The sequence below is a fragment of the Yinghuangia aomiensis genome (assembly GCF_039542225.1).
Taxonomy (GTDB): domain Bacteria; phylum Actinomycetota; class Actinomycetes; order Streptomycetales; family Streptomycetaceae; genus Yinghuangia; species Yinghuangia aomiensis.
In genome coordinates this window covers 1-56,864 of the sequence record NZ_BAABHS010000032.1, presented here as the reverse complement: position 1 = coordinate 56,864, position 56,864 = coordinate 1, and the positions used below count along the sequence as shown (strand labels likewise).

The window sequence follows — 56,864 nt, the reverse complement described above, 5'->3', positions numbered from 1 at the left end:
GGGCGGCATCGTGCTGCTGGCGGCGCCGTTCGACTCGATCAAGGTGCTGGCGATCGTGGTCGGTATTTGGCTGATGGTGGTCGGCATCACCGAGTTCGTCACCGGCATCGCCCTGCGCAGGCACACCCGGCACCTGTCCGAACGCGAGTGGCAGTCGACGGAGTCGGGGACCCGCATCGAGGGCTGATCCCGCGCCGCATGAGCACACCGAGGGTGTCGTTCCCGGACCACCGGGGCGGCACCCTCGTCAGGTTCGCCGGCACGATGCCCGGATCACGTCGCTCTCCGCGGCGGCGGCGCGGAGCGTCACCCGTGCCGCGCTGCTCCGTGGGGGCGCAGGACGCCGACCGCGGCGTGGCCGAGTTCGGTCAGCAAGCCGTCGAACGGGAGCGGCAGCTCGGTGCCGTCGGCGAGGCGGCGTTCGCTGTCCGCGAGGGTCCCGGTGACCAGCAGCTGCATGAGCCGCAGGCGGGCGCTGTGCACGGCTGGGGGCGTGTGGGGCTCGGCCGCGGCGAGGGCGTCCGCGATGAGGGCGGTGACCGCGCGCATGCCGCCGGCGAAGTCCGCTTCCAGGGGCGGCGTCAGCACCTCGCCTTCGAGGGTGAAGCGGTGGATGAAGCGGGCGTAGTGCCCGTCGTGGGAGCCGTCGCGCATCGCCTCGGCGAGCGGGCGCAGGTACACGTCGACGAGGCCGGCCAGATCGGTGCGGCGGTCCTCGGGCAGCGCCGCGAGGAGGGCGAGGCGGCGCCGGTTGAGCGGGGCGAGGCGGTCTTCGTAGAGCGCCCGGACCAGCGCGTCGCGGGTGCCGAAGTGGTACTGCACGGCCGAGTTGTTGCGCTGCCCGGCGGCCGCGCCGATTTCGCGCAGCGATACCGCGGCGACGCCGCGCTCGGCGAAGAGGCGTTCCGCGGCGTCGAGGATCCGGGCGCGGGTGCGGGTCTTGACATCCACGCGACGAGTGTAAGACATTCCGTCTCAGAAACTGTTAAGACGATCTGTCTCAAACTGTGCGCGACGTTGGAGTACCCGTGTTCGACATCCGCCCCCTCACCCCCGCGATCGGTGCCGAAGTGGCCGGTATCGACCTGAACGACGACCTCGGACCGGACGCCTACGCGGCGCTGACCGAGGCGCTGCACACCCACCAGGTCCTGTTCTTCCGCGGCCAGGACATCGACGCGTACCGCCAGCGCGACTTCGCGGCCGGCTTCGGGACGCTCCAGCAGTTCCCGTTCGGCCACCCGCCCGCGCCGGACCTGCCCGAGGTCATGGTGCTGGCCACCGGCGACGGCCCCAAGCAGTCGAATGCGGACATCTGGCACAGCGACGCGACGTTCATGGCGCGTCCGCCGCTCGGCACGATGCTGCGCGCGGTGTCGCTGCCCCCGCTCGGCGGCGACACGCTGTGGGCGGACATGGAGAGCGCGTACGCCGCGCTGTCCGCCCCGATGCGCGTCCTGCTCGACGGCCTCACGGCGGAACACGACTTCACCAAGTCCCGCACCCACCGCGGCGGCGACCCCGACGCGCTGCCCGTGGTCGCCCACCCGGTCGTGCGCACGCACCCGGTCACCGGCCGCCGCTGCCTGTACGTGAACCGGATCTTCACCACGCGCATCGTCGAACTCGACGAACGCGAGAACGAACTGCTGCTGCCGTTCCTCTTCGACCACGTGACCCGCCCGGACTTCCAGGTGCGGTTCGGTTGGCGGCCTGGCGACATCGCCTTCTGGGACAACCGCAGCACGCAGCACTACGCGGTCTACGACTACGAAGCCCCGCGCGTCATGCACCGGATCGTCATCGAGGGCGACGAACCCCGCTGACCTCGGACCCGCCGCGGCCGCGATCGCGGCCGCCGCCCCCGCCTGCCTTCCCGCCCCACCTTCGAGGAGCCCCCCGATGACCCCTGCGTCCCGAAGACTGCCCGCCGCGCCCGGTCTCACCCGGCGCGCCTTCTCCGCCGGCGTGCTCACCTCCGCCCTCGCCGCCTCGGCCGCCGCGTGCGGCGGGTCGGGCGGCTCCGGCGGTAAGTCCGCAGCGCAGAGCGGGCAGGCACCGACCGCCGCCGCGGTGCGCGGCGGCACCGCGACGCTGGTGATGTCGCTGGAAGCCAACGGCTTCGACCCGGCGCTGGTGAACCCGACCGGGATCACCTACGGCACCCGCATGGCCGCGGTGTTCGACGTCCTCGTGTACGCCGACCAGCGCACCGGCGAAGTCCGGCCGCAGCTCGCCGAGTCGCTGACCAGCCCGGACGGCGGGACGACGTGGGTACTCAAGCTCCGCCCGGGCGTGCTCTTCTCGGACGGCACGACGCTGGACGCCGACGCGGTGCGCTTCAACTGGGCCCGCCTCGCCGACCCCGGCGTCCGGTCCCCGCAGTTCCGGGTGGCCAAGGATCTGAAACTGGCGGTCACCGACCCGGTCACGCTGACCGTCACGCTGCCCGCACCCAACCCGCACTTCGCCTCGGTCGTGGCGCGCAGCATGGCGTTCGTCGGCTCGCCGAAGGCGATCAGCGCGGACCCGAAGGCGTTCGCGGCCGCGCCGGTCGGTGCCGGGCCGTTCGTGGTGGCGTCGTGGCTGCGGGGCAGCCAGACGACGTTCGACCGCAACCCGCACTACTGGCAGTCCGGGCGCCCGTTCCTCGACAAGCTGGTGGTCAAGACGGTCGCCGACGAGCAGCAGCAGTTGTCGACGGTGTCGACCGGCGGCGCGGACCTGCTGCTCGGCTCGGCGCTGCCCGGTGCCGAGGTCGCCCGGGACGCCGCGGGCGTGTCCGTCGCGTCGACCGTGCTCGCCGGCGGCTACCTCATCGTCTTCAACACCACCCGCGCGCCGTTCGACGACGTGCGGGCGCGGCAGGCGTTCGCCGCCGCGCTGGACAGCGGCGAACTGGTCAAGACGGTCTACGGCCACGGCGCGGCGGGCGCGACCGGGCTGTTCCCGGCGGACAGCCCCTACGCCGACCCGGCCGCCGCCCAGCCCGGTCCGGACCGCGCGCGGGCGCAGACCCTGCTGGACGAACTGGCGGCCGCCGGGAAGCCGTTGGCGTTCTCGTTCACCGCGGTGAACAGCCCCGTGTCGCGGAAGATCGCCGAGTTCGTGCAGAGCCGCCTGAGCACGCTGAAGAACGTGCGGATGGACGTGAAGGGTGTGGACGGCCCCGCGTACCAGAGCAGTGTCATCGTCAACCGCGACTTCGACGCGTCGCTGTACTCGATCTCCTTCACCGACCCCGAGCCGGCGCTGTCCGATCTGCTGCGCACCGGCGGCTCGGCGAACCTGGGCGGCTGGACGGACACGGAGGCCGACGCCGCGATCGACGAGGCACGCGCGGCGAACGACCCGGCGGTGCGCAAGGCCGCGTACGGGCGGGCGCAGAAGCGCGTCGCCGAGCAAGTGCCGGTGTGGACGTACCTGAACGCGTGCTCCTACACGGCCTACCGCAAGAACATCACCGGCATCGAGATGTTCGGCGACGCCTGTCTGCTGCCGGACCGGCTGGGCCGGGCGGGCTGAGCCTGCCGGGCCGGCCGCGCGGGATCGGGGGCGTCCGGCGCTTGGCCTTCCGACGCGAGCGGTGCGGCGTCGGGCCCGCTAGCGTGCGAAACGGGCCCGGCGCCGCGGGCCCGACCGTCGTCCCGAACCTCGGAGGCCACGTTGTTCGATGCGTCCACCGTCGCCCGCCTGCGTGCCGAGACACCGGGGTGCGCGTATGTCACGCACCTCAACAACGCCGGAGCGGCGCTGCCGCCGACCGCGGTGACCGAGGCGGTCATCGGGCATCTGCGGTTGGAAGAGCGGATCGGCGGCTACGAGGCGGCGGCCGCGGCGGCGGAGCGGATCGACCACACGTACGATGCCCTCGCCCGGCTCGTCAACGCCGACCGCAACGAGATCGCCTGTGTGGAGAACGCCACCCGGGCCTGGGACATGGCCTTCTACGCACTGCGCTGGCAGCCCGGCGACCGCATCCTGACCTGCCGTTCCGAGTACGCGAGCAACGCGATCGCGTACCTCCAGACCGCCCGCCGCCACGGGGTGTCCGTCGAGGCCGTGCCCGACGATGCCTCCGGGCAGATCGACGTCGACGCGCTGCGCGCGATGATCGACGAGCGGGTGAAACTGATCGCCATCACCCACGTCCCGACCCAGGGCGGCCTGGTGAACCCGGCCGCGGCGGTCGGCAAGGCGGCGCGCGAGGCCGGGGTCCTCTACCTGCTGGACGCCTGCCAGTCCGTCGGCCAGCTCCCGGTCGACGTCGCCGAGATCGGCTGCGACCTGCTGAGCGCGACCGGCCGCAAGTTCCTGCGCGGACCGCGCGGGACCGGCTTCCTGTACTGCTCGTCGCGGGTCCTGGAAGACCTCGAACCGCCCTTCCTCGACCTGCACGCGGCCACCTGGACGGGCCCGGACACGTACGAAATCCGCGGCGACGCCCGCCGCTTCGAGACGTGGGAGACCAACTACGCGGGCAAGATCGGCCTCGGCACCGCCGTCGACTACGCGCTCGGCCTCGGCCTGGACGCCATCGGCGCCCGGGCGGCCGCCCTGGGCGAGACGCTGCGCGCGGCCCTGGCCGAACGGCCCGGCGTCACGGTGCGCGACCTGGGGGCGCGGCGCTGCGGCATCGTGTCGTTCACTGTCGAAGGCGTGGACGGCGCGGAGGTCGCCCGGCACCTCGCCGCGCACAAGGTCAACGTGTCGGTGTCGGTCGGCGACTACGCGCAATGGGATCTGCGGGCGCGCGGCCTGGCCTCGGTGGTGCGCGCGTCCGCGCACTACTACAACACCGAGGACGAGATCGCCCTGCTCGCCGCCTCGCTGCCCGCGCCGCGCGCCGGACGGACGGACCGGGCGGGTTGGGGCGGTTAGGCCGATCGGGCAGTTCGCCGGCGCGGGACCGATGAGTCCGCGGCGGTCGGGCAGTCGGTATTGGTGACAGCTCGTTCCCACCTCGGAGGAGAATCCGATGAGCGGCGAAATCGTCACGTGCCTGTGGTTCGACGGCAAGGCGCAGGAAGCGGCCGAGTTCTACCTGTCGGTGTTCAAGGACGGCAGCATCGGCCGGGTCGCGCACTACAACGATGCGGGCCCCGGCGAGCCGGGCTCGGTGATGGTGGTCGAGTTCACCGTCAACGGGCAGAAGTTCGTGGGCCTCAACGGCGGACCCGAGTTCACCTTCAACGAGGCCGTCTCGTTCCAGATCCCGTGCGCCGACCAGGCGGAGGCCGACTACTTCTGGGAGAAGCTCACCGACGGCGGCGAGGAAGGGCCGTGCGGGTGGCTGAAGGACCGCTTCGGGCTGTCCTGGCAGGTCTTCCCGTCCGAGGTGCTCGACCTGGTCGCCGACCCGGACCCGGCCAAGGCCAAGCGGGCCACCGAAGCGATGTACCGGATGAAGAAGATCGACGTCGAGACCATCCGCAAGGCGCACGCGGGGCAGTGACCACGGGTGCCCGCCGGGTGGTCGCCGGTCAGGTGAGGCGGCCGATCAGCAGCGCGACGTCGTCCTCCGGATCGGCCGGGAGCACCCGCAAGGCGGCCTCCCGCAGCCGGTTCGGGGACGCGTCCGCGCCTTCGGCGTCGAGGACGCCGGTCAGGTCGTCGATGCCGGTGTCGATGTCGCGGCCGCGGCGTTCCACCAGGCCGTCGGAGTAGAGCACGACGGTCGAGCCGGGGGCGACGCTGTACGACGTCTGCTCGAAGGTGATGCCGCCGAGGCCGAGCAACGCGTTCGCGGGGCCGCCGAGCACGCGCGGGCGTTCGCCGGGGGACAGCAGCAGCGGCGGGGGGTGCCCGGCGCGGGCCCAGGTGAGCGTGCGGTCGTTCGGGTCGTAGACGGTGTAGACGCAGCTGGCGAGTTCGCCGTCCACCGCGAAGTCGTCCATCAGCGAGTCGACGTGCGCGAGCAGCGCGGCAGGCGGGAGTTCGAGGCGGGCGACCGCGCGCACGGCGACCCGCAACTGGCCCATCAGCGCGGCGGCTTGCAGGCCGTGGCCGGTGACGTCGCCGACCACCATCGCCACGCAGCCTTCGGACAGCGGGATGACGTCGTACCAGTCGCCGCCCGCCAGGCGCCCGGCACGGGCGGGCTGGTAGGCGTACGCGAACGACAGCCCCGGGGCCTCCGGCAGGTCGCGCGGCAGCAGATGCCGCTGCAGGGTGCGGACGGCGTGCCGCTGCCGTACGTGCGCCTGCGCGTTGTCGATCGACGACGCCGCCCGCAGCCCGAGTTCCTCGGCGGTCTGCAAGTCGTCGGCTTCGAACGGCGGGCTGCCGGCCAGCCGGGCGAACATCGTCATGCCGATCGCGCGGCCGCGCGCGATGAGCGGCGCGACGATGCGCGAGTGCATGCCGGCCTTGAGCAGGTGGGTGCGCAGCGGCGGCGCGTCGGGGGTGGCCTGGCCGATGACGGTCGGGGTCTCGCGCGGGTCGACGCCGCTGAGTTCGGCGCGCTGGCGGCGCAGCGCGGCGCGGACTTCGGGCGGGACCGGGAACGGGCGGCCGTAGTCGCGCGGGGACAGCACGGGCAGATCGGGGATCTTCGGGTCGACGACGGCGGCGACGGTGCGCAGCAGCGTGCCGGGCGGTGGGTCGAATCCGTGTTCGGGGAGCATGCTGATCGGCACCGGGGCGTCGAACAGGCCGACGGCGGCCGCGTCGGCGAACGACGGCACGACGACCAGCGGCACCTGCTCCGCGCAGCCGACGACGTCGCGGCTGAAGCCCATCCGCAGCTCGGCTTCGTTGACCAGGGCGAGCCGGGCGCGCACCTGCTCCATGCGGGTGAGCGCGGAGGTGTCGCCGGTGATGTCGGTGAAGGTGATGCCGACGCCGCGCACGCCGCCGTCGCCGCGCAGCGGCCATATGGCGAAGCTGCACACGTACGAATGGGCCACGCCGGTCACCCGGCCGCGGATCACCCGGTCGACATGGGGTTCGCCGGTCTTGCCGGCGCGCAGCAGCGACGCCAGGACTTCGGGGTGCGAGAGCGGGCCGGAGACCTCGTGCGCACGGGTGCCGGGCAGGGTGTCGGCGGGGACGCCGTGCAGGTCGGCGAGGGCGCGGTTGACGGCCAGGACGGTGCCGTCCGGGGCGAGGATGCCCAGCCCGAACGGGCAGTCCGCGAACATCGCGTCCGACGCGCTTTCCTGCCACCACTCACCCACGGCCCATGCCTTCGCGTCCTCGAGATCGCCCTGTGTGTGACCATCGTCGCCGACTCGGGGCGGGTCGGCTACGGGGTGTCGCCTCAGTGTCGCATCTAATGGGGAAGCCGATGTGGGCACGTTAATCCGCCGGGCCGGGCGCCGGTAACGCGCCAACCGGGCGAAATTGCCGCGCGGTCGCCGGGGCGGTCGGGGGCCGCCGCCGGGAAACGAGCGTTTTCGTCCGGGGATGTTGTGGTTCGTTCGCGCCCGGGAACCCTGGCCGGGACGCCCGGAGATTCCGCGCCGGGCGGCTATCACCCCCAGGAGGAGAGCCATGCAGCGTTTCACCGACCGCAAGGTCCTGGTCACCGGCGGCGGATCGGGCATCGGGCAGGCGACCGTGCTGCGGCTGCTGGCGGAAGGCGCCACGGTCGCCGCGGCGGACATCGCGCAGCCGGGCCTCGACGACACCGCGGCGAAGGCGGACCGGGCCGGTGCCGAAGGACGGCTGGTCACCATCGTGGTGGACATCAGCGACGAGGAGTCGGTCCGTGCGTCGGTGCCCGCCGCCATCCGCGACCTCGGCGGGCTCGATGTGCTGGTCAACGCGGCCGGGATCCTGCGGTCGGTGCACACCGCGCAGATGACGCTGGACGCCTGGAACCAGGTCATCGGCGTCAACCTCACCGGCACCTTCCTGGTCACCCGCGAGGCGCTGCCCGCACTGCTCGCCACCGGCGGCGGCGTGGTGGTCAACTTCAGCTCCACGTCGGCGTCGTTCGCGCACCCCTATATGGCGGCGTACGCGGCGAGCAAGGGCGGCGTGCAGTCGTTCACCCACGCCATCGCCGCGGAGTACGCCAAGCAGGGCCTCCGTGCCGTGTGCGTCGCGCCGGGATCGATCAGCAGCGGCATGACCGACGCGTCCGGCAAGAGCGGCCAGAGCCTCGGCCCGGGTCTGCCCGCGGACGCCGACATGGCGCTGTTCGCGAAGCTCACCCCGGCGATCAACCCCGACAACACCCAGTTCGGCTTCGCCGGGCCGGAGCGCATCGCCGGTGTCATCGCGATGCTCGCCTCGGACGACGGCGCGTTCGTCACCGGCACCGAGATCCGCGTCGACGGCGGCACCCACATGTGACCCGACGACCGTGCGCCGCCGCGGTTACTCCGCCGGGAGTACTGCCCCGCGGAGTAGCCGCCCGGCCGCGCCACCCGCCGCAGTACCCGCCCAATCGGCCGCCCGCCCGACGAACCGCGGCCTTTCCGCCGGAAGCCTGGAGATCAGGAAAACCACCGGCCGACGCGGAAGGCGGGCGCTCATGGAAGCGCGGGAACGACCGGCACCACCACCGAGCGCGGCACCACCGTCCCGGACCGCCGCGCAGCGGAAATGGCTGTGGGGGACCCTCGCCGTGTGGGTCCTCCTCGTGGTGGCACTCGGCCCGCTCGCGGGCAAGCTCAACGGCGAACAGAAGAACGACGCGGTGTCCTACCTGCCCGCTGGCGCGCAGTCGACGAAAGTCGCCGACGTCCTCGCCGACCTGCCCGGCGGCAGCACCACCGACATCGCCGTCGTCTACCACCGCGACGGCGGCCTGACCCCGGCCGACCGCGACGCCGCCGACGCGCAGGCCCGCCAGATCGCCGCCGAATTCCAGGCCGTCGGCGGCCAAGCACCGCCGCCCGCCACGGCACACGACGGCCGGACCGCCGTCTACAGCTTCCAGCTCGCGGAAAGCGCCGGACTGCGCGCCGACGTCGTCGACGACGTCCGCGCGCTGACCGACCACCACCCCGCAGGTCTGGACGTCCTGGTCGGCGGCCCCGGCGCGACCGGCGCGGACATGGACGAAGTGTTCGGCTCCCTCGACGGCACGCTCATGCTGGTCACCGTCCTCGTCGTGACCGTGCTGCTGATCGCCACCTACCGCAGCCCGTTCCTGTGGCTGGTGCCGCTGCTGTGCGTCGGCGTCGCCGCCGCGGCGTCCCGCGGACTCACCTACCTGCTGGTCAAAGCCACCGGCCTGACCGTCACCGGGCAGAGCGGCGGCATCATGACCGTCCTCGTGTTCGGCGCGGGCACCGACTACGCGCTGCTCCTCATCGCCCGCTACCGCGACGAACTGCGGCGCACCGAACGCCCCTACGACGCCATGCGCATCGCCCTGCGCGGCTGCGGCCCGGCGCTGCTCGCCTCCGCGGGCACCGTCGTCGCCGGCCTGACCTGCCTGCTCGCCGCCGACATGAACAACATGCGCGGCCTCGGCCCGGTCGGCGCCGTCGGCGTGGTCAGCGCCCTCGTGGTGATGACGACCCTGCTCCCGGCCGCTCTCGTGCTGCTCGGACGCCGGGTGTTCTGGCCGCTGATCCCCGCCTACGGCACCCAGGACAAGCCGCGGCGCAGCGCCTACGCCCGCATCGGCGTCTTCGTCGCGCGCCGCCCCGCCGGCATCCTCGTCGGCGGCGGCATCCTCCTGGGCGCGCTCGCCTTCGGCACCCTGGCGATGCCCGGCAACCTCAACCTCGCCGACGGCTTCACCAAGACCCCCGAGTCGGTCAGCGCGGCGAAGGTCATGGCCCAGGCGTTCCCGGAGCGCGGCAGCCAGCCGATCGACGTCATCGCCCCGGCCGGCCGGGCCGCCGACGCCGTCGCCCGCGCCGCCGCCACCGAGGGCGTGGCGGACGCCCGGCTCGGCCGCTCCGCGGACGGCTGGACCGAGATCACCGTGCACGCCAAGGACCGCCCGGAATCCGCGGGCGAACGCGCCACCGTCGAACGGCTCCGCGACCGGCTCGACGCCGTCCCGGGCGCCGCCGTCGGCGGCCAAACCGCGCAGCGCATCGACCAGGAGCATGCCAACGCCCGCGACCGCATGGTGGTCGTGCCGCTGGTACTCGCCGCGGTGCTGCTCATCCTGGTCGCGCTGCTGCGCAGCCTGGTGGCGCCGCTGATCCTGGTGTCCGCGGTGGCGCTGGTGTGGGGAGCCGCGCTGGGGCTCGGCGCGCTGGTCTTCGAGCCGGTGTTCGGGTTCGCCGGCGTCGACCCGGCGCTGCCGCTGCTGACCTTCGTGTTCCTCGTCGCGCTCGGCGTCGACTACGGCATCTTCCTGATGCACCGCATGCGCGAGGAAGTGCACGCCGGACTGCCGGCCGAGCGGGCCGTGCTGCCCGCGCTCACCTCGACCGGCGGGGTCATCGCGTCGGCCGGGTTCGTGCTCGCCGCGACGTTCTCGGTGCTGACCGTGCTGCCGCTGGTGCTGCTCGTCGAGGTCGGCTTCGTCATCGCCGTCGGCGTGCTGCTCGACACCTTCGTGGTGCGGACCTTCCTGGTCACCGCGGCAAGCCTGCTGCTCGGCCGCCGTGTGTGGTGGCCGGGTCCGTTGGCCAAGCCCCGCCCGGGGGTGCCGGCGGCGACCCGTCCGGACGACCGGTCGCCCATGATGGCCGGGTGAAAAGCCTCCGCGAACAGGCGAGCAGGGCGTCCGCCGACGCCCTGCTCGCGCTCGCTTTCGCCTTCGGTTCGGCGGGTGCGGCGCTCCGCTGGCCCGGCGACCGGCCTACCGACGGCCTCGGCATCGCCTTGCTGATGGCGGCGAACCTGCTGGTGGCGTTCCGGCGGTGGCGCGCGGGCTGGACCCTCGTCGCCGTGGTCGCGGTGATCCTGCCGTACCACATCCTCGGCTACCGGCACGAGGCCGCGGTGCCCGGCGCGCTGCTCGCGCTGGGCAGCTTCGCCGCCGAAGTGCAGCGGACGAAGGCGCTGCTCGTCGGCCTCGGCCTGGCGGTCATCGGGCTGTCCAGCATGATCTACATCCAGGACGGCCGCATCGACGCCGGACACCTCGGCGCGGCCGGCTGGATCTTCGCCTCGGCGGTCGCCGGGCAGGCGTGGCGCGCCAACAAGAACTACGTCGGATCGATCATCGACCGCGCGGAACGCGCCGAACGCACCCGCGAGGAAGAGGCCCTGCGCCGGGTCGCCGAGGAACGGGTGCGCATCGCCCGCGACCTGCACGACGTGCTCGCGCACAGCATCACGCTCATCGGCGTCCAGGCCGGGGTCGCCGCGCACTTGGCCCGCCAGCCGCAGCCCGAAGGACCGGTCCTGGCCGACGCCTTGGAGACCATCGCGGACAGCTGCCGAGCGGCGCGCGAGGAGGTCCGGGCGACGTTGCGGGTGCTCCGCGACGAGGGCGAGGAACCGGAGCACGGCGCCGTGCCGGGGCTGTCCGGGCTTGCCGACCTGGCCGACGCGGTGCGGGCGACCGGACTGGAGGTCGCGCTGGCGGTGCGGGTGGAGCCGGGCGAGGTGGGGCCGGCCGTCGGCGTGGCGGCGTACCGGATCGTGCAGGAGGCACTGACCAACGTGGTGCGGCATGCGAAGGCCGACCGGGTGCGGGTCGACGCGGTGCGCGAAGGCGGGATGCTGCGGCTGACCGTCGTCGACGACGGTGTCGGCGCACTCGCCCGGCACGGCGAAGCGGCGGATGGACCGGGGGGCTTCGGGATCCTCGGCATGTCGGAGCGGGCTCGCAGCGTCGGCGGGATGGTGAGTGCCTGGCCGGGGGAGGACGGGGGATTCCGGGTGGAGGCATGGCTGCCCGTGGGCGACGCCGAGCCGGAGGAAAACGCGGTGCCTAGGGTGGGGCGTGCCGGAGCCGTGCCCCCGTCCCGTCCCGGGGCTGCGACTGCTCCGGTGTCTCCTCGTGATCCGGAGGTCCGATGACGAACCCGCTGCGGGTCCTGCTGGCGGACGACCAGACGCTGGTGCGTTCCGCGTTCGCGATGCTCGTCGCGTCCGCGCCGGACATGGAGGTGGCCGGCGAAGCCGAGAACGGCCTGCGCGCCGTCGACATGACCCGTGAACTGCGGCCCGACGTGGTGGTGATGGACATCCGCATGCCCGGGCTGGACGGCATCGAGGCGACTCGGCGGATCGCCGAGGCGCCGGACCTCGCCGACGTCCGGGTGCTGGTCCTCACCACGTTCGACGACGACGCGAACGTGCTGGCCGCCCTGCGCGCGGGTGCCGCCGGATTCCTGGTCAAGGACACCCGTCCCGCCGAACTCCTGGACGCCATCCGCGTGGTGGCCGCGGGCGACGCCCTGCTGTCGCCCGGGCCGACGGCGCGGCTGATCGCCCGTGTCGTGCGGCTGCCCGACGCGGTGTCCGTGCCGGGTGCCGCCGCCGGGAAACGGCTCGACGAACTGTCCGCGCGCGAACGCGAAGTCCTCGCGCTGGTCGGCCGCGGACTCAACAACGCGGAGGTCGCCGGCGTGCTCGACCTGAGTCCGCTGACCGTGAAGACCCACGTCAGCCGGGTCATGGGCAAGCTGCGGGTCCGCGACCGCCCGCAGTTGGTCGTGGCCGCCTACGAGTCGGGGCTGGTGCGGCCGGGCGAGTAGCGGCCGCACCTCCGGCGCGTCAGGCGCGGCGTTCGTAGGCGCGGATGAACACCCGCACTCCGGCGTCGACGAGGGCGTCCCGTTCCGCCGGGTCCAGCGGCCGGGCGTCGAAGAAGCTGCGGCTGTTGACCTCGCTGCCGGCCAGCAGCATCAGGTGCGAGGCGGCCTGGAGGGGATCGGGGGCGTCCAGCAGGCCGGCGTCGTCGAGCGCGGCGAGGCGGTCCGCCAGCGCCTGCTGTACCGGGCGGGGGCCCGCGTCCTGCCATGCCTCCAGGACCTCGTCCGGCAGGTGCAGGGCTTCGGCCTGGATCTGCCGGACGACGGCGAAGTGGTCGGGGAAGTCGCGCCGCGACCCGACGAGTGCGCGGGCGAAGGCGCGCAGGTCGCGGTCCAGATCGGTGACGTCGCCCAAATACCGCTCGACGACGGCGAGATGCGTCTCCCGCACGCGCGCCGCGCTCTCCGCGATGACGGTGCGGAACAGCTCGTCCTTGTCCGCGAAGTGGTTGTAGATGGTCCGCGTCGAGACGTCCGCCTCCTTGGCGATCTCGCCGATGCTCGCCCGCGTGTAGCCCTCGCGGCCGAAGACGCGCAGGGCGCCTTCGGTGATGGCTTGGCGCTTCTCGCGGAGGCCGCGCCGGGGGCGGGCGGCGGTCACGGTCGGGTCGCTCATGGCGCAGCTCCTCCAAAAAAGTGCAATGGTCGTTGTAATAAGTGCAATGCACGTTGTACTTTACCTGAGGCGAGGGCGGAACGGCCGCCTGTCGCGAACGACCGAGGAGTACGTCATGACCGCGAACACCACAGCCGCTGCCGCCACTGCCGCCGCCCCGCTCCGCCTGGCCGTCGTCGTCGGGAGCAACCGGGACGGACGCGTCGGCGGCGTGGTCGCCGACTGGTTCGTCGGGCAGGCGCGGGCCGGCGCGTGGGAGGTCGACGTCGTCGACCTGGCCGACACGCCGCTGCCCGCCGTGCTCGTCCCGCCGGGCACGTCGGACGCGCCGGAAGTGGTCGGCCTCGGGGCCCGGCTGGCGGCGGCGGACGCGTTCGCCGTGGTCACTCCGGAGTACAACCACAGCTTCCCGGCGGTGCTCAAGCACGCGATCGACCTGTTCCGCGAGGAGTGGCGCGCCAAGCCGGTGGCGTTCGTGTCGTACGGCGGCATGGGGGGCGGCCTGCGGGCGGTCGAGCAGCTGCGTCTGGTGTTCGCGGAACTCCACGCGGTGTCGATGCGCGACTCGGTGAGCTTCCACGGGGTGTGGAGCCTGTTCGACCAGGACGGCGTGCCGGTCGACGAGGCCGGGACGAACGCGGCGGCCAAGGGGATGCTGGGGCAACTGGACTGGTGGGGCCGGACGTTGCGGGATGGTCGGGCGGTTCGTCCGTACGACGTGTGACCGGTTCGTCGTCCGCTGTCCGTCCTGCTTCGGGGAGTTCTGCCATGTCGGTGAAAACGCCGATCACGCCGGTCCCGCCGCCGGCCGGGACCGCGCGAGCGGTGCGGCCGCGTCCCGGTCTCGCGCTCGCGGTCGTGCTGTTCGGTTTTCTCGTGCTGCCGATGTCCATGTCCGGCACGACGGTGGCGGTGCCGCGGATCGGCGCCGATCTGGGGGCGTCGGGGGCGGCGCTGCAGTGGATCGTCACCGGGTACTTCCTCGCCGCGTCGTCGTTCATGCTGGTGACGGGGTCGCTGGGCGACCTGTTCGGGCGGCGCCGGCTCTACCGGATCGGCGCGTTCGTCTACCTGGCGGGCAGTTTCGCCGCCGCCGCGGCGCCGGACATCGTTGTCCTGGACGCGGCGCGCATCGTCACCGGGCTCGGCGCCGCCGGGGTGATGGCAGGTGGCGGGGCGATCCTGGCGACCACGTTCACCGGGCCGGCGCGGACCCGGGCGTTCGCGGCGATGGGGACGACGTCGGGCATCGGGCTGGCGGCCGGGCCGACGACCGCGGGGTGGCTGGTCGAGGCGCTGGACTGGCGGATGACGTTCGCGCTGTTCGGGGCCGCCGGGTTGGTGCTGGCCGCGGGCACGTGGGCGCTGGCGGAGTCCAAGGCGGAGACGCGGCCGACGGTCGACCGCACGGGCATCGCCGCCTTCATCGGCGGGCTGGTGCTGGTCATGTTCGCCATCACCCAGGGGTCGCAGGCCGGTTGGGGGAGTGCGTGGGTGCTGCTCCCGGCGGTCGCGGGACTCGCGTTGCTGGCCGGGTTCGTGGCCGTGGAACGGCAGGCGGCGCGGCCGATGCTCGACTTGGGGCTGCTGAAGAACCGCCGGTTCACGGGGTGGCTGCTGGCGGCCCTGACGATGACGGCGGGCTTCGGCGGCCTGCTGGCGAACCTGCCGACGTTCCTGCAAGGCGTCAACGGCGCGAGCACCGGCGAGGCGGGGCTGACCATGCTCATGCCGACGCTGCCCGTGCTGGTCATGCCGGTGGTGTCGGCCAGGCTGACCGCACGGGGCTTGGTGGCTCCGCGCGTGCTGATCACCGCGGCGCTGCTGCTGATCGCCGCGGGCGACGCGTGGCTGACCGTGCTGCACCCGGGCATCGGCGCGCTTGGTTTGGCGGGGCCGCTGGTGACGATCGGGACCGGGGTGGGGCTGTGCTCCGGGATGATCGACGCGCAGGCGATGGACCGGGTGGCGCCGTCCCGGGCCGGGATGGCGGCCGGACTGCTCAATACCGTGCGTGGCACGACCCAGGCGCTCACGCTGGCCGTGTTCGGCTCGGCCCTGATCGGCGTGCTGCGCTCGCACGTGGGCGCGGCGGCGGACCGGGTGGCCACCGGGGATCTGCCGTCCGGCGCGGAACACGCCCGCATGGCCGCGGAGTTGAGCGGCGCGTGGCACACGGTGCTGGTGGGCGCGGCCGGGCTCGTCGTGGCGGGGGCTGTGGGGGTCTGGGTGCTGCTGGGGACCGCGAGGGACCCGGCTGTCCGAGCGGCAGCGGCGGACCGCCCGTAGCATCGGCCCATGACCGCACATCCCGTCCGCATCCTGCTGATCAGCGGCAGTCTCCGCGCCGGAGCCGGCAGCACCAGCCTGCTGCAGACGGTGCCGGGCATCGTCGATCCGGCGGACGTGCGGGCCGACATGTACTTCGGCATGGCAGCCCTGCCGCACTTCAACCCGGACGACGACTTCGACCCCGTGCACCCCGCCGTCGCGCAGCTGCGCACCGCGATCGCGGAAGCGGACGCGCTGCTCTTCGCGACCCCGGAGTACGCGGGCAACCTGCCCGGATCGTTCAAGAACCTGCTCGACTGGACGGTCGGCAGCGACGACATCGGCGGCAAGCCCTCCGCGTGCCTCAACACCGCGGGCCCCGGCCGCGGCGGGGGCGCCGACGCCGCCCTGCGCGGCGTCCTCGGCTACACCGGCGCGGACATCGTCGCCGACGCCAGCGTGCGGATCCCCGTCGGCCGGGACGCGATCGACACCGAGCACGGCACCGTCGCGGACCCGGACGCGCGCAAAGCCCTCGCCGCCGCGGTCGAAACGCTGGCGGCGTACGCGCGCGGCGTCAGGCCGTAGCGGCCTCGACGGCTTCGGCCGCCTCGGCGGCCTTGCGGCGGAGCGGCGGCAACGTCGGGGGCGGCTGCTTGCGGGGCGGGAGTTCGCCGAGCAGTTCGGTCGCCGCCTCGGTGACCGCCGTCACCGCCCGTTCGAACGCTTCTTCGGTGGCCGCCGACGTCTTCTGCACACCGCTGATCTTGCGGACGAACTGCCGCGCCGCCGCCTCGATCTCCTCGGCGGTGGCGGCCGGCTCCAACCCGCGCAGTGTCGTGATGTTCCTGCACATGCCAGCCAGCCTAAATCGCCGGACGGACAACGGCAGGGCACCGCACGGCCGGGAGACCGGCGGCGCGTAGCAGCCCCGGCCCCTGCCACCGCTCCTCAGTTGCCCTCCGCCGCGGCCACCGGCCCCCGCCGGTCCCACCCCTCCGCCCGCACGTGCGCATGGACCGTCCCCGCGACGGCTTCCTCCCCGCACGTCCCGCACATCAGTGCCGCGGCGAACTCGTGGTCTTGGTGGGTGTACGCCACCGGTGGTTCGTCGCTCACCCATCGGTCGCCCCACGCCGCCAGCATCTGCAGCACCGGCAGGAGGTCGGTGCCCGGCACCGTCAGGTGGTACTCGAAGCGCGGCGGGCGGTCCTGGTACCGGCGGCGCTCCAGGACTCCGACCGCTTCGAGAGACCGCAGCCGGGTGGTGAGGATGTCGCGCGGTGCGCCGGTGTTGCGGGCGATGGCATCGAAGCGCCGGTTGCCGAGGGCGACCTCGCGGACCGCGAGGAGGGCCCACTTCTCCCCGACCAGGGCCAGCGCGGCCGCGATCGAGCACGGCCGCCCGGGAGTCTGCGGGTGCGGGAGGCGCGGCGCGGCCGAGGCGAAGGAATCCATGCCACAAGGTTGTCATTTCCAACCCACTGGCGCTACCGTCGGACACGTGGTGAGTTGGATTTTCCAACCATCAACCACCCGCAGCACCTTCATGCCGTGACCCGGCTCCTGCCGCCGGCTCGCGGACCGTCCGTCCGAAAGGCGGCACACCATGACCGAGGCGTACATCGTCGACGCCATCCGCACCCCCGTCGGCAAGCGCAACGGCGCCCTCGCCGACGTGCACCCCGCCGACCTGGGCGCGCACATCCTGGGCAGCCTCGTCTCGCGCACCGGCATCGACCCGGCCGCGGTGGACGACGTGGTCTTCGGCTGCCTCGACGTCATCGGCCCGCAGGCGGGCAACATCGCGCGGACGTCCTGGCTGTCCGCCGGCCTCCCGTCCTCGGTGCCCGGCACCACCATCGACCGCCAGTGCGGCTCGTCGCAGCAGGCCGTGCACTTCGCCGCGCAGGCCGTGATGAGCGGCACCGCGGACGTCGTCGTCGCGGGCGGCGTGCAGAACATGAGCATGATCCCGATCTCCGCGTCGCTGCGCGCCGGACGCGAGTTCGGTTTCGCCAACCCCTACGACCGCGCGGTGGGCTGGCAGAAGCGCTTCGGCGGCCAGGAGATCAGCCAGTTCCGTGCCGCCGAACTGATCGCCGAGAAGTGGGGCATCTCCCGCGCCGAAATGGAGGAGTTCGCGGTCGCGTCGCACGAGCGCGCGCTGCGGGCCCGCGCCGAAGGCCGGTTCGACCGGGAGATCGTGCCGTTCCGGATCCGGCACGACGAAGGACCGCGCGTCCCGGACTGGGACAAGATCCGCTCGCTGCCCGCGCTGCGGCCTGACGGCCGGATCACCGCCGCGCTGGCCAGCCAGATCTCGGACGGCGCGTCCGCCACCCTGATCGTGTCCGAACGCGCGCTCCGCGAGCACGGCCTCACGCCGCGCGCCCGCATCCACCACCTGACCGTGCTCGGCGACGACCCGGTGTACATGCTCACCGGTCCGATCCCGGCCACCGCCCGTGCCTTGGAACGCACCGGACTCACCATCGACGACATCGACGTCGTCGAGATCAACGAGGCCTTCGCGTCGGTCGTGCTCGCCTGGCAGCGCGAGATCGGCGCCGACCTCGCCAAGGTCAACGTCAACGGCGGCGCCATCGCCCTCGGACACCCGCTGGGCGCCAGCGGCACCAAGCTGTTCGCCACCATGCTCAACGAACTCGAGCGCACCGGCGGCCGCTACGGCCTCCAGACCATGTGCGAAGGCGGCGGGATGGCCAACGTGACGATCATCGAACGCCTGTGACCGTCCGGCCCTGACCTCCTACCGCCGACGAGAACCCGCCCGCACCCGCGAGGGTGCCGGGCGGGTTCCCGCGTTCCCGCGGCGGGCCGGACGGTCAGTCTTCGACGTACGTCAGCCAGTGCGCATAGCGCTCGTCGGTGCCGGTCACGGCGGCCTGGTAGCCGTCCTGGATCTTTCGGGTCACCGGCCCCGGGGTGAACGCGCGGCCGTCCATCTCGCCGACCGGCACCACGTCGGCGGCCGTGCCGCACACGAACAGTTCGTCGGCGGTGTAGAGGTCGGAGCGCAGCAGGTTCTCCACACGCGTCTCCAGGCCGAGGTCCGCGGCGAGGGTCCGCACCGTGTCCATGGTCAGGCCGCGCAGCGCGCCGGCGGAGGCAGGCGGCGTGTACAGGACGCCGCCGCGCACGGCGAAGATGTTGGCGGCCGTGCACTCGCTGACGTAGCCGTCGGCGTTGAGCAGCACGGCCTCGTCGTAACCCGCGTTGATCGCCTCGGTCTTGGCGAGCGTGGAGTTGAGGTACCCCGCGGTCGCCTTGGCGGCCGGCGGAAGCGCGTTGGGGTCGTTGCGCCGCCACGAACAGGTCTTCAGCCGGATGCCGCGCTCGGCGGCCTCGGCGCCCAGGTAGGCGCCCCACTCCCACGCGGCGATGGACACCGTCATCGGCGCGTCCGGGCGCAGCACCGGCCCCATGTCGCCGTAGCCGACCGCGGCCAGGTGCCGCAGGTAGCAGGAACCGATGGCGTTCGCGCGCAGCAGATCGAGCGTCGCGGTGTGCAACTCGGCGACGCTGTAGGGGAGTTTCATGCCGATGATGCGCGCGCTCGCGCCGAGCCGGACGAGGTGGTCGTCGAGCCGGAACACGGCAAGCCCGCGCGGCGTGACGTGCGCCCGGGTGCCCTCCAGCACGCCGGTTCCGTAGTGCAGGGCGTGGGTGAGGACGTGCACCTTGGCGTCGGCCCAAGGCACCAGTGCGCCGTCCATCCAGATCCAGTCAGCCTCGGGCAGTGCCACGGTCGCCTCCTTGCTCGCCGCGAAGTGGATCATTCATGCGCGGATGAATGGTCCACTCCCTTGAGTGGCACATTACGGCGCGGCTGAATAGTCCACTAGTCGTTGCCCGGAATATGGGATGGCGGACGCGTCCGATGCCCCCAAGGGCACGGGAAACAACGCCGGATGCCGGGGAATCGGCCGGGTCGGTCCTCAGCCCGCGCGGTGTGCCGTCCAGGCGGCCGCGAGCATGGCCACCGCTTCCGCCAGCACCGGCTCGGGCCAGGCGAAGCTCAGCCGGATGCGGTCGTCGCCCACGTCGCTGCCCGGCGGTGCGAACACCGCGCCGGGCGACACCGCGACGCCGTGCCGCATCGCGGTCGCGGCGAACTCCTCGCCGTCGGCGCCCGGCAGGCGCACCCAGAGCGACATGCCGCCCTGCGGCAACGTCCACGACCAGGAAGGGAGTTGCTCGGCAAGGAGGCCGGCCAGGCAGTCGCGGCGGACGCGCAGCCGCTCCCGCCAGGCAGCCTGCCGGACCGCCGCGTCGGGGTCTGCCAGCAGGGCCACCGCGAGCCGCTGGTCGAGCGCCGAACTCGCCAGGTCCGTCCGCTGCTTCGCCACCGCGAGGGGCCCGAACACCGGCCGCGGCGCGGCGATCCAGCCGACCCGCAGGCCGCCCCACAGGGTCTTGGACAGCGACCCCAGGCACACCGTGTGGTCGGGCGCGTAGGCCGCTGCCGACGCGACCGGGCCGGCGTCCTCGGCCAGCACCAGGTCGGCCAGCGTGCGGTCTTCGACCAGCAGGGTGTCCGCGTCCCGGACGATTCCGGCGAGGGTCTTTGCACGGCGCTCGGCGGTGACCGACCCGGTCGGATTGTGCACGGGCATGGTGAACGCGTAGGCGGGCCGGTGCTCGGCGACGGCGTCGGCGAACGCGGCGGGGGAGAAGCCGTAGCGGTCGCCGTCGACCGCGACCGGCACCCCGCCGAACCGCTCGATCGCGGCGAGCATCCCCGGATAGGTGGCGTGCTCGACGAGGACCCGGTCGCCGGGCCGCAGCAGCGCGTCGGCGACCAGGTGGAGCGCCTGCTGGGCGCCCGAGGTCACCAGCAGCAGGTCGGGCCCGTACGCGCCCGGCGCGGCGTGGTCGGCAAGGAGCCCGCGCAGCCGGGAGTCGCCGAGGAAGGCGTAGCCGTCCGCCGGGTGGGCGTCGAGCAGGTCCTCCACCGCCAGGTCGAGCCGCGGCAGCAGCGACGGATCGGGCACCACCGATTTGGCGAGGTCGACGACCACGGTGCCTTCGCGCAGCCAGCGCCGGAAGATCGGCTGCGGCCCCGGCGCGGCGGCCCTGACGTAGGTGCCGCTGCCGTGTCGGCGCTCCACCAGCCCGGCGGCCGCGAGCTGGTCGAACGCGGACGCGACCGTGCCGCGGCTGACGCCCAGTGCCGCGCCCAGCACGCGCTCGGCGGGCAGCCGGGTCTCGGGCCGGAGGTCGCCCGAACGGATCAGCGAGTCGAGGGCGTCGGCGAGGCGTTCGCCGCGCGACCGGCGCTCGTTGCGCCGGGGCCGCCGCAGCCGCTCGCCGACGAGCACGGCGAACCGATCGACGTCCACGCTGACTCCGTCCGTACCGGCGCCCGGGCCGGGGCTGCCGCCCGGCCGGGACGCGCGTCCCCGATCCGGGGCCGTGCCGTGTCCGGCCGCCGTTCGTCGCGGCGGCCGTTTTTACCGACCGCAGCGTACTCGGCCGCCGCCCGGGGCCCGGCGGGTCAGTCGTCGGTCACGTCCACGAAGAAGCCGGTCATCTGCACCGGCTCGCCCGCCGCGTCGAGGGTCACTTCGCCGACCACGGCGACGGTGCGCGTGGTGCCGTCGGCGAGGAGCAGCCGGTGGCGCGAGGTGAACGGTTCGCCGTCCACGTCGCCGCCCGCGAACGTCCGCGGACCGGGGGACTCGGCCGGATCACCCGCGTCCGCGCCCGAGGCCGAGCCGCCGGCCGCCGTGTCGTCCGGGTGCCGCAAGGACAGCATCAGCCGGGTGCTCGGCCGGACGCTGTCCGGCGCGAGGCCGAGGATGCGGTACGTCTCGGGGGACCACCACCACGAGTCCGTCTGCAAGTTCCAGGTGTACGAGCCGGTCGGCAGCCCGGTGCCCGCGTCCAGCGCGGGCACCATGCGGCGCGGCACCGGCAGGATCCCGGTCAGCCCGGTGACCTCCAGCAGCCGCACGACCCGCGGCCCGGCCGCGACCAGGTCGAGCCGGCCGCCCGCGGCCATGGCACTGCGGCGCAGGCGTAACAGCATGTGGATGCCGCTGGAGTCCATGAAGTCCACGGCGGCCAGGTCCAACTCGACGCGGGTGCGTCCGGCGGCGATCTGGTGCGCCGTCAGTTCCTCGATGCGGGGGCCGCTGTCCATGTCGATCTCGCCGCCGACGTGCACGCGGGCGCGATCGGGAGCGGGCACGGTGACCCGCACCGTGAACAAGGGCGGATTTGCGCCCGTGGTCACCAGGGCCTCCTCAGGTGGGTTCCGGAACTGTTCGTGCGCGGGGCGCGCGTGGCGAGGCGCGGCTCGGGCGCACCGGAACCGGCGGAGAGCCGGGCGGGGCGACGGCCGCGCGGGGACGGACGGTTCGGTCGGGACGGGATCCTGTGGCGGCAGGGTTTGGTGACGGCCTTGATGCTACGCCCGAACGGGCGTTTGCAGCCGCTGTTCGAGCGCTGTTCGGTCATCGAGTCCACGCCTTCCCCCATCCCTTGAGGGAAATATGTCATCAAATGCGTTGGGTTCGGTGAAAACCCTCAACAATCGGGCAATGATTCGTTCTCGGGCGGTACCGCCGACGCCTCGCGCGTTCGGGTGACCCGGACCGAGCCGTTCGTCCGCACGCGCCGGGAGGTCCGCTTGTCCGTACACCAGCACGCGCCGCATGCGCCCCGCTGGGGGGTGCTGCGCACCAAACCGGTCGACGCGATCCTCGCGGAGAGCGGCCACGGCGGCGTCGACGGCACGGAAGGCACCGGCCTCAAAAGGACGATGGGTCTCCTGACCCTCACCTTCTTCAGCGTCGGCGCGACGCTCGGCACCGGCATCTTCGTGGTGCTCAGCGAAGCGGTGCCCAAGGCCGGCCCCGCGGTCATGCTCTCCTTCGTCCTGGCCGCCGTCACCGCGCTCTTCTCGGCCCTGTCCTACGCCGAACTCGCGGGCACCATCCCGGTCTCCGGCTCGTCCTATTCCTACGCCTACGCCACCCTCGGCGAAGGCATCGCGTGGGTCTGCGGCTGGTGCCTCCTGCTCGAGTACGGCGTGTCGATCTCCGCCGTCGCCGTCGGCTGGGGCCAGTACGTCAACGAACTCCTCGACTCGGCCTTCGGCGTCAGCCTCCCGGCGGCCATCGCCAACCCGCCCGGCGAGAACGGCGGTGTCGTCAACATCCCCGCCGTCATCGTCGTCGCCCTGGCCACCGTGCTGCTGGTGCGCGGCGTGTCGGAGAGCGCCAAGGCGAACACCATCATGGTGTTCATCAAGCTCGCGACGCTCGCGTTCTTCTGCGCCGTCGCGTTCACCGCGTTCGACTCGGGCAACCTCGCCCCGTTCGCCCCGCTCGGCTGGGCCGGCGTGAGCGCGGGCGCGTCGCAAGTGTTCTTCTCCTACATCGGCTTCGACGCCGCCTCGACCGCGGGTGAGGAAGCCAAGAACCCGCGCCGCGACCTGCCGCTCGCGATCCTGTTCTCGCTGCTGATCGTGACCATCGTGTACGTCGTCGTCGCGCTCGCCGCCCTCGGCGCCATGCCCTGGACGGAGTTCGCCGACGCCGAAGCCACCCTCGCCAAGATCGTCACCGACGTCACCGGCGGCTCGTGGGCGTCGATCATCCTGTCCGCGGGCGCGATCATCTCCATCGCCTCCGTCGTCCTGACCGTGCTCTACGGCCAGACCCGCATCCTCTTCGCGATGTCCCGCGACGGCCTGATCCCGCCGATCTTCGCCAAGGTCGACCGCCGCACCCAGAGCCCCGTGCCGAACACCCTCATCACCGGCTTCTTCGTGGCCCTGATCGCCGCCGCGTTCCCGCTCAAATACCTGGCCGAAGCCACCAGCATCGGCACGCTGTTCGCGTTCGCCATCGTCAACATCGGCGTCATCGTGCTCCGCCGCACCCGGCCCGAGCTGCCGCGCAGCTTCAAGACCCCGCTGTTCCCGCTGACCCCGATCGCGGGCGTCGGCTTCTGCTGCTACCTCATCTCGCAGCTCTCCTCGAAGACCTGGGCGGTCTTCGCGGGCTGGCTCGCCGTCGGCGTGCTCGTGTACTGGCTGTACGGCTACCGGCATTCGAAATGGGGCGACACGCCGCCCAAGACGTGGAACTCCGGCGACGGAGGAGTGCGGGAGCCGCAATCGTGAGCGGCCTGACCGTGCTGGTCGGCTGCATGCCCGACGAACGCGGCGACGACGCGGTCGCCTTGGCGGGGGCGGTCGCCCGGCAGGCCGGGGCCGAGGTCACCCTCGCGTACGTCCAGCCCGACAGCTGGCCGGGCACCGGCGTGGGCGCCGTGGACGCGGAATGGGAGGCGTACCTGCGTGCCGAGGCGGACGCGGTGCTGGGCGGCGCGGAGCGCCGGCTGCGCACCGTCGCCCCGGACGTGCGCTACGACCGCGTCGTCACCGCCCACCGCGGCAGCGGCCGCGGCCTCGGCGAACTCGCCGAACGCCGCGGCGCCGGCCTGGTCGTCGTCGGCTCGGCCCCGCACGGGCGGCCGGGCCGCATCGCGGTCGGCAGCACCGCCGACCAACTGCTGCACGGCTCGCCCGTGCCCGTCGCGCTGGCCCCGTGGGGCTACGCGGCCGCGGTGCCCGAACGCATCACCCGGACCACGCTGGCCTTCCACCGCTCGACCCGTTCGGCGGCCACGCTGAGCTGCGGCATGCTGCTGCGCGACCGGCTGGACACCGACATGCGGCTGCTCACCGTGCTGGTTCGGCCGCCGCGGATGTACTCGGGCCTGCAGCACCGGGGCGTGGAAGAACAGATGCTTCAGGTCGCCCGGGACCAGATGGCCGCGGACCTCGCGGAGGCGGAAGCCGGCCTGCGTGTCGACGCCGTGTGCGAACTGGTCGAAGGCGACGACGTCGCGGCGGCCTTGTCGGACACGGACTGGGGCGACGAGGTGCTGGTCTGCTCGGCCACCGACGCGGGGCCGCTGACCCGGGTGTTCATCGGCGACGTGTCGCTGAAGATCGTGCGCTCGGCGCAGGTCCCCGTGGTGGTGTTCCCTCGGGGAGCCCGCCTGGACGGGTGGCGCTGAAGCGCTACTTGCCGCGCACCGCCGCGATCGCCCGCCACCAGGCCTCCACCGGCTCCTTCGACGCCGGCTCCACGAACTGCCCCGGCCGCGGCACCGCCACGGCCACCCCGCGGCGTTCGCTCTCGGCCAGGACCCGTTCGGCCGGGGCGTGCCACGCGTGCGGTGCCAGGTCGAACGTCCCCCAGTGGATCGGCAGCAGCACCGCACCCGTCAGGTCGATGTGCGCCTGCACGGCCTCCTCGGGGTCGAGGTGCACTTCCGGCCACGCGTCGCAGTACGCGCCCGCCTGGATCATCGTCAGGTCGAACGGCCCGTAGGCGTCCGCGATGTCCGCGAACCCCGGGAAGTAGCCCGTGTCCCCGCTGTGGAAAACCCGGTGCATCGGCCCCGATACCACCCACGACGCCCACAGCACCGTGCCCAGCACCCGCGCGCCCCGATTGCAGTAGTGCCGCGCGGGCGTCGCGGTGAACTGGAGGCCGGCGATCTCCGCCGTCTCGTGCCAGTCCAACTCCAGGATCCGCTCCGGCGGCACACCCCACCGCTCCAAGTGCGCACCCAGCCCCAGCGGCACCGCGAACTGCGTGTCGCGGAGCGCCAACGCCTTCACGGTCGCCATGTCCAGATGGTCGTAGTGGTCGTGCGAGATGACCACCGCGTCGAGGTAGGGGAGTTCCGACCACCCCATCGGCATCGGGTGCAGCCGGGCGGGGCCGAACGCCGCCGACGGCGAGCAGCGCGTGCTCCACACCGGGTCGAACAGCACCCGGCGCCCGTCGATCTCGACCAGCACCGTGGCATGCCCCAGCCAGGTCGCCCGCAGCCCCGACTCGGGTCCGTCCGCGTAGTCCGCCGCGCGGCGCACCGTCAGCGGGATCTCGCCGGTCGGCCGGCGCAGCCCGGCCGCTTCGCGCTGCGCGCGCAGCATGAGGCGCACCGCACGGTCGGTGGAGCGCCGGGTCGGCACCGGATTGCGGAAGGCCCCGTCCACGAAATGCGGCGAACGCCGGACGCGAGCGAGGCGCTCCCCGGCGGGGCGGGCGCCCAGGGCTGCGGGCCACTGCGGCGCGAAGGCTTGCCCGGTCACACGGTCTCCTGCGTGGTACGGGGCGCCGACCCGGCCGCCAGGGGTACCGCACGGACCGTCGTCGCCGATCATCGGGATGGGGGGAGACTAACCCTCAGGCCACGGCTGAAACGTCGTCCACAGGGAGGGCCGTTCCGGGGCCGGTCCTCCGGGTGGAGTAGCCGATTCCGTCCTCCTCCCGGAGCTCAGCGCTTGTCGGCCTCGGCCTCTAGGCTCGTCTCATCGCCGCTCGGGAGTGACGGGATGTCAACTCCTTTATGTGCGGCGGAACTTCCCCAAAATCTGCGGAGATGTCTCCGATATCCCGTATTGCCGAGCAGCCGAGGAGAACGCGGCCATGACGGACTCGACCACGTACCTGGAACTGTCGGAGGACGGCGGAAGCTCGCACAAGTTCTACGAGGTCGTGGTCTCCGGCGCGGACGTGACCATTACGTACGGCCGTATCGGCGACCCCGGCAAGGCCGCCACCAAGACCCACCCGACGGTCGCCAAGGCCGTCGCGGAAGCGGCCAAGAAGATCGGCGAGAAGAAGCGCAAGGGCTACGAGGAGGCCGTCCGCGGCGTCCGCAAGCGCCGCTCGGTCACCCGCCGCCCCTCGGTCCCGACCTCGTCCTCCTCTGCGCGCACCCCGTCCAACGTCAAGCGCGCCCCGGTGCTGTGGAAGTACAACTCCGGCTCCCCGGCCTTCGGCGTCTTCGTCGACGGCGACCGCGCCATGGTCGGCAACGAACGCGGCGACGTGTGGACGCTCACCCACGAGGGCGAGGTCGTCAACCGCTACAAGCTCCCCGACGGCGTGAAGTGCATCGTCGGCGACGACTCGTGGATCTACGCCGGCTGCGACGACGGCAACGTGTACGACATCGGCGGCAAGGCCCCGCGAGTGGCCTACGAGATCGCCGACGACATCGACATCTACTGGCTCGACATCCACGACGGCACCCTCGGCGTGTCCGACGCCAACGGCGGCATCACCGCGATCGACCACGAGGACGAGTCGCTGTGGGCCGAGAAGGGCCGCGGCACCGGCGCGTGGATGGTGCGCTGCGACGCCGGCGGCATCTACTACGGCCACTCGGCGGGCGTGGAGATGTTCACCCGTTCCGGCGAGCCCAAGTGGTACCGGAAGACCCAGGGTTCGGTGCTGTTCGGCTGGCAGGAGCGCGACGACGTCTACGCGGGCACGTCCAGCAGCAAGGTCCACCGCATCCGCAAGTCCGACGGCGAGATGCTCGCGACCTACGACTGCAACGCGTCGGTCTTCAGCTGCGCGACCGCACGCGACGGCGAGTACGTGTTCGCGGGCGACAGCTCCTCGTCCATCTACTGCTTCAAGGCGGACGGCACCCGGCTGTGGAAGCTGTCCACGGGCTGCGGCGCGGCGTACTCGATGCAGTACCACGAGGAACGCCTCTACATCGTGACCACCGGCGGCCAGCTCGCCTGCATCGACGTCAGCGAGGCGGCCATCCAGGCGGCGCAGGGCGGCACGGTGCCGCAGGTGCGCGACGTCAAGCTCGCGACGCTGGACGCGGTCGTCCCGACGAACGACGTGGCGACCACCACGGACGCGGGCACCGGCGTCGTCGTCGAATGCATCGAGACCAACGGCCGGCTGCGCGTGCACGTGGTGTCGGCGGGCTACGAGTCGGGCTGGAACGTGCAGTTCCCGAAGAGCGTCCGGGTCGTCGGCGCCCGCTACGTGGTCGACGCGGTCCGCGAGTCCGGCCAGGGCGGCTTCTACCGCGCGCACGGCGAGATCAAGCGCCTGGTCTGACCCGGTCCGAAGCCGCGGCCGCTCCGCGGGCAAAGGCCGAGGCCCGGCACCGACCTCCGGTGCCGGGCCCCGCCCGTCGTCCGCCGCCTGCTCGCCGCAGGCCTCAGTCCTTGCCGCGGTTGCGCCCGGCGTTGCCGCCCGCCTTGCTGCCGACCGGCTGCTTCGGCTCGGCGGCCTCGTGGCCCGCGGTCTGGTCGGCCGCCGGGTCCGAGGGCTTGCCTGCGGGCTTCTCACCCGACGCCTCACCCGACGCCGTCCCCGACCCGCCGGACTTCCCGGTGGCCTTCGCCGTGGCGGCCTTCGCCTTGCCCGTGGCGGCCTTGGCCTTGCCCTTGACCTTCGCCGCCATGCCGCGCTGCGCTTCCGCGATGTGCGCGACCTTCTCCTCGTGCCGGCGGCCGAACAGCGACGGCAGGCTCGGCGCCTCGAGGAAGCCCTCCGCGCGCGCCGACGCCAGGCCGATGCGCGGCAGTTCGCTGGCCTTGCGGAAGCACAGGTAGCGCGGCTCCCAGATCGGCCGGTACTTGGCGTTCGCCCGGTACAGCGACTCGATCTGCCACCAGCGCGAGAAGAACGTCAGCACGGCCTTCCACAGCCGCAGCACCGGGCCGGCGCCGAGCTTCGAGCCGCGCTCGAAGACCGAGCGGAACATCGCGAAGTTCAGCGAGATCTGCTCGACGTCGAACTGCTTCGCCTGCGCGATCACGTCGAGGATCATGAACTCCAGCAGGCCGTTCTCCGACTCGCGGTCGCGGCGCATCAGGTCCAGCGAGATCCCGTGCGGGCCCCACGGCACGAAGCTCAGCACCGCGCGCAGCTTGCCCTCGCCGTCGGTGCACTCGACCATCAGGCAGCGGCCGTCGTCCGGGTCGCCGAGGCGGCCCAGCGCCATCGAGAAGCCGCGCTCGGTCTCGCCGTCCCGCCAGTGGTCGGCGAGGTCGAGCAGCTCGCTCATTTCCGCTATCGGGATGTCCTCATGGCGGCGGATGCGCGTCGTGTACCCGGCGCGCTTCACCCGGTTGTACGCCTGCCGGACCACCCGCATCGCGCGGCCGTCGAGGCTGAACTCGTCGACCTCGACGATCGCCTCGTCGCCGAGTTCGAGCGCGTCGAGGCCGTGCCGGGCGTAGATGGTGCCGGCTTCCTCGCTGGCGCCCATCACGGCCGGGACCCACGCGTTCTCGCGGGCTTCCTCGAGCCACGGCTCGATGGCGCCGGGCCAGGCCTCCGGGTCGCCGATCGGGTCGCCGGACGCCAGCGACACCCCGCCGACCACGCGGTAGGCGACCGCGGCCTTGCCGCTCGGCGACCACATGACGGCCTTGTCGCGGCGCAGGGCGAAGTAGCCGAGCGAGTCGCGCTCGCCCCACTTGTCGAGCAACTCGCGCAGCCGGACTTCGTCTTCGGCGCGCAGCAGCTCGGTGCCCTTGGGAGCGCGGAAGAGGACGTAGAGCACGAGGAGGAACAGGAGCGTCGCGGCGACGTTGATGACGATGTCGGTGGCGCGCGGGACCAGGATCTTGCTGTCGAACTCGGCGTCGCGGGCGAGCGTGAACAGCCGCAGGATCGTGTACCGGATCTTCGTGCCGACCGACGCCTCGCCGATCTTGTCGGTGAGCGAGACGAGGACGGTGCCGAGGCCGACGATCAGGGCCAGTCCGGTCAGGGCGACCGCGCCGGCCTTGAAGACGTTGCCGTGCTCGCCGCGGGCGTAGAACTCGCGGCGGCCGAGCGCCAGCGCGATCACCGGGATCAGCGTGATGCCGGCGGAGATCCAGTTGAACGGGTGCTGCCGGAAGTCGGGCAGCGCCGCGAGCACCCACACGTAGAGCGCGAAGGTGGGCAGCATCAGGATCGCGGTGAACATCCACGCGACGCGTTTGCGGCGGTTCAGCATGACCGCGAGGAAGGTCGCCAGCGACGCCGTGGTGAAGCTGGTGGTCAGCAGGAACGGCGTGAAGTACTCGCCGGAGTTGTGGTGCCGGACGCGGTTGCGCAGCGGCACCATGATCGCGGACAGCAGGTCGAACGTCGCCACCAGCCGCAGGTACCAGATGAGCACCCGGGACGCGGCGTACTGGACGCGGTCCGCGCGGGTTGTCGGCTCGCAGGAGGGTTTGCTGCTGCTCATGCCCTCACCTCGGTGCCAAGGGCGTGAGGCTGGTGGAGGTTCATGGGGGACAGCTCCTCAAAGCGGGCGTGCCGGCAGGGCGACGTCCCGCGGGATCCGCGGCTTACCGGACCGGGCGGGGGATTTGTCCGCGATTCTGCGGACGCTACGAGCGTAGGACGCAACAGCCTGTCTGCTCGTGAGCACACAGATGTAATCGTCGTCATCCGCAAGGAGGATGCCCTATACGCCGTACGGAGTACCAGAGGGGTTCCGTACTCACTCGGCAGTACGCCGCGAAATACCGGCATCACGCAACATTCTCCCCCACATGCCGCCGCACCGCCGAAACCGTGCGCCGGCCGCCTGCATCACCGTCGTTCGGCGGGCGCCCCTCCCCGGATGCCCCCGAATGTCCGGCCTATGGAGCGGACGGTACGTACGACGCACCCCGAACGCGGAGGGTTGCATGCGTTTTTCCTCCGGATGATCCCCCGGATGCCGCGCCGGGCGTTTCCGGTCCTGCACATGCCGTCGGCCCGGCCCCGAAGCGGGGCCGGGCCGACGGAAGGGGGATTACAGACCGCCGAGGCCGCCCAGCCCGCCGAGCGCCGAGGTGGCCGCCGCGGGGGCGCCGATCGGCGACTGGACGTGCGCCGGAGCCTCCACGGGGGTGCCCGCGGCGGGTGCCGCCGCCGCGGGCTGCCCGGCGGGGGCGGCCTGGGTGGCCTCCGTGGCGGCGGGCAGCGCGTTGTCGACGGTCTTGCCCGCCGACTCGGCCGAGTGGCCGACCGCGTTGGTGGCGCCCGGGAGCTGGTCGGTGACCGTGGAGGGGTCCGGGGCGGTCAGCCCGTTCAGCCCGCCGAGGCCGCCGAGCGGGTTGTCCGCGGCGTGGGCCGACGCAGCGCCCATCAGCGGCACCACACCCGCCGCGGCGATCAGCAAAGCGGTCCGGGCCACGCGGCGCGTCTTGGGGGACATCGTGCTCCTCACGGTCGAACATCGGTTCATCGGTTGCAGCAGATGCCGATCCCATTACGGGAACGGCACAGTGCCTACCGCTCGACCGGGCGGGGAGATGCGGGTGGGCCGGGCAAAGGCTTGGCAATGCCTTGGGTTGCCACCCGGGTTACCCCCGTCATTTTGTGGAGAGCTGCCGAATCCTCCGGCGGAACCATGGCGTGTCTTGACCGTCCGGATCGTTGGTGCCGTCGGGGTCGCCGCGGCGGTCCCGGGCGTTGGGCACCTTCGCCGCCGGGATGCCGCCGGCCGGGCCGGCGAAGGCGCTCCGCCCGGTCAGCACGTATTGCACCGCGAAGCCGATGGAGATGACCACGACGCCGCCGACCGCATCCAGGATGTAGTGGTTCGCCGTCGACATGACCACGAACGTCGTGGTGAGCGGGTAGAGCAGCCCGGCCGCCCGCATCCACCGGCGCGGGGCCAGCGCGAAGATCACCAGGCCGCACCACAGCGCCCAGCCGACGTGCAGGGACGGCATGGCCGCGTACTGGTTGGAGATCTGGGTGAGCGCGCCGAAGTCCGGGTTGGCCAGGTCCTGCGGGCCGTGCACGGTGTCGATGTAGCCGAAGCCGGGCATCAGGCGCGGCGGCGCGAGCGGGTACAGCCAGAACCCGACGAGGCCGGTCGCGGTGGCGACGCACAGCACGGTGCGCGCCGAGCGGTACTGCGCGGGGCGCGTGATGTACAGCCAGGCCAGCAGGCTGAGCGGGACCAGGAAGTGGAACGTCTCGTAGAAGAAGCCGGTGAACGACTTGAGCCAGTCGACCTTCGCGGTGAAGTGGTTGAGGCTGCGCTCGATGTCGATGTGCAGCGCCTTCTCCACGCCGATGACCTGGCGGCCGTGCTCCTCCGCGGTCGCGCGCTGGTCGGGGACCGAGGCGCGGATGAACGAATAGAAGGAGTAGCCGACCCGGATCAGGATCAGTTCCAGGATCAGGTTGGGCTTCGACAGCACCCGCAGGCCGTCCGGGAGCAGCGGGATGCGCCGCCCCGGCGTCCGGGCGGGGGCCAGCTCCGGCATCGTGGCGACCCAGTGCGGCGAGGACCGGAGCAGGAACGGCATCGCGACGGCGGCCAGCACGGCGAGCAGCAGCGGCGAGTTGTCGGCGATCGTCCGCGTCACGGCGAGGTTGCCCGGCAGTATTTCGTCGCTGTGGAAGAGCATTACCGCGGCGGCGAGCAGCGGCCACACCATGCGGTCGGCGCGGCCCCTGCCCAGCCGGCCCGCGGCGGCGAGCAGGACCCACAGCTGCTGGTGCTGCCACGACATCGGCGACACCGCGACCACGAGGCAGCCGACGATGGCGGCGGCCAGGACGGCCTGGTCGTCGCGGGCGTACGTCACCGCGCGCTTGAGGCCGAACCAGACGAGCGGCACGGCGAGGGCCGCGAGCACCGCGTATTCGGCGGGGCCGGTGAGGCCGATCCGCAGCAGCAGCCCGTGCAGCGACTGGTTGGCCAGGGCGTCGGCGGGTCCGCCGAGTCCGGCGCCCGCGATGTGGTGGACCCAGTAGGTCAGCGAGTCGTCGGGAAGCGCGGCCCAGGCCAGCGCGGTTCCGGCGGCGAAGGTGCCCGCGGACGTCAGCGCGGCGTTGCGCCGCCCGGTCAGCCACAGGAACGGCGCGAAGAGCAGCATGACCGGCTGGAGCGCCATCGCGACGCCTGCCGCGACCCCGGCGGCCCGGCCCGGTTCGCGGGACAGGCACGCGGGCAGCACGAGCAGCACCGGAAGCAGGCTGATCTGGCCCAGGGTCAGGTTGCCGCGCACCGGCAGCGACAGGAACATCAGCGAGATCAGCACGGGGGCGGCGAACAGCCGGGCGCGGCGTCCCGAGGTCGCGGTCACGCTCCGGGCGACCAGCACGCCGACGGCGGCGACGATCAGCAGGGTCGTTATGGTCCAGACGACGCCGAGGGTCTCTTCGGCGGCCTTCGTCAGCGGCCGCAGTACGAGGCCGGCGAAGGGAGTCCCGGTGAACGGTCCCCCGACCGCGTCGCCGTCGTAGAGCGACCCGGGCAGGTGGAGGACACCGCCGGTGCCGAGCCAGGTCTCGAGGTCCGCCAGCCGCCGGCCGGGCGGGAGGCGGAGTGTGTGGGCCGCCTGGCGGACCGCCAGTAGGGCCGCGAGGAACCAGAGGGCCGCCGGAGCGAGGGGAATTCTGGTCCGCCGCACGTCCGCGGGGTTCCTGCCCCCCGTCCGAGTCATGTGCCGTCTCTCCTGGTCGATCCGATCGGCCGGTCCGGGCGGGGTACGTCCGGGTCGGCCGCCGCCGTTTCCCGGGCGTCCGCACGTGGTCGCGCGTCCGTCGGGACGGGCGCCTCCGCCACGATGTCATCGCGTCGGCGGTTGGGAAAGCAGGGGCCGCCGGGACACGCCATCCCCGTATTCTCGACCAGACCAGGACGTGCCGCAGAACCGCTCGGCGCGCCGGACCGGCAGGCTGGAGGGCCGCGACCGTGCACGACGTCATGTTCCGGACCGCGACGGACACCGACATTCCGGCCCTGGTGGCGCTCGTCGAATCGGCGTACCGCGGCGATTCGAGCCGCCGCGGATGGACCACCGAAGCGGACCTGCTGCACGGGCAGCGGACCGATCCGGAGGGCGTCGCCGAGGTCCTCGCCAAGCCGGACAGCCGGATGCTGGTCGCGCTGCGCGGCGACGTGCTCGCGGGCTGCTGCCAACTGGAGCGACGGCCCGAAGGCGTGGCCTATTTCGGCATGTTCGCGGTCGACCCGGAGCGGCAGGGCGGCGGTTTGGGGCGGCGTGTCCTGGCCGAGGCGGAGCGGATTGCGGCGGCCGAGTGGGGCAGCGGCGAGATGCACATGACGGTGATCAAGCAGCGTGCCGATCTCATCGCCTGGTACGTGCGCCGGGGGTATGCGCAAACCGGCCGGATGTCGCCCTTCCCGTACGGCGACGACCGTTTCGGGCGTCCGCAGGTGGACGATCTCGAATTCGAACTTTTGGTGAAAACCTTGCCGAAGCCTTAGTCCGTTTTGCCTGCCGCGGCGGATTCCGCCGGGCGTGTCCCCGGTTCGCCCGGCCGCGCCGCGGCGGTACGGGGTGCGGGGACCGGTGCGGTACCGAGCCTGGCCTGGAAAGCGGGCACGTCGTCGCGCAGCCGCCGCCCGGTGAGCGCCTGTTGGAGGAACACCGCGGCGGTTACCGCGGCCGCGGCGCCGACGCCGTCGAGGATCTAGTGGTTCGCCGTGCCGACGACCACGAACGCGGTCGCGCACGGGTAGAGCACCGCGAGCGCCTTGAGCCACCGCGAGCGGGCCACGCAGACCACGGCGACCGCGCACCACAGCGCCCAGCCGATGTGCAGCGACGGCATCGCGGCGTAGCTGTTGATGAGCTGCGTGGCGAAGATGTAGCTGCGCGGCCCGTCCGGCAGGGACGCGACCATGCCGCTGCCCGGGTACAGCCGCGGCGGGCACAGCGGGAACAGCCAGAACCCGACGAGGGCGAGGCCGGTCGTGAAGGCCAGCACCGTGCGTGCGGTGCGGTAGCGCGTGGGGTGCCATATATAGAGCCACGCCAGGACCGCGACGGGCACCGTGTAGTGCAGCTCCCGGTAGTAGTCGAGCATCAGCTCGAACAGCCGGGTCGACTTCAGGGCCAGCCGGTTGACCGCGGGTTCGAAGTTGAAGCGGAAGAACCGCTCCACGTCGATGACCAGGTCGGCGTTGTCGATCGCCTGGTCGCGCTGGTGGGGGATGCTCGTCCGCAGGTCGCCGCGGATGTTCTGGTAGATCCAGTAGCCGGCCCGGATCAGCAGCAGTTCGAGGAGCAGGTTGGGGCGCGTCACCGGCCGGGCGAGCGAGGGCAGCAGCGCGCGGCGTCCGGCGGGCGGGGGCTCGGCGCGGCGCAGCCCCCAGTGCGGGTCGGCGCGGGAGCGGAACGGCAGTGCGCACGCCGCGGCGACGGCCACCAGCGTGGGGACGTTGCCCAGCACGGTGGACAGGTTCGCGTCGATGCGCGGGTCGATGGCGTCCGCGGGCACCGCGAGCGCGGTGAGGATCAGCACGGGCCAGACGGGGCGCTCTTCGGGGCGGGTGCCCAGGCGGCCGCCGAGGGCGAGCGGCAGCCACAGGAGTTCGTACGACCAGGACACCGGCAGCGCGGCGATCCCCGCGCACGCCGCGACGGCGATCGCGAGCAGCGGTTGCCCGTCGGCGTGGAAGCGCGCCGCGCGGCGCAGGGCGAGCACGCCGGCGGCGGCACCGAACAGCAGGGCCGCGGCGGTGAGTGCGGGGGTGTCGGCGCCGGTGATGCCGTGCGCGTATTCCCCGGCGATGCGCAGGAGCATGCCGTGCACCGACGCGTCGGGGGTGTCCCCGGCGAGGTAGCGGTCGGTGAGCAGCGGGCGCCAGGACGATCCGGGCAGTCCGTCGACGGCGGCCAGGGGCAGCACGGTGGCGGCGGCCGCACCGGTGCCGAGCAGGGCGGCGCGGCGGCGGCCGGTGAACCACAGCAGGGGGAGCGCGGCGAGCGCGACGGGGTCGAAGGCCGCGGCGATGCCGGTGGCGAGGCCGCGCACCCGGCGCGGGGTGCGGCCGAGTGCGTCCGCGCACACGCCGGCGATGGCGGCGAAGACCAGGGGAGCGGTGTCGATTCCGTCGCGCACCGGTGCGGAACGCACCGCGAGGACGGCGGCCGCGGCGGCCGCGAGGAGGCCCAGGACGGTGGCGGGGACCTGCCGGGACCCGATCCGATGATCCGTCAGGTCGCGCATCCGGCCAACAGTACCGATGCCGCAACTCGGGCTCGCGGTCCGGGCTTTACCCAGCCGCGGCGGACGTGTTCGTGACAGCATGGCGTAGCGGGCAAGCGCAGGACCGGACGCCGTGGGGGAGTGGGAATCGTGTCGCAGCAGGAACCGCCGTACGGCCAGTCGCCCTACGGGCAGCAGCCTTACGGACAGCAGCCGCACGGCCAGGGCCAAGGCGGCCAAGGCCAGGGCGGGAATCCGGCACCGGGGCCGTACGGCGCGCCCGGCTCCGGGTCGGGGCCGGGGCAGTACCCGGGCCAGGATCCGTACGGGCCGCAGCCGTACGGAGCGCAGCCAGGCGGTGCGCCGCAGTACGGCGAGCAGCCCTACGGCGACCCGTACAACCCGCAGCCGCCGCGCCGTTCGGGCCGCAGCCCGCTGATCACGCTGGTACTGGCGCTCGTTGTGGTCGCGGCCATCGTGACCGGCGTCATCCTGGCCACCAAGGACGACGGCGGGGACGGCACACCCGAGAAGTCGAAGACGCCTGGCAACCAGATCCCGGGGCTGCCCAGCGGCCTGCCCAGCGACCTGCTTCCGGGCGGCGGCCTGCCGACGGACTTGCTGCCGAGTGGAATTCCGTCGGACTTGATCGGCGGCCTCGGCGGCTGACCGCCGCCGCGGCAACACGCGGTGCGGTGCGGTGGGGCTGAAGTGCGCCGGATGAGTGACTGATCGGCGTGGTTTGATGCCAATAGTCCGTATTGTCGCGCCAGTTCCCTAGCGTCGAGCACCATGTATCGACGGATTGTCCGATCTTCGGTCCACGCGACGGCCGCCACCGTCCTCGCCCTGCTCGCCGGGGGCTTGGCGGCCGCCCCGGCCCACGCCGTCTCCGACACCGTCTGGGACCGCCTGGCGATGTGCGAGAGCAGCGGACGCTGGGACATCGACACCGGCAACGGCTACTACGGCGGCCTGCAGATCCAGCCCTCCACCTGGGACGAAGCGGGCGGCACGGACTATGCGCCCCTCCCGCACCAGGCGACCCGCCGCGAGCAGATCACCGTCGCCGAGAAGATCCTGCGCATGCAGGGCTGGGGCGCATGGCCGCAGTGCGCGCGCCAACTCGACCTCTACTCCGTGCCGATCACCACGACCTACGTCGTCCAGCCCGGCGACTCGCTGTCCGGCCTCGCCGCCCGGTTCGACGTGGCCGGCGGCTGGCCCGCGCTCTACGAGATGAACCGCGACGCCATCGGCCCCGACCCGGACCGGCTCCTCGCCGGCACCCGCATCGAGATTCCCTGATCCGCCCGGTCCCGTCCGCGCGGCCATCTATCCTGGGTGACTTGCCGATCAACCGCCCGGATGGAGGGTCAGCGGCCGGATGAAACTGCTGCACGCTGCCGACCTGCACATCGACAGCCCGCTGCGCGGGCTGTCCCGGTATCCGGGGGCTCCGGTCGACGTCTTCCGCGGCGCCGCCCGCGAGGCGCTCGCGAACCTCGTCGACTTCGCGCTCGCCGAGGACGTCGGCGCCCTGCTCCTCGCCGGCGACGTCTACGACGGCGACTGGAAGGACTACCGCACCGGCCTGTACTTCACCGCGCAGATGCAGCGGCTGCGCGACGCCGGCATCCGGGTCTACATGGTCGCGGGCAACCACGACGCGCAGAGCAAGATCACCAAGGAACTCCGGCTCCCCGCCAACGTGCACCGGTTCTCCACCGCCCGTCCGGAGACCGTCGAGGACCACGAGCTGGGGATCGCGGTGCACGGCCAGGGCTTCGCCGACCGCGACATCCAGGACAACCTCGCCGCCGAATACCCCAAGGCCCGCGACGGCTACTTCAACGTCGGCCTGCTGCACACCGCCTTGCAGGGCGCCGAAGGCCACGACATGTACGCGCCGTGCCGCGTCGAAGACCTCACCGCCCGCGGCTACGACTACTGGGCGCTCGGCCACATCCACGCCCGCACCGTCGTCCGGGCCGGCGACCCGTGGATCGTGTTCCCCGGCAACCTGCAAGGCCGCCACGCCCGCGAGACCGGCCCCAAGGGCGCGACGCTGATCACCGTCGGCGGCGGCGACCCCGACGTCCGCCACCACGACCTCGACGCGGTCCGCTGGGAACACCTCCACGTCGACGTCTCCGGCGTGTCCGACGACAGCGGCGTCCTGGGACTCGCCGAGCAGGCCATGCGCGGCGCCACGCGCGACGCCGACGGCCGCCCGCTCGCGGTGCGCATCAGCTTCACCGGCACCTCCGACGCCCACGAACTCCTGTGGCGCGACCGGGAGCGCATCGACAACGAACTCCGCGCCGCGGCCATCGACATGGACGACCTTTGGGTCGAACGGATCCGCGTCGCCACCTCCCGCGTGACCGCCGACGAGGACGCCGCCGACACCACCGCGCTGCTCGGCGACCTGCGGCGCACCGCCGCCGCCCTCGGCGGCGATTCGGCGGCCCTGGAAAAGCTCGTGCGCGGCCTGCCCGGACTCCGCGGCGCCGGCGGTGCGGCCGACGGCGACGGCACCGGCGTGGACGACCCGGCCTGGCGGAGCCGGGTCTTCGACGAAGCGGTCGACCTGCTCGCCGCCATGCTCGGCGGCGGCGCCCGCCCGGGAGGGGACGCGTGAGGATCGACCGGCTCGACCTGCTCGCCTTCGGCTGCTTCACCGACCGCACCCTCGACCTGTCCGCCCCCGGCGTGCATGTCATCGCGGGCCCCAACGAGGCGGGCAAGTCCACAGCCCGGCACGCCATCGGCCAGCTCCTGTACGGCATCGGCGAACGCAGTCCGTACGGCTTCGTGCACCCGCTCGCCGAACTCCGCCTGGGCGCGCTGATCAGGGACGCGCACGGCGCGCCCCTGGAGATCGTCCGCCACAAGCGCCGCAAGAACCCGCTCTGCGCGCCCGACGGCACGCCGCTCGACGAACGCGGACTCGTCCGCGCGCTCGCCGACGTCGGCGCCGACGAGTTCGCCGGCGTCTTCGCCCTCGACCACGCGGAACTCCGGCGCGGCGGGCAGGACTTGCTCGACGGCAAGGGCGACGTCGGCCGCGCCCTCTTCGAGTCGCGGTCCAGCAGCCGCCTCGCCGACGTGCAGGACACGCTCCAGAAGGACTCCGCGGCGCTCTGGCTCAAGGGCGGCCAGAAGCCCCGCATCAACCACGGCACCAAACGGATCACCGAACTCCAGCGCGAAGTCCGCAACCTCGCCCTGGAACCGCGCGAATTCGCCGCCGCCGAAAAGGCCGTCACCCGCGCCGAGGAAGAACACGCGCGCCTGGAAAGCGATTTGCGCGACATCCGGGCCCGACACGCCGCCCTCGTCCGGGTGCGCGCGGCACTGCCGCAGCTCGAACAGCGCCGCGAACTCCGCGCCGCCCGTGAAGACCTCGCGGGCTCCGGAAGCACCGTCCCGGACAACCTCGTCGACGAACTCGACCGGGTCACCGCCCGGCTCCGCAAAGCCGCCGACGAATCCGCCCACGACCGCGCCGCGCTCCTCGACACCGAAGCCGACCTCGGCGCCCTGCCCGCCGACACCGCGCACCTCGACCACGCCGACCCGCTGGAAGCCCTGTCCGCCGAGGTCAGCGCGATCCGCGAGGCCGAGAAACAGATCGGCCTGGCCGAAGAGGAACTCTGGGCACAGCGGCGCGCCGCCGAGGAACTCCTCGACGGAGTCCGCCCCGGACGCACGCTCGACGACCCGGGCGCCTACCGCATCGACAAGGCCACCGTCGACCGCATCGCCGCGCTGCGCCGCGACCTCGCCGGCCACGACACCGCGCTGGCCGCCGCGCTGGAGCAGGAAACCCGGCGTGCCGCCAAGCTCGACGCCGCGCGGGCCGCGCTGGCCGAGGCTCCGTCGGCGGCGGACGCCGCCGCGTTGCAAGCCCTGCTGCATGCGGTCCCCGAAGGCTTCGCCGGGGATCTGACCCGCGCCGAACAGCAGGTCGCCGACCGGCGGGCGAAGTGCGACGCCCTGCGCGCCCGCCACGGCCTGACCGGCCTCGACGACGATGCCGTCGTGCGGCTCCCGCTCCCGGCCCGCGAGCAGATCGACGAACACCGCGCCGCGCTCGACACCCTCCGCGGCCGCGAGGAAACGCTCGCCACCCGTCGCGCGGAGACCGCCGAACGCCTGGACAAGGCTCGCGAGGACCTGCAGAAGCTGCTGCGCGGCACCGCTCCGCCGACACCCGCCGAACTCGACGCGGCCCGCGAGGAACGCGACGGCTGGTGGGCCGATCTCGAAGCCGCGGCCCAGCCGACCGACGAACTCAAGGCCTCCTACCGGCAGTCCGTTCTGCACGCCGACAAGCTCGCCGACCGGATCCGCGAGCACGCCGCCGATTCGCTGCGCCGCGTCGACCTGGAGATCGCGATCGAACGCGACACCGAGCGCCTCGCCACCCACGATGCCGACGTTGCGGACGTCGTCCGGACCCGGGACGAACTGGCCGCGCACTGGGCCGCCCTGTGGGAGCCGAGCGGCGTCGTCCCACCCGAGCCCGCCGCGGCCCCGCAACTCGCCGACGGCGTCCGCGACCTGGCCGCCCTGATCGAGGAAGCCCGCGCGTCCCGGCACGCCCTGGACGCGCTCCGCGAGGAGGAATCCGCGCTCGTCGCCCGGTTCCGCGCCGAACTGGAGAACGCCGGGGAGCCGACCGAGGCCACCGCCCTGCGCGAGCTGTCCGGTCTCGCCGACCTGCGGATCGACGCCGCCGCCGAAGCGCTCCGCGAGCGCGGCCGCGCCGAAGCCGCCGAACGCACCGCGCTCGACGAACGCGACGAGGCCCGCGACGACGTCCGCCGTGCCGAAGCCGCCCGGGCCGCGTGGGAAACCGCCTGGGCCGACGTGGTCGGCGGCCTCGGACTCGACGGCCACGACCCCGACGCGCTCGCCGCCGCGGTGGAGACGCTCGCCACGGTCGCCCGCGACGCCGACGCCTTGGCCGAGGCCACCCGCCGCCGCGACGCCGCCGCCGCCCGGGTCGCCGACTTCGACCGGCGGCTCACGACGCTGGTGACCACCGCCTGGGGTGCCGAACCGGCTGATGGAGAGGCCCGGTTCGTCCAGCTCGCCGAGCATCACGCGGCCCTCGCCGCGGCGCGCACCGCCCGCGACACCCGGCAGTTGCTGACCGCGCAGGCCGACAAGCTGCGCCGCCGTATCGAGAACGGCGAGGCGGTGGCCGCGGACGCCGCGACGGAACTCGCCGCGCTGGTGGCCACCGCCGGGGTGGCCGACGAGGCGGCGCTGCGGGAGGCGGTCGCCCGTACCGTCCGGCTCCGCGAGGCGACCGGGCAGCTCGCCGAGGCCGACCGGCTGCTGCGTGAGGCCGGAACGCCGATCGCCGAACTGGAACGCGACGCCGAAGGCTGGTCGGCCGCCGAACTCGACGCCGAACTCCTGCAACTGGCCGCCCACGTCGACCGCGCGCAGGATGCCTACGACGTGCAGGCCACCGAACTCGGCAAGGCCCGCCAGGTCCTCGCCGGCATGGACGACTCCGCCCGCGCCGCTGCCGCGCTCGAGGAGGTCTCCGCGCAGACCGCGGAACTCGGCGCCGACGTCGAGCAGTACGTCCGCGTCGAACTCGCCCGCGAAGTCCTGCGCCGCTGCATCGAGGAGTACCGCCGCGACAACCAGGGCCCCGTGCTCCGCCGCGCCGAAGAACTGTTCACCGCCCTCACCGGCGGCCGCTTCACCCGCCTGGTCGTGGACACCGAGGCGAAGAAGGGCGGCCACGTCCTCACCGCCCGCCGCGCCGGTGCCGAGGAGAACGGCGACGCCGTCGGCGTCGAAGCGATGAGCGAAGGCACCCGCGACCAGCTCTACCTGGCCCTGCGCTTGGCGACGCTCGACCGCTACGCCGACGCCGACCGCGCGATGCCGCTCGTCCTCGACGACATCGCCATGACCTTCGACGACGGGCGCACGAGCGAACTGCTGCGCGTACTCGACGCGATGGCGGACACCTTCCAGATCATGGTGTTCACCCACCACCTGCATCTCGGCGCGCTCGCCCGCGAAGCGCTGCCGTCCGGCCGGGCGCACGTCCACGAGCTGCCCGCCTTCGGGGGCTGATCCGGAGGCGTCCGCGGATCCGGCGGCGTGCCCGCCGGATCCGCGCCGTACGTCAGAGCACCGGGCCGTCCGCCCACCGGAACACGTGCGCCAGCTTCGGTGCCACGATCGACCCCGGCATCTCGCCGTCGAACCAGCGGTCCACGTATGTCCAGTGGTATGGATGCATCAGGTACTCGCCCGTCAGCCCCGCGACGTCCGCGAACTCCTGCTCCCACACGTGCGTCCACACCGAGCCCGGCGTGGCGACACGGCTCAGGGCCCAGCTGCGGATCGTGGTGATGTGGTCGGGCATCGCCATCACGTCGGCCTCGAACCGGCGGACGGTCTCGTCCGGGGTCCCGGGGTGTACCGACAGCAGCAGGGTGCGCTTGAGCCGCCGTCCGTCCAGGGGCACCTGCCGTGCGCCGACCGGCTGCAGGGCGACGGCTTCCGCCGCGCCTTCCGGGGCCCGCTCGCCGACGGAGTCCCACGTCGCGCCCAGGCCGCCGACGCTGCCCGGCAGGTCGGGGCCGCCCACCGTGCCCGCGGGGATCGGGACGTCGGCCGCGGCCAAAGCCACCCAGCGGGTCATGCGGTCACCTCCGGTGTGTCGACGAGACCGACGTGCCGGGTGCGGCGCACCGCGAGCGCGTCGGTGTCCGCCCAGAACGCGGCTACCGCGGGGTCCGCGCCGGCTGCCGCGCGCATGCCGAAGAAGGCTTTCGCGCCGGGAAGTTTCCACAGGGTGTGGACGGCGATCGCATCGGTGTCCACATGCTCGCGCCAGCTTTCCACCAGGGTCAGGCCGCGCCGCACCGCTCCGGGAAGATAGTCCTGCCGCCAGGCCGCCGTCCACGCGTCGGCATCGGCTCCGCGGAGCACGACGGTGTCGAGGATCCGCACGTCGCTCACAGCTTCTCCAGGACCTCGTCGCGGTACCGGGCGATCTGGTCGCGCAGCGCGTCGAGGCCGCGCGGGCCCAGCAGGCCGTCGTCGCCCGCGATGCGGGGGGCGATGACCAGGCGGGACGCGCCGTGCTCGACGAACTGCCGTACCCACGCCGGGTCGTGCTCCCGCTCCCGGTCGCAGCTGCCCGGCCACGCGGTGATCTCGACGTCCGCCGCGTCCCGCCCGGCGTCCGCCGCCGAGGCGCGCAGCAGGTCCGCCTGGGTCGCGAAGTCCTCGGCGGTGATCGTGTACGGGAACCAGCCGTCGCCGATCCGCCCGGCGCGCCGCACCGCCGGGTCGCTGTTGCCGCCGAGCACCACCGGGACGGCGCCGGATTCCGGGCGCGGCAGCGAGTTGAGGCGCTCGAAGGAGACGTGCTTGCCGGAGTACGACGCGGGTGCGTCCGCCCACAGGGCGCGCATGGCGCCGACGCACTCCTCCAGGCGGCGGCCGCGGTCGGAGTAGGAGGCGCCGACGGCCGCGTACTCCTCCTTCTGCCAGCCGATGCCGAGGCCGAGCATCAGCCGGCCGTCCGAGTGCCGGTCGATGGTCGCCGCGCGCTTGGCCAGCACGACCGGGCTGTGCAGCGGCGCGACGACCATCGCGGTGCCGAAGCGCAGCGTGCGGGACGCGCCCGCGAGGAAGGCGATGGTCTCCAGCGGGTCCGGCATGGGCACGTGGGTGCCGCCGCTGGGGGTGCGGCCGGAGGCGGAGTACGGGTAGAGCGGCTCGTACTCCTCGGCGATCACCACGTGCTCGACCGTCCACACCGACTCGACGCCGCATTCCTCGAGCGTCCCGGCGAGGTCGCGGAGGAATCCGCCGGAGGTCACCAACCCGTCCGCGAACGGTGCCATCATGCCGAGCTTGACCATGCCGGGTCCTTCCTCAGGCCCGCTCCGGGGTTGCCCCGCCCGCACCGGGCGGAGGGCGCCGGGCGCGGGCACCGGAGCTTGTTAATCGACTCCATTAGGTAATGGAACCGATTAATATCCGAGCATGGCGACGACGACAAGACCTTCCGCGGCGGAGACCCGCGCGTGCCTGATGCGCGCGGCCGAGCGGCTGTTCGCCGAGCAGGGTGTCGACGGGGCCCGCACCCGGGACATCACCGAGCGCGCCGGACAGGCCAACTCGTCGGCGCTGCATTACCACTTCGGGTCCCGCGCGGGTCTGCGGCGGGCGATCATGGACGCCCACCAGGAGCGGGTGGAAGCGGCTCTCGCGGCCCGGCTGGCGGATGCCGACGCGAGCGACCTCACATCACTGGTCCGCGCCTACGTGGAGGCCGAGGCGTCCGAGCTGGCGCACGACAGCGGCCGGGACTGCCTGCGGATCGTCGGCCAGGTGGCGCACGGCACCGGTTTCCGCGACGGGCAGGCGCACGAGGCGCTGGCCGGCGGCGCGCTGTGGGGGCTGTTCACCCAGGTCGCCGTGCTGCTGGTGGCCGACGGGCTGCCCGACGCGCTCGCCAACGAGCGCGTCGAGCTGATGGTCATGCTGGTGGGGGCGGCCTTCGCGGACCGGGCGCGGCACGTCCAGAGCGGACGTGCGCGCCCGGTGCCCGGTGAGGCGTTCCGGGCCGACCTGGTCCGGGTCGTCGCGGCGATGCTCCGCGCGCCCGGACCCTGAGGGAAACCCGCGGGGTCGGCCCGGGTCCGTTGCCTGGGTTCAGTGCACCGGCTTGAGTTCGTCGTGCCGGTACAGCGGGCGCAGGCCGTTGGCGAGGCGTACGCCGTACCAGCGGAACGGGGCCACCGGCGGGCGGTGGGCGTCACCGTAGACGTTCGCCACCTCGCCGAGCTGCCCCGCGCTCAGGCCTACCTGTACCCGGACGCGTGTTCCGACCGGATAGCCCTGTCCCCAGGACTTGGACGTGGTGTCACCCATGACAGGCACCGCCCTTCTGGCCCGGTGGCCATCGGCCACGCGCGGCCGCTCCAGTACCCCCGCCCGGATGTCTTCGGCGGCAAACCCCACCAGCTTGAGCGCATTTGAGTGATTACCATCTGATTCACCCGCACTCGTGAACGGGGTGTGAGCCGTCCGGCTCAACCCCCCGCGCCGTTTCCCCCGGGCGGCGGCACACTGCGCCCGGCAACCGGGTGACCGGAACCTCGAACGGCGGCGTCCCGGGCGGCGGAGTGCACACCCGCGGCATCGGCCACCCCCTAGGTGTCGGCCGCCGGACGGCGTCACCGGAGCGGCCGGGCGGGGGAAGCGCGCGCCAGGCCCCGCGGCGGGGGTCGGACGAGGCGCCGGATCCTCGCGCCCGCGCGCTCGGGCTGACAGGCTGTCCGGGTGGATGTGCTCGTGATGATCCTCGCGGTGGCCGCCGGTCTGTCGCTCGCGGCCTGGGTATACCTCGCCCGGTTCCACGGCGGTTTCTGGAGCACCGGGGAACGGCTCGGCGGGCGTGGGCTGCTGCGCCCCGAAGATCCGCCGCCGGTGGTGATCGTCGTGCCCGCCCGCGACGAGGCGGACATCCTCGCCGGGTCCCTGCCGACACTGCTCGCGCAGGACTACCCCGGCCCGGCCCGGGTGATCCTGGTCGACGACGGCAGCACCGACGGCACCGGCGACCTCGCCCGCTCGCTGGGCGCGGCCCCCGACGCGCGGCTGCCGCTCACCGTCACCACTCCCGGCCCGCCGCCGCCCGGCTGGACCGGCAAGCTGTGGGCGCTGCGGCACGGCGTCGAGACCGCCGAGGCGGACGCCGGGCACGACGGCCCCGAGTACTTCCTCTTCACCGACGCCGACATCGCGCACGCCCCGGACTCCCTGACCCGCCTGGTCACCGAAGCCGACGCCCGCGTCGACTACGACGTCATCGGCACCGGACCCGCGGCGCGGCTCATGGCGCGCACCTACCCGGGCCCGTTCGCGCTGGTGTCGGTGATGGCGCGGCTGCGCGTCGACACCCGGTGGGAGCGGGTCGTCGTGCCCGCGTTCGTGTACTTCTTCGCCAAGCTGTTCCCGTTCCGCCGGGTCAACGACCCCCGCCGCCGCACCGCGGCCGCGGCCGGCGGCTGCGTGCTCGTGCGCCGCGACGCGCTGGCCCGCGCGGGCGGCATCGAGGAGATCCGCGCCGCGGTGATCGACGACGTCAGCCTCGGCACCGCGGTCAAGCACAGCGGCGGCCGGGTACGCCTGGTCCTGGCGGATCCGCCGGGACGGGACGGCGCCCCGGTGAACGTCACGAGCATCCGCCCGTACCCGCGCCTGGCGGACCTGTGGCGCATGGTCTCGCGCAGCGCGTTCGCGCAACTGCGGCACTCGTGGCTGCTGCTGGCCGGCACCGTCGTCGGGCTCGCGCTGATCTACCTGGCCGCGCCGGTCGCGCTGCTGGTCGGGGCCATCACCGGCAACGTCGTGCTGATGGTGCTCGGCGGGCTGTCGTGGGCGCTGATGACCGCGACGTACATCCCGATGGTCGTCTACTACGGACGCCCGTTCCACGAGGCCCTGCTGCTGCCCTTCGCCGCGACGCTCTACCTCGGCATGACCGTCGACTCGGCGATCCAGCACGCCCGCGGCCGCGGAGCCGCGTGGAAGGGGCGCACCTATCCCGCCCCGGGCGAGACACCCGAGACACCCGAGACACCCGAGCCCGACCGGATCGCCTGAGCGTGCTCGCGGGCACGTGCACGGGCACGGGAGCGAGCGCGGCCACGCCGCCGATCGCGCGGCGATCCGGAATCGCGGGCCCGGCGACCCCTAGGCTCGACCCCATGCCCGCCGACCTGCCCGCCGACGCGGCCGATTCCCCCGTGCGCCCGGCCCGGCCCGACGCCATCGCACGGCCGTTCCGCGACGGTGTCCCCGAACACGGCCGCGTCCCCAAGTCCTACGCCGTCAAAATGCGCCTGCTCCGCCTCATGGACGAACTCGGCGAAGACGCCCTGCTCCCGCCCGAACGCGAACTCGCCGCGGAGTACGAAGTCGCCCGCAGCACCGTCCGCGCCGCGATCAACGAGCTGATCATGGAAGGGCGGCTGCGTTCCGCCCGCGGCCGCGGCACCTACGTCGCCCCGCCCAAGCTCGTCCAGCCGCTCACCCTCGCCAGCTACACCGAATCGGTGCGCTCGATGGGCATGACACCCGGCCGCCGCACGGTGACCCTCGAACACCACGTCGCCCAGCCCGACCTGGCGCGCCGGCTCGCCCTCCGCACGGGTGATCTGACGGTGCACCTGGAGCGCGTGCTGCTCGCCGACGGCGAACCGATAGGGCTGGAGAGCACCTATCTGCCGCTCGACCGGTTCCCGCGGCTGCTCGAGGTGCTGCGTCCCGAAGAATCGTTGTACCGCTGCCTTCAGGACGACCTCGGCGTGGTGTTCGCCGAAGCCGACGAGACCGTCGAGACCGTGCTGGCCGCGCCCCGCGAGGCGCTGCTGCTCGGCACCAATCCGGCGATGCCGATGCTGCTGACCATGCGCACCTCGTACGACCCCGACGGGGTACCGATCGAGCGGGTCCGCCAGCTCTTCCGCGGCGACCGCATCGGATTCGCCACCCGGCTGCGCGCGCAATGAGCCGGGCCGCATGAGCCCGGCAGCCCCGGCGGAGCCCCGCACGGGTCACGCCTCCGCCCCGCGTTGATAACGAGAAAGTAACAGGTCCGGACCTTAACGGGCTGTTCACTCGAGCGCCACACCGCCTCCGCCTGTCCGGCACCGGCCGCGCCCACGCTGGTCACCGTCCAGCCGGGACGCCGCAGCCGTGCGGGTGTCCCCGTGAACTGCCGGGAGGCGCAAGGTGCGGATCGTCGTGGTCGGGGGAGGCGTGCTCGGCACGATGCACGCGTGGGAAGCGGTCGCCCGCGGCCACGAAGTCGTGCACCTCGAGCGCGAGGCCGAGGCCCGCGGCGCCTCGGTCCGCAACTTCGGCCTGGTCTGGGTCGGCGGCCGCGCCGTCGGCGCCGAACTGCGCACCGCCGTGCGCGCCCGCGAACTGTGGGAGCGCATCGGCGCGGACGTGCCCGGCGTCGGCTTCCGCCCGGCCGGCTCGCTCACCGTGTGCCGCAACACCGAGGAAGTCGCCGTCGCGGAAGCGGCGCTGACGCTGCCCGACGCGGGGGAACGCGGCTTCAAGGTGCTCAGTACCACCGAGGCCCGCACGCTCAACCCGGCGCTGCGCGGCACCTTCGAAGCCGCGCTGTGGTGCGCGAACGACGGCGCCGTCGAATCCCGCGTCGCCCTGCCCGCGCTGCGCGCCCGCCTCGCCGCGACCGGCCGCTACACCTGGCTGCCCGGCCGCGAAGTCCGCGGCTTGACCGCCGACGGCACCGGAGTCCGCGACGACCACGGCACCGAGCACCGCGGCGACGCGGTGTTCCTGTGCCCCGGCGCGAACCTGGCCGGGCTGGTGCGCGAACTCGAACCGGAGATCCCCGTCCGCCGCGTGCGGCTGCAGATGATGCAGACCGACCCGCTCGACGAGCCGCTCACCACCGCGGTCGCGGACGGCGACAGCCTCCGCTACTACCCGGCCTACACGAGCCCCGCCCTCGACACGCTCGCCGCCGCCCACCCGCAAGGCCCCGTGCCCGCCGCGCACAAGATGCAGCTCCTCATGGTGCAGCGGCTCGACGGGTCGCTGACCATCGGCGACACCCACGAATACTCCGAACCCTTCGCCTTCGACGTGGTGAACGACCCCTACGACCACCTCGTCGAGGTCGCCGAAGCCCTGCTCGGCCGCCCGCTCCCCACCGTCCGCCGCCGCTGGGCGGGCGTCTACGCGCAGACCACCCCGGCCGGCGACCCGATCGTGCACCGCCGCGAAGTCGCCCCCGGGACCTGGCTGGTCACCGGCCCCGGCGGCCGCGGCATGACGTGCTCGCCGGCCATCGCCGAGGAGACCGCGAACCGCGCCGGACTCTGACCGACCCGCCCAGCCCCGCTCCCGCCGCTCCACGCCGGAAGGCCCACCACCATGACCCAGCTCGTCGTCCTCGACATGGCCGGCACGACGGTCGCCGACGACGGCCTCGTCGTCGAGGCGTTCACCCGCGCGATCGCCGCGGCCGGCGTCGACCGGGACACCCCGGACTACGACCGCATGCTCCGCTACGTCCACGACACCATGGGCGAGAGCAAGATCAGCGTGTTCCGCGCGCTGCTCGGCCACGACGAGGAACGCGCCCGCGCCGCGAACACCGCCTTCGAGGCCGCATACGGCGAGCTCGTCGCGGCCGGCGCGTGCGCGCCGGTCCCCGGCGCCGCCGACGCCATCGCCGAACTCCGCGGCGCGGGCGTCAAGGTCGCCCTCACCACCGGCTTCGGCCGGGACACCCAGGCCGCGATCCTCGACGCGCTCGGCTGGCAGGACATCGCGAACCTGGTGCTGTGCCCGGCCGACACCGAGCACGGCCGCGGCCGCCCCTACCCCGACCTCGTGCTGACCGCCGTCCTGCGCCTCGGCGTCGACGACGTCCGCGAGGTCGCCACCGCCGGCGACACCGCCTTCGACGTGCTGTGCGGCCTGCGGTCCGGGGCGCGTATCGCGGCCGGCGTGCTCACCGGCGCCCACGACCGCACGGCGCTCGCCGCGGCCGGTGCCACCCACGTCCTCGACTCGGTGCGGGACCTGCCCGCACTCGTCCGCACCGGCTCCGCCGGCTCGGCCGGCTGACAACGCACGACTCCCCGAAACCCCGAAAGGCACTCCGATGCGACGGATCCTCGGCTCGGTCGCCGTGGCCGGTGCGGTGGCGCTCACCGCCACGGCCTGCGGCGGCACCTCCGACAGCTCCTCCAACGCCGGCGGCACCAGCCCGCAGAGCCCCGCCGCGGCCGCCGCCGGCTGCACCGAGAAGGGCTTCACCGGCACCACGGACGCGAAGACCGTGACCGTCTACTCGGTCGACGGACTCGGCGACTGGTACACCAAGCGCTTCGCCGAGTTCGAGAAGCAGACCGGCATCAAGGTGCAGATGGTGGAGTCCGGCTCCGGCGAGGTCGTCACCCGCATGGAGAAGGAGAAGGCCAACGTCCAGGCCGACTTGGCCGTCACCCTCCCGCCGTTCATCCAGCGCGCGGCCGCCGCCGACCTGCTGCAGACCTACACCCCGGCGTGCGCCGACAAGGTCCCCGCCGCGGGCCGCGACACCGCCGACATGTACACCGCGATCAGCAACAACTACCTGTCCTGGATCTACAACCCGGACCAGGCCAAGCCCGCGCCCGCGAGCTTCAAGGACCTCCTCGACCCGCGCTTCTCCAAGCGCCTCCAGTACTCGACGCCGGGCCAGGCCGGCGACGGCACCGCGGTGCTCCTCGAACTCCAGCACGTCTACGGCAAGGACGGCGCGCTCGAGTACCTCAAGCAGCTCGAGAAGAACAACGTCGGCCCGTCGTCCTCCACCGGCAAGCTCCAGCCGAAGACGAGCAAGGGCGAACTGAGCGTGGCCAACGGCGACGTGCAGATGAACCTGGCGTCCGTGCACAACGACAACTCGAACTTCAAGCTGTGGTTCCCCGCGGACGACACCGGCAAGAAGTCGACCGTCGCGCTGCCGTACTACGCGGGCGTCGCCAAGGGCGCGCCGCACGCCGACGCCGCCCGCAAGCTCCTCGACTTCCTGCTCGCCACCGACGCGCAGGCCGCGCTCAGCACCGACGTCCGCGGCCTGCCGTCGCGCGAGGACGTCAAGCCCGCGGACTCCAACACCGCCGAGGTCAACGCCCTCATGCAGGGCGTCGAGGTCTACACGCCGGACTGGAACCAGGTCGTCAAGGACTTCGACGCGGACATCGCCGCGTACAACAAGGCCGTCGGCCACTGACGAACCGGGCGCGGCTCCGCACCGGCACTCCGGTCCGGACGGAGCCGCGCCCGCCCCGGGGGCGGCTCCGACCCCGCACCCGCCCCCAACCTCCCTGCCCCCCAAAGCCTTTCGCCAGGACGGAGGTGACCGCCCCGATGCCCGCAGTGCCCGCCGTGCCGGCCGCACCCGACAAGAAGCCCGGATCGTTGATCGAGCGGCCGACCGACGACATGCCCGCGCCGCGGTCCGCCGACCCGGCCGGCTCCGCCGACGCCGCCGACGCCGCCGACTCCGCGGGGCCGGCCGAACCCGCCGCCATCGGCATCACCGGCCTCACGGTCCGCTACGGCGCCGTGACCGCCCTCGACTCCCTCGACCTGCACGTCGCCCGCGGCGAGACCGTCGCCCTCCTCGGCCCGTCCGGCTCCGGCAAATCCACCGCCCTCAAGGCGGTGGCCGGATTCCTGCGGCCCACCGCGGGGCGCGTCACCCTCGCCGGACGCGACGTCACCCACGAACCGCCCAACAAACGCGGCATCGGCGTCGTCGTGCAGAACTACGCGCTCTTCCCGCACATGCGCGTCGCCGACAACGTCGCCTTCGGCCTCCGCGCCCGCCGCGTACCGCGTGCCGAGGTCGCCCGCCAGGTCGCCGAAGCCCTCGACATGGTCGGCATGGCCGCCTACGGCCGCCGTTACCCGCGCGAACTCTCCGGCGGACAGCAGCAACGCGTCGCCATCGCCCGCGCGCTCGCCATCCGGCCGCCCGTCCTGCTGCTCGACGAACCGCTGTCCGCCCTCGACGCCGCGCTTCGCGCCGATTTGCTCGGCGAACTCCAGCAACTGCGCGCCGACCTGCCGGACGTGGCGATCATGTACGTCACCCACGACCAGACCGAAGCCCTCGCCCTCGCCGACCGCATCGCGGTCATGCGCGACGCGCGGCTCGTCGACCTCGACGTCACCGGCCGCCTCTACCGCCGCCCGCCGAGCCCGTTCACCGCGGCCTTCCTCGGCGCCGCCAACCTGCTCCCGGCGCGGGTGGTCAGCGACTGCGCGGCCGACGCGGCGGGTACCCAAGCCCGGGTCGGGAACCTGACCGTCGCCGTCGACCCGTCCCGCGCGTTCCGGGCGGACGACGACGCCCTGCTGGTCGCCCGGCCGCACACGCTCACCGTCGCCGCACCGGACGCCCCCGGCGTGCTGCGTGCCCGGCTGACCGGCACGCAGTGGCGCGGCGCCACCTACCGGCTTACCTGCCTGCTCGACGACCCGGTCGGCACCGAAGTCCGCTGCGACGTGTCGTCCTTGGACGGCGTTCCGAGCCTCGGTGCGGCGATCGGCATCGCGCTGCCCGACGCCCCCTGCGTCCTCGTCCCCACGGAGGCGGGCACGTGACGGCGACCCTCGCCGCGGCCCCGACGGCACCGGCCGCCGAAGCACCGCCCGAGGCCCTTGCCCGGCCGCGCCGCACGGGCGCCCTGTGGCTGCTCCCGCCGCTCCTGCTCGTCGGCGGGTTCTTCCTCTATCCGCTCGCGCTCACCGTCAAGCAGTCGTTCGTCGGCAAGGACGGCCACGTCGGCCTCCAGGTCTGGCGCGACACCCTCGACTCGCCGGAATTCACCGACGCGCTCTGGCACACCGTGAAAATCGCGGTGCTGTCCACGCTCGGCTGCCTGGTCCTCGGCTTCTTCCTCGCCGTGGTGCTGAGCTTCGTGCCGTTCCCCGGCGCCCGGCTGGTCGCCCGGCTCGTCGACACGATCCTCGCGTTCCCGTCGTTCCTGATCGCGCTCGCCTTCACGTTCCTCTACGGCACCGTCGGCGTCGTCAACGCGGTCGCCGACGACCTGGGCGCCGGACAACCACTGGTCGGCTTCCTCTACTCCCCGTGGTGCGTGATCTTCGCGGAGATCACCTTCTACACGCCGTTCGTGATGCGCCCGCTCATCGCCGCCTTCGCGCTCGTACCCCGCGAACGCCTGGAAGTCGCGGCGAGTCTGGGCGCGTCCCCGTGGCGCGTCATCCGGCAGATCCTGCTGCCGGAAGCCCTGCCCGCGCTCGCCGCCGGCGGCAGTCTCACGCTGCTGCTCACCCTCAACGAGTTCGGCATCGTGCTCTTCATCGGCGCCAAAGACGTCACGACACTTCCCATGCTCGTCCACGCCAAGGGCGCGGTGACCTTCGACTACCCCGGCGCGTGCGTCGTCGCGGTCGTCGAAGTCGCGCTGTCCCTCGCGCTGTACGGGCTCTACCGGTTCGTTTTCTCGAGGACGGGGGCAGCTCGTGCTGGTGTGGTCGCGTAGCGGACGCCTCGCCGTCTGGGGCCTGTTCGCCTTCGTCTTCGTCCCGGTCGTGCTCGGACCGCTCGCCATCCTCGTCCTCGCCGCCTTCGCCGGCGACTGGAACTCCGTCCTGCCCGGTTCGTGGACGACGCAGCACATCCGCGACGCGACCGGCGGCACCAACCTCGACAGCGTGATCGTCAGCATCGAGACCGCGCTGCTCGCCGGAAGCATCGCCGTGGTCGCCGGCACGTGGGCCGCGATCGCCGCCCGCAACGCCCCGCGTCCGCTGCGCCGGCTGACCGACGCGGTGTTCCACCTGCCGGTCGCGGTGCCGTCGGTCGTCGTCGGCCTGGGCATGCTCGTCGCCTTCAGCGACGGCCCGGTCCTGCTCAACGGCACCAAGTGGATCGTCATCGCCGCACACGCGGTGCTCGTGGTCGCGTTCGCCTACTCCACGGTGTCCGCGGGCCTGGACCGCACCGACCGCATCTACGCCGACGCGGCGGCGAGCCTCGGCGCCGCGCCGTGGCGCGTCCTGGTCCGGGTGCGCCTGCCCATGCTGATGCCGTCGATCTCCGCCGCGGCGAGCCTGGCCCTGGCCCTGTCCATGGGCGAGGTCGGCGCCACGATCATGGTCTACCCGGCCGACTGGCGGACGCTCCCGGTCTCCGTCTTCACGCTCACCGACCGCGGCAAGGTCTTCCTGGGCTCCGCGGTCACGCTGACCCTGCTGCTCGCCACGCTCGTGCTGCTGACCGCCGTCGGCATGCTGCGCGGCAAGGTCGAGGAACGGCGCTAGGTCGTGCCCTGGGCCCGGCAGATTCGCGGGCCCGGTCTCGCCTAGCGGCGTTCGAACACCTTCGGCGGCGGCTTCGGGGAGGCCTGGGCGGTGGCGTCCAGGACCACCTGGGCGCCGCCGGTGAACGCCGCCAGCTCGCCGCCGTCCTCCACCCGGCCCGGGAACGGGTCCGAGGCCGTGCGCCGGCTCAGGTCCGCGAGCGGGAGTTCGCGGCGCGACGCGGCCACCACGACGTTGCCGAAACGGCGGCCGCGGAGCACCGCCGGGTCGGCGATCATCAGCACGTGCGGGAACAGCGCGGCAATGGTCGCCACTTGGGAGCGGACGAAGTCCAGGCGCCCGCCGTCGGCCAGGTTCGCGGCGTACACGCCTTCGGGCCGGAGCGTCCGCACGACCTCTTCGACGAACTCCAACGACGTCAGGTGCGGCGGAACTTGCGATCCGCTGTAGGCGTCCACGACGGCGAGGTCGAAGAACCCGTCCGGCGCCTTCGCCGCGATCGCCCGTGCGTCCCCGTTGCGCACCCGGATGTGCGCGTTCTTGTCCAGTGGCAGGTACTCGCGCACGAACGCGATCAGCCGCGCGTCGATCTCCACGACCTGCTGCCGGGAGCGCGGCCGGGTGGCCGAAATGTAGCGGGGAAGCGTCAGCGCGCCGCCGCCGAGATGGAGCGCCTGGATCGGTGTCCGCGGGGGAGCGCACAGGTCGGCGATGTGGCCGAGACGCCGGATGTACTCGAATTCCAGCCATGTCGGATCGTCGAGATCCACGTGCGACTGCGGTGCTCCGTCGGTGTGGAGCGTCCAGGCCCGCGACCGGTCGGGGTCCGGCTCCAGCGCCGCCTCCCCCGAGTCCACCTCGGCGCGGATCGGATCGGGCACACCCCGGCTGCGTCGCGGTTTTTCGGCCATGCGACCAAGTATCGGCAAAGCGCGGGCCCGGGGCACGGCCGCGCCCCGGGCCCGCACGGTGCGGACTACTTGCCGTTCTTGACGAACTTCTCCAGCTTGTGGTCGTCGCCGCCGCCGTACGTGCGGTTCGAGTCGACCGCGCCCACGGTGATGTGGCCCTGGTTCAGCAGCGTCCAGTCGGCGTTGCGCTTCTCCTCCGGACGGCAGAACGTGCCCGGTGCGGCGCAGTCGCCCATGCCGATGGCGAACGTGTCGCCGGTCGGGACGTAGGCCACCGGCACCACGGTCTCGGTGCCGATCTCCGCCCACACCGGGCGGCCCGGGTTCCGGCCCTCGACCGCGTTCGGGTAGTTCACGCTCACCACGAACTTGTCGGTCAGCAGGTCCTTCTGCTTCAGACCGGCGACGAACCCGGGGATGAAGTCCGCGAACGCGCGGTAGGTCCGCTCGGTCACCTTGAAGGTGTCCATGTCCATGCCGGCGCTCAGCGCGATGGCCGGGACCCCGTTGTCGATGCCGGCGATCGCCGCCCCGAGGGTGCCGGAGTCGTTGGTCACCGAGGCGACGTTCGGACCGGAGTTCGCGCCGGTCACCACCAGGTCGGGGCCGTTCTTCCAGCCGACCTTGGCGGCCAGGCCGCCGCGGACCGCGAGGCGGACGGTGTCCGCCGGGGTCGCGCTCGGCGTCGTCGGGCCGCACGGCGCGGAGCCCTTGCACACGCCGAACACCACGCCCTTGCTCGGCGCGCCGGCGCAGTCGTTCTCGAAGCCGGCGGGCAGCGCGGTGCGCTGGGACACGGTGAGCGCGCCGGAGCCGGTCGCGCTGGTGCCCGCGCCGCTCATGTACGCCCACGGCGCCATGACGACGACGTCCGCACCGGCCGCGCACAGCGCGCGGCGGACCTCGTAGAGGCCGCGGCCGTCGGCGCCGTCGGGGCGCGCCATCTGCATCGAGTCGTCGTTGCTCAGCAGGATCTTCATGCCGGCGACGGACGGGCGGTCGTTGCCCTGGCGGTCCCAAGGCGCCGCACCCGCCGCACCGGTCAGGGACAGAACGAGCGCGCCGGCGCCGACAGCGGCTGCGGGCACGGCGAAGAAACGCTTCTTCATCTGCATGGGTATCGGCCAACTCCGACGTCGGGAGAGCGTTCGGACGGCGACGGCAGGGGCGGCTGCCGAGGCGGAACGCTCGGGTCCGGATGACCGTAGAGCGAATCCCTAGCACTAGCTAGGTTTGTAATCAGAGCGTGATCGAAACACTTCTCCCGCAGGTCGGCGGGACGCAAGAACGCCGCCGGGCCCGACCGCGGAGATGCGGTCGGGCCCGGCGGCGTGCTGTCGGGACGAGTAAAGGGAAGGAGTTCAGCCGTCCGCGGTGGGCTGGCCGCCCGCGAGCCGCGGGCTCGCCTCGACGGGGAGGACCTCCCAGGTCAGCTGCTCGGCGGCGAAGAAGCACTGCGAGCGGCCGACGATGTCCACCGCGTCGACCGGCTCGTACTGACTGGGCCCGTCCACCGGGTCGAGGTCGAGATAGAGCAGCTCGCCGTGCGCCGTGTCGGCGAAGCGGGACACGACCGGGTCGAAATAGAGCATTCCGGAGAACCCCTTGCCGTGCTCGATCCGGTAGTCGCGGAGCCCGGACAGGCGGAACTCGACCGGCGTCCACGGCCAGCCGTGCTCGCGGTCGCGCGCGTCGACCACCACACGGGCGACGGCACCGCCCGGCGTGAACGGGTCGTCGATGCTCACATGGGTGATGCAGCCGTTTTCGAAGTCGTACTCGGCGAGCAGGTCGCCCAGAGTCTCTGGCGTGAGCAGCGGCATCGGCTCTTCAAGTCCTCCGGTCGATGTCGTATGACGACACCATGATGGGACCTGCGGCGCCGCCGTCACCTCTCTGTCTACTCCCTGCACCTACTCCCCGCGGGTGAATCCGGTCCGCGGGCCGGCTGGCCGGCGGCAGGTGTCCGACCTGCGGCGATCGGTCCGGGAAGCCCGGGAAGCCCGGTGTACCGGGCCGGTGCGGCAGGCAAACCTCGATTTGCGGCCGAGTGACGACGTGGGTACAGTCATCCCACCGCACAGCAGGGAGACCCGAGACTGCGTGTGTCCGGACCTCGTCCGGAGCGCACGTTGGCTGGTCCCGCGAGCGGTGATCCGCAGAACCTCGAACAAAGTACGACGCGCTATCGGCGCTTCGTGCTGGTTTGCACGTGCCTGTGGATCTCTCCGGACTCGCACCGGAACGCAGCTCGACACCGCCGATTAGGCGAAACGAAATGCGATCCGCTAAAGTTTGGAGCGCCGCAGGAAAAGCCCGCAAGGGAATATCCGAAGGCGAAAGCGGAAAGCGAAGCGGGGCCGAAAGGATCTGCTAAGCTGGAAGGGCCGGAAGAAAAGCCGAAAGGCCGCTCGGAAGGCCGGCGGAAAGCGAAAATCGGGCCGGAAACGGTGTGATACGCTGGAAGCGTAGAAACAAAGAAACACAGCAAAACGAAGAAGCGAAACGCCCGGAGAGACCGGTGAAAGGGTCTCAAAGGAAGCGTCCGTTCCTTGAGAACTCAACAGCGTGCCAAAAGTCAACGCCAAAGAATATCCCCGGCGTTCACGACGAAGCGGACCGTCCGGTCTGCGGAGTGTGTTCGCAGGGATTCCTTTGAAAAATCCTCCGGCTGGTCAGCGGCCGGGGGTCACAGCAAGGACGCAAGCGCACATCGGACTATTCCTCCGGTGGGGCGCGGCTCCTTCGTATGTGTCTGACCGGA

Annotated in this window: 50 protein-coding genes (1 of these 50 running past the window's edge); 30 read left to right on the top strand and 20 right to left on the bottom strand. The window is 72.8% G+C overall.

Features of this window, described 5'->3' with window-relative positions; translation table 11 throughout:
* A protein-coding gene (locus ABEA93_RS32820; protein ID WP_345679531.1) for an HdeD family acid-resistance protein crosses the window boundary here: on the top strand, positions 1 to 187 show its end. It extends 443 nt beyond the left edge of the window; the window shows 187 of its 630 coding nt (coding positions 444-630); its start codon lies beyond the left edge, outside the window; the stop codon is at positions 185 to 187.
* Positions 188 to 306: 119 nt separating this feature from the next.
* On the opposite strand, the gene ABEA93_RS32815 is transcribed toward ABEA93_RS32820, so the two are convergent.
* On the bottom strand, positions 307 to 951 hold the full coding sequence (locus tag ABEA93_RS32815) for a TetR/AcrR family transcriptional regulator (protein ID WP_345679530.1): 645 nt from the start codon (positions 949 to 951) through the stop codon (positions 307 to 309).
* A 77-nt stretch (positions 952 to 1,028) separates the two neighbouring features.
* Here ABEA93_RS32815 and ABEA93_RS32810 point away from each other — a divergent pair, with 77 nt between their 5' ends.
* The 4 genes from ABEA93_RS32810 (at position 1,029) to ABEA93_RS32795 (ending at position 5,455) form a co-directional block, all read left to right on the top strand.
* Positions 1,029 to 1,826, top strand: coding sequence for a TauD/TfdA dioxygenase family protein (locus tag ABEA93_RS32810; RefSeq protein ID WP_345679529.1), 798 nt, complete (start codon positions 1,029 to 1,031; stop codon positions 1,824 to 1,826).
* Between the two features lie 76 nt (positions 1,827 to 1,902).
* The gene (locus ABEA93_RS32805; RefSeq protein ID WP_345679528.1) at positions 1,903 to 3,525 is read left to right on the top strand and encodes an ABC transporter substrate-binding protein; all 1,623 of its coding nucleotides are present in this window, start codon (positions 1,903 to 1,905) and stop codon (positions 3,523 to 3,525) included.
* A 141-nt stretch (positions 3,526 to 3,666) separates the two neighbouring features.
* On the top strand, positions 3,667 to 4,881 hold the full coding sequence (locus ABEA93_RS32800; RefSeq protein WP_345679527.1) for an aminotransferase class V-fold PLP-dependent enzyme: 1,215 nt from the start codon (positions 3,667 to 3,669) through the stop codon (positions 4,879 to 4,881).
* A 97-nt stretch (positions 4,882 to 4,978) separates the two neighbouring features.
* Entirely contained in the window at positions 4,979 to 5,455 is a 477-nt protein-coding gene (locus ABEA93_RS32795; protein WP_345679526.1) for a VOC family protein, read from the top strand.
* Between the two features lie 28 nt (positions 5,456 to 5,483).
* Here the strand turns inward: ABEA93_RS32795 and ABEA93_RS32790 are convergent, their stop codons facing one another.
* Complete coding sequence (locus ABEA93_RS32790) at positions 5,484 to 7,178, bottom strand: SpoIIE family protein phosphatase (protein WP_345679525.1); 1,695 nt, start codon at positions 7,176 to 7,178, stop codon at positions 5,484 to 5,486.
* Between the two features lie 316 nt (positions 7,179 to 7,494).
* Between ABEA93_RS32790 and ABEA93_RS32785 the strand changes: the two genes are divergently transcribed.
* The 4 genes from ABEA93_RS32785 to ABEA93_RS32770 all read left to right on the top strand — a co-directional run bounded on the left by ABEA93_RS32785 (position 7,495) and on the right by ABEA93_RS32770 (position 12,569).
* Positions 7,495 to 8,301: an SDR family NAD(P)-dependent oxidoreductase gene (locus ABEA93_RS32785; protein WP_345679524.1), complete on the top strand. Its 807-nt coding sequence runs from the start codon at positions 7,495 to 7,497 to the stop codon at positions 8,299 to 8,301.
* Positions 8,302 to 8,482: 181 nt separating this feature from the next.
* Positions 8,483 to 10,615, top strand: coding sequence for an MMPL family transporter (locus ABEA93_RS32780; protein WP_345679523.1), 2,133 nt, complete (start codon positions 8,483 to 8,485; stop codon positions 10,613 to 10,615).
* The gene (locus tag ABEA93_RS32775) at positions 10,612 to 11,889 is read left to right on the top strand and encodes a sensor histidine kinase (protein WP_345679522.1); all 1,278 of its coding nucleotides are present in this window, start codon (positions 10,612 to 10,614) and stop codon (positions 11,887 to 11,889) included. Before ABEA93_RS32780 ends, ABEA93_RS32775 begins: the two co-directional genes overlap by 4 nt.
* Positions 11,886 to 12,569, top strand: coding sequence for a response regulator (locus ABEA93_RS32770; protein ID WP_345679521.1), 684 nt, complete (start codon positions 11,886 to 11,888; stop codon positions 12,567 to 12,569). Before ABEA93_RS32775 ends, ABEA93_RS32770 begins: the two co-directional genes overlap by 4 nt.
* Positions 12,570 to 12,588: 19 nt before the next feature.
* On the opposite strand, the gene ABEA93_RS32765 is transcribed toward ABEA93_RS32770, so the two are convergent.
* Entirely contained in the window at positions 12,589 to 13,242 is a 654-nt protein-coding gene (locus tag ABEA93_RS32765; RefSeq protein WP_345679520.1) for a TetR/AcrR family transcriptional regulator, read from the bottom strand.
* A 115-nt stretch (positions 13,243 to 13,357) separates the two neighbouring features.
* On the opposite strand from ABEA93_RS32765, the gene ABEA93_RS32760 reads away from it, so the two are divergent.
* Genes ABEA93_RS32760 through ABEA93_RS32750 form a run of 3 tightly spaced genes read left to right on the top strand, consistent with a single transcriptional unit; the run spans position 13,358 to position 16,101 of the window.
* Complete coding sequence (locus ABEA93_RS32760) at positions 13,358 to 13,966, top strand: NADPH-dependent FMN reductase (RefSeq protein ID WP_345679519.1); 609 nt, start codon at positions 13,358 to 13,360, stop codon at positions 13,964 to 13,966.
* A 44-nt stretch (positions 13,967 to 14,010) separates the two neighbouring features.
* Positions 14,011 to 15,531: an MFS transporter gene (locus tag ABEA93_RS32755; RefSeq protein WP_345679518.1), complete on the top strand. Its 1,521-nt coding sequence runs from the start codon at positions 14,011 to 14,013 to the stop codon at positions 15,529 to 15,531.
* 9 nt (positions 15,532 to 15,540) lie between these two features.
* Positions 15,541 to 16,101, top strand: a complete 561-nt coding sequence (locus tag ABEA93_RS32750; protein ID WP_345679517.1) for an NADPH-dependent FMN reductase — start codon at positions 15,541 to 15,543, stop codon at positions 16,099 to 16,101.
* Here ABEA93_RS32750 and ABEA93_RS32745 read toward each other — a convergent pair.
* Together ABEA93_RS32745 and ABEA93_RS32740 are read right to left on the bottom strand one after the other, a co-directional pair.
* Positions 16,091 to 16,369, bottom strand: coding sequence for a DUF2277 domain-containing protein (locus ABEA93_RS32745; protein WP_345679516.1), 279 nt, complete (start codon positions 16,367 to 16,369; stop codon positions 16,091 to 16,093). The two genes, ABEA93_RS32750 and ABEA93_RS32745, sit on opposite strands and share 11 nt — an antisense overlap.
* Before the next feature lie 95 nt (positions 16,370 to 16,464).
* Positions 16,465 to 16,971, bottom strand: a complete 507-nt coding sequence (locus ABEA93_RS32740) for a winged helix-turn-helix transcriptional regulator (RefSeq protein WP_345679515.1) — start codon at positions 16,969 to 16,971, stop codon at positions 16,465 to 16,467.
* A 151-nt stretch (positions 16,972 to 17,122) separates the two neighbouring features.
* Here ABEA93_RS32740 and ABEA93_RS32735 point away from each other — a divergent pair, with 151 nt between their 5' ends.
* Positions 17,123 to 18,268: an acetyl-CoA C-acetyltransferase gene (locus ABEA93_RS32735; RefSeq protein WP_345679514.1), complete on the top strand. Its 1,146-nt coding sequence runs from the start codon at positions 17,123 to 17,125 to the stop codon at positions 18,266 to 18,268.
* A 94-nt stretch (positions 18,269 to 18,362) separates the two neighbouring features.
* Here the strand turns inward: ABEA93_RS32735 and ABEA93_RS32730 are convergent, their stop codons facing one another.
* The 3 genes from ABEA93_RS32730 to ABEA93_RS32720 all read right to left on the bottom strand — a co-directional run bounded on the left by ABEA93_RS32730 (position 18,363) and on the right by ABEA93_RS32720 (position 21,775).
* Positions 18,363 to 19,283 carry a branched-chain amino acid transaminase gene (locus ABEA93_RS32730; protein ID WP_345679513.1) on the bottom strand — a complete coding sequence of 307 codons (921 nt, stop codon included), beginning with the start codon at positions 19,281 to 19,283 and terminating at the stop codon, positions 18,363 to 18,365.
* Between the two features lie 192 nt (positions 19,284 to 19,475).
* Positions 19,476 to 20,879, bottom strand: coding sequence for an aminotransferase-like domain-containing protein (locus ABEA93_RS32725; RefSeq protein ID WP_345679512.1), 1,404 nt, complete (start codon positions 20,877 to 20,879; stop codon positions 19,476 to 19,478).
* 155 nt (positions 20,880 to 21,034) lie between these two features.
* Complete coding sequence (locus ABEA93_RS32720; protein ID WP_345679511.1) at positions 21,035 to 21,775, bottom strand: anti-sigma factor antagonist; 741 nt, start codon at positions 21,773 to 21,775, stop codon at positions 21,035 to 21,037.
* 396 nt (positions 21,776 to 22,171) lie between these two features.
* Here ABEA93_RS32720 and ABEA93_RS32715 point away from each other — a divergent pair, with 396 nt between their 5' ends.
* Positions 22,172 to 23,671 (top strand): amino acid permease, encoded by a 1,500-nt coding sequence (locus ABEA93_RS32715; RefSeq protein WP_345679510.1) that lies wholly within the window; start codon positions 22,172 to 22,174, stop codon positions 23,669 to 23,671.
* Positions 23,668 to 24,573, top strand: coding sequence for a universal stress protein (locus ABEA93_RS32710; RefSeq protein ID WP_345679509.1), 906 nt, complete (start codon positions 23,668 to 23,670; stop codon positions 24,571 to 24,573). Before ABEA93_RS32715 ends, ABEA93_RS32710 begins: the two co-directional genes overlap by 4 nt.
* Positions 24,574 to 24,577: 4 nt before the next feature.
* Here ABEA93_RS32710 and ABEA93_RS32705 read toward each other — a convergent pair whose 3' ends face one another.
* Entirely contained in the window at positions 24,578 to 25,660 is a 1,083-nt protein-coding gene (locus tag ABEA93_RS32705) for an MBL fold metallo-hydrolase (RefSeq protein WP_345679508.1), read from the bottom strand.
* 337 nt (positions 25,661 to 25,997) lie between these two features.
* On the opposite strand from ABEA93_RS32705, the gene ABEA93_RS32700 reads away from it, so the two are divergent.
* Entirely contained in the window at positions 25,998 to 27,440 is a 1,443-nt protein-coding gene (locus ABEA93_RS32700; protein WP_345679507.1) for a WGR domain-containing protein, read from the top strand.
* Positions 27,441 to 27,543: 103 nt separating this feature from the next.
* Here the strand turns inward: ABEA93_RS32700 and ABEA93_RS32695 are convergent, their stop codons facing one another.
* The 3 genes from ABEA93_RS32695 to ABEA93_RS32685 form a co-directional block, all read right to left on the bottom strand.
* Complete coding sequence (locus ABEA93_RS32695; protein WP_345679506.1) at positions 27,544 to 29,571, bottom strand: phosphatidylglycerol lysyltransferase domain-containing protein; 2,028 nt, start codon at positions 29,569 to 29,571, stop codon at positions 27,544 to 27,546.
* Positions 29,572 to 30,126: 555 nt separating this feature from the next.
* Entirely contained in the window at positions 30,127 to 30,531 is a 405-nt protein-coding gene (locus tag ABEA93_RS32690) for an ATP-binding protein (protein WP_345679505.1), read from the bottom strand.
* A 157-nt stretch (positions 30,532 to 30,688) separates the two neighbouring features.
* The gene (locus ABEA93_RS32685) at positions 30,689 to 32,779 is read right to left on the bottom strand and encodes a bifunctional glycosyltransferase 87/phosphatase PAP2 family protein (protein WP_345679504.1); all 2,091 of its coding nucleotides are present in this window, start codon (positions 32,777 to 32,779) and stop codon (positions 30,689 to 30,691) included.
* Between the two features lie 263 nt (positions 32,780 to 33,042).
* Here ABEA93_RS32685 and ABEA93_RS32680 point away from each other — a divergent pair, with 263 nt between their 5' ends.
* The gene (locus ABEA93_RS32680; protein WP_345679563.1) at positions 33,043 to 33,567 is read left to right on the top strand and encodes a GNAT family N-acetyltransferase; all 525 of its coding nucleotides are present in this window, start codon (positions 33,043 to 33,045) and stop codon (positions 33,565 to 33,567) included.
* A 206-nt stretch (positions 33,568 to 33,773) separates the two neighbouring features.
* On the opposite strand, the gene ABEA93_RS32675 is transcribed toward ABEA93_RS32680, so the two are convergent.
* The gene (locus ABEA93_RS32675) at positions 33,774 to 35,315 is read right to left on the bottom strand and encodes a phosphatase PAP2 family protein (protein WP_345679503.1); all 1,542 of its coding nucleotides are present in this window, start codon (positions 35,313 to 35,315) and stop codon (positions 33,774 to 33,776) included.
* 129 nt (positions 35,316 to 35,444) lie between these two features.
* Between ABEA93_RS32675 and ABEA93_RS32670 the strand changes: the two genes are divergently transcribed.
* The 4 genes from ABEA93_RS32670 (at position 35,445) to ABEA93_RS32655 (ending at position 41,405) form a co-directional block, all read left to right on the top strand.
* Positions 35,445 to 35,963: a hypothetical protein gene (locus ABEA93_RS32670; protein WP_345679502.1), complete on the top strand. Its 519-nt coding sequence runs from the start codon at positions 35,445 to 35,447 to the stop codon at positions 35,961 to 35,963.
* A 123-nt stretch (positions 35,964 to 36,086) separates the two neighbouring features.
* Complete coding sequence (locus ABEA93_RS32665; protein WP_345679501.1) at positions 36,087 to 36,602, top strand: transglycosylase family protein; 516 nt, start codon at positions 36,087 to 36,089, stop codon at positions 36,600 to 36,602.
* Positions 36,603 to 36,681: 79 nt separating this feature from the next.
* Positions 36,682 to 37,938, top strand: a complete 1,257-nt coding sequence (locus ABEA93_RS32660) for a metallophosphoesterase family protein (protein ID WP_345679500.1) — start codon at positions 36,682 to 36,684, stop codon at positions 37,936 to 37,938.
* The gene (locus ABEA93_RS32655; RefSeq protein WP_345679499.1) at positions 37,935 to 41,405 is read left to right on the top strand and encodes an ATP-binding protein; all 3,471 of its coding nucleotides are present in this window, start codon (positions 37,935 to 37,937) and stop codon (positions 41,403 to 41,405) included. The genes ABEA93_RS32660 and ABEA93_RS32655 overlap by 4 nt, the downstream gene beginning before the upstream one ends.
* A gap of 52 nt (positions 41,406 to 41,457) precedes the next feature.
* On the opposite strand, the gene ABEA93_RS32650 is transcribed toward ABEA93_RS32655, so the two are convergent.
* From ABEA93_RS32650 to ABEA93_RS32640, 3 genes are read right to left on the bottom strand one after another with little or no spacing between them, the layout of a single operon-like run.
* Positions 41,458 to 41,979 carry a Dabb family protein gene (locus tag ABEA93_RS32650; protein ID WP_345679498.1) on the bottom strand — a complete coding sequence of 174 codons (522 nt, stop codon included), beginning with the start codon at positions 41,977 to 41,979 and terminating at the stop codon, positions 41,458 to 41,460.
* A complete protein-coding gene (locus tag ABEA93_RS32645; RefSeq protein WP_345679497.1) occupies positions 41,976 to 42,299 on the bottom strand; it encodes a hypothetical protein in 324 nt (107 codons plus the stop codon). The genes ABEA93_RS32650 and ABEA93_RS32645 overlap by 4 nt, the downstream gene beginning before the upstream one ends.
* Positions 42,296 to 43,210: an LLM class F420-dependent oxidoreductase gene (locus tag ABEA93_RS32640; protein ID WP_345679496.1), complete on the bottom strand. Its 915-nt coding sequence runs from the start codon at positions 43,208 to 43,210 to the stop codon at positions 42,296 to 42,298. The genes ABEA93_RS32645 and ABEA93_RS32640 overlap by 4 nt, the downstream gene beginning before the upstream one ends.
* Positions 43,211 to 43,334: 124 nt before the next feature.
* Between ABEA93_RS32640 and ABEA93_RS32635 the strand changes: the two genes are divergently transcribed.
* Positions 43,335 to 43,967, top strand: coding sequence for a TetR/AcrR family transcriptional regulator (locus ABEA93_RS32635; protein WP_345679495.1), 633 nt, complete (start codon positions 43,335 to 43,337; stop codon positions 43,965 to 43,967).
* A gap of 39 nt (positions 43,968 to 44,006) precedes the next feature.
* Here the strand turns inward: ABEA93_RS32635 and ABEA93_RS32630 are convergent, their stop codons facing one another.
* Complete coding sequence (locus ABEA93_RS32630) at positions 44,007 to 44,225, bottom strand: hypothetical protein (RefSeq protein ID WP_345679494.1); 219 nt, start codon at positions 44,223 to 44,225, stop codon at positions 44,007 to 44,009.
* 426 nt (positions 44,226 to 44,651) lie between these two features.
* Here ABEA93_RS32630 and ABEA93_RS32625 point away from each other — a divergent pair, with 426 nt between their 5' ends.
* From ABEA93_RS32625 to ABEA93_RS32590, 8 genes are all read left to right on the top strand, one after another.
* Positions 44,652 to 45,962, top strand: coding sequence for a glycosyltransferase (locus tag ABEA93_RS32625; protein WP_345679562.1), 1,311 nt, complete (start codon positions 44,652 to 44,654; stop codon positions 45,960 to 45,962).
* Positions 45,963 to 46,066: 104 nt separating this feature from the next.
* Positions 46,067 to 46,870, top strand: coding sequence for a GntR family transcriptional regulator (locus tag ABEA93_RS32620; RefSeq protein ID WP_425585188.1), 804 nt, complete (start codon positions 46,067 to 46,069; stop codon positions 46,868 to 46,870).
* Between the two features lie 223 nt (positions 46,871 to 47,093).
* The gene (locus ABEA93_RS32615; protein ID WP_345679493.1) at positions 47,094 to 48,221 is read left to right on the top strand and encodes a TIGR03364 family FAD-dependent oxidoreductase; all 1,128 of its coding nucleotides are present in this window, start codon (positions 47,094 to 47,096) and stop codon (positions 48,219 to 48,221) included.
* A gap of 51 nt (positions 48,222 to 48,272) precedes the next feature.
* A complete protein-coding gene (locus ABEA93_RS32610) occupies positions 48,273 to 48,971 on the top strand; it encodes a phosphonatase-like hydrolase (RefSeq protein ID WP_345679492.1) in 699 nt (232 codons plus the stop codon).
* Positions 48,972 to 49,008: 37 nt separating this feature from the next.
* On the top strand, positions 49,009 to 50,124 hold the full coding sequence (locus ABEA93_RS32605) for a 2-aminoethylphosphonate ABC transporter substrate-binding protein (protein WP_345679491.1): 1,116 nt from the start codon (positions 49,009 to 49,011) through the stop codon (positions 50,122 to 50,124).
* Positions 50,125 to 50,261: 137 nt separating this feature from the next.
* On the top strand, positions 50,262 to 51,503 hold the full coding sequence (locus tag ABEA93_RS32600; RefSeq protein WP_345679490.1) for an ABC transporter ATP-binding protein: 1,242 nt from the start codon (positions 50,262 to 50,264) through the stop codon (positions 51,501 to 51,503).
* Positions 51,500 to 52,408 (top strand): 2-aminoethylphosphonate ABC transporter permease subunit, encoded by a 909-nt coding sequence (locus ABEA93_RS32595; protein WP_345679489.1) that lies wholly within the window; start codon positions 51,500 to 51,502, stop codon positions 52,406 to 52,408. The genes ABEA93_RS32600 and ABEA93_RS32595 overlap by 4 nt, the downstream gene beginning before the upstream one ends.
* Positions 52,389 to 53,189, top strand: a complete 801-nt coding sequence (locus ABEA93_RS32590; protein ID WP_345679488.1) for an ABC transporter permease — start codon at positions 52,389 to 52,391, stop codon at positions 53,187 to 53,189. The genes ABEA93_RS32595 and ABEA93_RS32590 overlap by 20 nt, the downstream gene beginning before the upstream one ends.
* A gap of 41 nt (positions 53,190 to 53,230) precedes the next feature.
* Here ABEA93_RS32590 and ABEA93_RS32585 read toward each other — a convergent pair whose 3' ends face one another.
* From ABEA93_RS32585 to ABEA93_RS32575, 3 genes are all read right to left on the bottom strand, one after another.
* Entirely contained in the window at positions 53,231 to 54,100 is an 870-nt protein-coding gene (locus ABEA93_RS32585; RefSeq protein WP_345679487.1) for a spermidine synthase, read from the bottom strand.
* Positions 54,101 to 54,165: 65 nt separating this feature from the next.
* Positions 54,166 to 55,209 (bottom strand): 5'/3'-nucleotidase SurE, encoded by a 1,044-nt coding sequence (locus ABEA93_RS32580; protein ID WP_345679486.1) that lies wholly within the window; start codon positions 55,207 to 55,209, stop codon positions 54,166 to 54,168.
* A 252-nt stretch (positions 55,210 to 55,461) separates the two neighbouring features.
* Positions 55,462 to 55,923 (bottom strand): hypothetical protein, encoded by a 462-nt coding sequence (locus tag ABEA93_RS32575; protein WP_345679485.1) that lies wholly within the window; start codon positions 55,921 to 55,923, stop codon positions 55,462 to 55,464.
* Positions 55,924 to 56,864: the final 941 nt, after the last annotated feature.

Bases quoted from the DNA above. Each gene is read 5' to 3' on its own strand.
- ABEA93_RS32625 (WP_345679562.1), top strand. From the start codon at position 44,652: ATGATCCTCGCGGTGGCCGCCGGTCTGTCGCTCGCGGCCTGGGTATAC.
- ABEA93_RS32665 (WP_345679501.1), top strand. From the start codon at position 36,087: ATGTATCGACGGATTGTCCGATCTTCGGTCCACGCGACGGCCGCCACC.
- ABEA93_RS32660 (WP_345679500.1), top strand. From the start codon at position 36,682: ATGAAACTGCTGCACGCTGCCGACCTGCACATCGACAGCCCGCTGCGC.
- ABEA93_RS32795 (WP_345679526.1), top strand. From the start codon at position 4,979: ATGAGCGGCGAAATCGTCACGTGCCTGTGGTTCGACGGCAAGGCGCAG.
- ABEA93_RS32650 (WP_345679498.1), bottom strand. From the start codon at position 41,979: ATGACCCGCTGGGTGGCTTTGGCCGCGGCCGACGTCCCGATCCCCGCG.
- ABEA93_RS32580 (WP_345679486.1), bottom strand. From the start codon at position 55,209: ATGAAGAAGCGTTTCTTCGCCGTGCCCGCAGCCGCTGTCGGCGCCGGC.
- ABEA93_RS32735 (WP_345679514.1), top strand. From the start codon at position 17,123: ATGACCGAGGCGTACATCGTCGACGCCATCCGCACCCCCGTCGGCAAG.
- ABEA93_RS32605 (WP_345679491.1), top strand. From the start codon at position 49,009: ATGCGACGGATCCTCGGCTCGGTCGCCGTGGCCGGTGCGGTGGCGCTC.
- ABEA93_RS32745 (WP_345679516.1), bottom strand. From the start codon at position 16,369: ATGTGCAGGAACATCACGACACTGCGCGGGTTGGAGCCGGCCGCCACC.
- ABEA93_RS32680 (WP_345679563.1), top strand. From the start codon at position 33,043: ATGTTCCGGACCGCGACGGACACCGACATTCCGGCCCTGGTGGCGCTC.
- ABEA93_RS32675 (WP_345679503.1), bottom strand. From the start codon at position 35,315: ATGCGCGACCTGACGGATCATCGGATCGGGTCCCGGCAGGTCCCCGCC.
- ABEA93_RS32780 (WP_345679523.1), top strand. From the start codon at position 8,483: ATGGAAGCGCGGGAACGACCGGCACCACCACCGAGCGCGGCACCACCG.
- ABEA93_RS32635 (WP_345679495.1), top strand. From the start codon at position 43,335: ATGGCGACGACGACAAGACCTTCCGCGGCGGAGACCCGCGCGTGCCTG.
- ABEA93_RS32750 (WP_345679517.1), top strand. From the start codon at position 15,541: ATGACCGCACATCCCGTCCGCATCCTGCTGATCAGCGGCAGTCTCCGC.
- ABEA93_RS32760 (WP_345679519.1), top strand. From the start codon at position 13,358: ATGACCGCGAACACCACAGCCGCTGCCGCCACTGCCGCCGCCCCGCTC.
- ABEA93_RS32700 (WP_345679507.1), top strand. From the start codon at position 25,998: ATGACGGACTCGACCACGTACCTGGAACTGTCGGAGGACGGCGGAAGC.
- ABEA93_RS32785 (WP_345679524.1), top strand. From the start codon at position 7,495: ATGCAGCGTTTCACCGACCGCAAGGTCCTGGTCACCGGCGGCGGATCG.
- ABEA93_RS32630 (WP_345679494.1), bottom strand. From the start codon at position 44,225: ATGGGTGACACCACGTCCAAGTCCTGGGGACAGGGCTATCCGGTCGGA.
- ABEA93_RS32600 (WP_345679490.1), top strand. From the start codon at position 50,262: ATGCCCGCAGTGCCCGCCGTGCCGGCCGCACCCGACAAGAAGCCCGGA.
- ABEA93_RS32585 (WP_345679487.1), bottom strand. From the start codon at position 54,100: ATGGCCGAAAAACCGCGACGCAGCCGGGGTGTGCCCGATCCGATCCGC.
- ABEA93_RS32690 (WP_345679505.1), bottom strand. From the start codon at position 30,531: ATGTCCCCCAAGACGCGCCGCGTGGCCCGGACCGCTTTGCTGATCGCC.
- ABEA93_RS32755 (WP_345679518.1), top strand. From the start codon at position 14,011: ATGTCGGTGAAAACGCCGATCACGCCGGTCCCGCCGCCGGCCGGGACC.
- ABEA93_RS32695 (WP_345679506.1), bottom strand. From the start codon at position 29,571: ATGAGCAGCAGCAAACCCTCCTGCGAGCCGACAACCCGCGCGGACCGC.
- ABEA93_RS32620 (WP_425585188.1), top strand. From the start codon at position 46,067: ATGCCCGCCGACCTGCCCGCCGACGCGGCCGATTCCCCCGTGCGCCCG.
- ABEA93_RS32805 (WP_345679528.1), top strand. From the start codon at position 1,903: ATGACCCCTGCGTCCCGAAGACTGCCCGCCGCGCCCGGTCTCACCCGG.
- ABEA93_RS32610 (WP_345679492.1), top strand. From the start codon at position 48,273: ATGACCCAGCTCGTCGTCCTCGACATGGCCGGCACGACGGTCGCCGAC.
- ABEA93_RS32640 (WP_345679496.1), bottom strand. From the start codon at position 43,210: ATGGTCAAGCTCGGCATGATGGCACCGTTCGCGGACGGGTTGGTGACC.
- ABEA93_RS32770 (WP_345679521.1), top strand. From the start codon at position 11,886: ATGACGAACCCGCTGCGGGTCCTGCTGGCGGACGACCAGACGCTGGTG.
- ABEA93_RS32685 (WP_345679504.1), bottom strand. From the start codon at position 32,779: ATGACTCGGACGGGGGGCAGGAACCCCGCGGACGTGCGGCGGACCAGA.
- ABEA93_RS32575 (WP_345679485.1), bottom strand. From the start codon at position 55,923: ATGCCGCTGCTCACGCCAGAGACTCTGGGCGACCTGCTCGCCGAGTAC.
- ABEA93_RS32740 (WP_345679515.1), bottom strand. From the start codon at position 16,971: ATGGATTCCTTCGCCTCGGCCGCGCCGCGCCTCCCGCACCCGCAGACT.
- ABEA93_RS32765 (WP_345679520.1), bottom strand. From the start codon at position 13,242: ATGAGCGACCCGACCGTGACCGCCGCCCGCCCCCGGCGCGGCCTCCGC.